Here is a 55,107-nt window from a genome sequence, read left to right as displayed (position 1 = left end):
GCCGGTGTTGCGAACCGGCGAAGCGATCATTGCCGGGGAAGCTGCCAGGCTTCCAGTTCGATGCCGTGTCACGCTGCCTTCGGAAGCCCATCTGCCCAGAAGTGCAGACCCGGAGGTGACGGCCGCCTGGTCGGCGAGGCGGCGCGCCGAGGGATACGATCGTGTGGTCGCTTCCTGGCGAGCACAAAGCACAACGGCAGTCGCCGTCGTAACCAATATTCAGCGTGAAGCTGTTGAGCCAGAGGTCGGGGCGGAGGGATAATCATGGATCGCCAGCTTGTGGCTTCGACAAATATCGCGGCGATCGGCTATGACGAGCCGAGCGAGACCCTTGAGGTCGAATTCAACAACGGCACTGTCTACCAATATTACAACGTCAGCGCGGCCCTCCTTGAGCAGTTGATGCAGTCGACATCGAAGGGCCAATTTCTAAACGCCTACATCAAGAACGCCTATCCCTACTCAAGGGTTGGCTGACAGCTTTGCGTTCTCCGATGTTGTCGAACAGCCAGACCCTGAAGCTGCTGGGCGTCGTGGTCCGGAGCCTGCGCAAGGAGTTTCCGGAAGATTTCTACAAGCGCTGCTACTACGCAGCCTTCGCAATGCGTGCGCTTCTCCTCGACGGGGGTGTTGAAGCTGAAATCGTTGGGGGCGACGTCGTGGCTTTCATCGTGTCGCGAGATGGCGGTCGCGCCAGCATGCAGGGATTCGGTTTCGGGGCTGAGCAGTGCTCTCATTTCTGGGTTGAGGCCGATGGGCGGCTGCTCGATGTCGGGCCGTATTTGCTGCCGGAAGACGCGAGTTATCCAGTCTCAAGCATTCCACTGGTGGCTTGGGATTTGGCGACTCCATTTCCAGCATATCTCCGGTATCGGCGAGTCCAGCGTTTTCCGGCCGACGCAGTTATGAGCGCCCTGCCCGAACAGAACGCTCGATGTGATCGCTTCATCGCCGCTTGCCGTAGTCGCGCCGCGAGTCACATCGCCGGCTCAAAGCCCCTCACTTGGCTGCTCACCGATCCCAATGCGACAGTCGCTGCCGCCCGTAGGCACGACAGTTGGGCAATCGGAGCTATCGGGTTTGCTAGGATGACCAACATCTCAGATTTGCCCTTCTAGGAGATTCCACGACGGCCCCGTCTGGACTAACGGTCGGGCAGGCGAGGTCGAGGCCATGGCGCACCTCTTCTCGACCCTCTCCAATCACCGCATACAGGTGCGATGATCGATCGGCCGCTCGACAGTGATACGCTCGGAGAAAAGGGCGAGAAGCGGTTCGGCGAAATCTGCGCCGACGCGCGCCTGATCGCCAATACCGCCAACCGCGATCGCGCCGGTTGGGACTACACCGTCGACTTTCCGCACGAGATCGGATCGACCGGCCTGGATTCACGACCAGCCCCGATCTCCGCCCGTGTCCAGGTCAAGACTCAGTGGTCCGATCGCACGGACGTCAAGCTCCGGCTGTCTTCGGCCGAGCGCTTGGTCAAGCACGGCGGTCCGAGCTTCCTCTGCGTTCTGTGCGTCGATCCGGATCTGCAGTTCAGTTCAATGCGGATCATCCACTGCCGGGGCGAGATTGTCGCCCGGGTGCTCAAGCGCCTACGAAAAGCGGAGGCGCGCGGCGAAAGACCGAACGACGTATGGCTGCGGATCGACCCATCGAAATACGCCGACGCGGCCCCGGTCACCCACAGCGCATTGCTGGCTGCCCTCAACGCGGTCTGCACCACCGACCATGTCGCATATCTCACCGCCAAGGACGCCGAGCTCAAGTCGCTCGGCTTCGAGCGGAACGCCCTGCAGTTGAACGTCGGGATATTCGGAAGCGAGGATGAGATTCTCGACGGCTTTCTCGGCTTGAGCCCGTTGAACGTTGGGTCTTTAGCCGCCATTGAGACCCGGTTTGGCATCTCGTTGCCCTCCAGCGAGTTTCCCCCGGGGCCTGCGAAGCTCTCCTTCCTTCACAAACACGACCCGGCGGTGGTGAAATTCCGTATCGCCGACAAAGTCTACCGCTTTCGCGGGGACGTTCGACGACTGCCAGGCCCCGTCACAGCAGCGCTCGGCCGGCTAAAGCTCATTGTCGAGACGGATCTCCACCGCATTTCCTTCATCGCCGATATGCAAGGCGCGACGCCCAAGCTGAGCCTAGCCCTGGGCTGCAATCCGAAGGTCCTGGATGACACCCTTCTCAAGGCGCACCAGTGGCGAGACCTCTACGCGATCCTCGCCGCGACAGCCGGTGGCGGCGTCGAGTTGAAGATCACCCGCCCCGGAACTAGCAGCGTGACGGAATGGATCTGTGATCCGGCCGCCAAGTCAGGGCCTCAGTGGAGGAAACTCGCTCGCCTGACGAGCGCAGCAGCGCTGGTATTTGACCGCGTGGGCGCCCCCAACGCCAAGGTCACCCTGCAGGATCTTTGGACAGCGGGCGATGACATCGTGAGTCTGGCCGCGATGCTGAGAGATTCGTCAACCGTCACGGGCGCAAGCTTCACAACCGATACCGAGATCGACCTACCCCGATCAGAGCCGGCCCCGTTGCTGTTCGGATACGGATTTAGGGTCGGTCGGCATACGATCGCCTACGGCGCAAGAATGGACATGACCGGCGTCGAAGCTGAAGGCGAAGTCGCCTGGTCGTCCTCCAGCCTGACCTTCCTCGGCTTGCACCGCCCCAAATCCGAGCGGGACTACTACGCCTTCTTGGAAAGCCTGCCGCAAGAGCCCTACCGCGTCGTCACCAATCCGTACCAGCCAGGCCGAACCGTCATCAGCCGGCGAGACGCAGCTGATGGCGCGCAGGAACAGTAGCCGTCGATGCCCACTGCCTAGGTCGAACCCATGATGCGCGCGGAGCCGGACGGCGGACCTCCATACCGTCCGCTTCCGATCCTGAACCCTATGTCCGCTACTGATGCCGTGGACGGCTCCCCACCGTGGTCGCAGCATTGCTGCGGCCGAAATGGAGGAGCGCCATGGAAGAGGTGGTCACAGTGGGATTGGACATCGCCAAGTCGGTGTTTCAGGTCCACGGGGTCGATGCTGAGGGCCAGGTTGTCGTCCAGCGGAAGCTGACCCGAGCCAAACTGATCCCATTCTTTGAGAAGCTGCCGCCTTGTCGGGTCGGGATCGAGGCCTGCGCCACGGCGCATCACTGGGGCCGGAAGCTGGGCGAGCTGGGCCACGAGGTGAAGCTGATGCCGCCTTCGTACGTGAAGCCCTATCTGAAGCGGCAGAAGAATGACGCGGCCGATGCCGAGGCGATCTGCGAAGCCGTGACCCGCCCCAGCATGCGCTTCGTCGAGGTGAAGTCGCCGGAGCAGCAGAGCGTGCTGGTGATCCATCGGACTCGGATGACCCTGATGCGTCATCGGATCGAACTGTCCAACACCATCCGGGCGCACATGGCGGAGTTTGGCTTGGCGGCGCCGATCGGCCGGCTGGGGCTTCAGAGTCTAGTCGAGATCATCCGGGACGGTGCCGACGAACGCGTGCCGGCGCACGCCAGGATCTGCCTGAAGCTATTGGCCGATCAGCTCGACCTGGTGAACCGCCAGGCGCTCGAGACCGACCGCATGATCTTGGCCAGCGCACGGGCGACAGAGGTCGGCCGCCGGCTGATGGCTGTGCCTGGCGTCGGCCCGGTGCTGGCGAGCGCGATGGTCGCCAGTGTGCCCGATCCTCATGCCTTCAAGTCTGGCCGCAACCTCTCCGCCTGGATCGGCCTGGTGCCGAAACAGAACTCAAGCGGCGGTAAAGAACGGCTTGGCGGGATAACAAAGCAGGGCAATCGATACTTGCGCCAGCTCCTGGTGATCGGAGCCTTGGCCGTGATCCGATACGCCGAGCGACACGGATCCAGGCGACCGTGGCTGGTGCAGCTGATGGCTAGGCGAAGCACCAAGATCGCGGCGGTGGCGCTGGCCAACAAGAACGCCCGGATGATCTGGGCGATCATGACCAGCGGCGAGGCCTATCGGGAGCCGCAGCTGCAAGCCGCGTAAAACTCAGGCGCCACTGCGCCGGACAAGTTTGGAAAGGGCGACGAAGGAGTGATGTGAACCGGTCGACCCGGGAAGCGGGAGAACCCAATGCGCCATCGGGCCTTGAGCCCGTGCTTTTGGTCGGGACCTGGCTTCGCGGAGGGCATCATGGCCAGCGGTCCATGCACCGCACCAACAGGTCGAAGACATGGCCGCACCGACCAGCGCTCACAGAACTCTCAGATCAACCTTGCCAACGGGGAGCCGTCCAGACATGGCGCAGGACAGACTACGGACCAAGTCATCGCGTCGGGTCGCTGGTGAGCCGGGCTAGTTTCCGAGTTTCATCCGAGCAATCGCCGCATAGACCATGGGATCTCGGTGTGCCGTGTACGCGCGCCGGCCGCGCTGAGCCTCACCCCATGCGCTCATGGCTAGCGCCGCCATCCCCGCACCGGCGCTCCAGGGGCTACCCTCCATCAGCGCGGCCCCGATCGGGAGGGCCGTGACGGTGACCGACACCGAAGATGAAGCGATATTGAAGCCTCTCAGATCGGCTATCAATTCGTCGCGCCGAAGTTGGAGCTCCCAGAGATCCAGGTGGTTGTCGGGAGTGGACAGGGCTCTCGCGATCTCGTGCCGAAACTCCAAGAGAGCGCGCTTATGCCGGCGCCGAAACCTGACGAGTTCGGTCGTGGAAGCAGAGGCGGCGACCGGCAGAAGTGACGTAACCGCTTGCAGTTCACGCGTGCGACGGCGCTCGGATGCGGCCACCCCAGTGACCCTTGTCCAGGCAGGGCCCGTGTCCGTCACTAACGACGCCTCCATGTGTGATGAGGTCGTCATCTGTAAAGCTAGGTAAGTAAGTACTTGGTCGGCCGCCCATCTAGGCGCCGCCAGCCATCCGTCGCCGTCGTCTTGCAAGAGGCCGGTGGCCCTCAGGTCGTCAACCAAAGAGGTATAGGCAAGCTTCCCCAAATGAACGCTGGCCGGCGCACTGTCGCGTTTCTGGGCTGCTGGCAACTGTGTCAGATACCGGACGAAACGGTCGTCGGCTTCCCTGTTCCAGCCGTTCATCCCCGGTGTCACGGGAGCGACTAGATCTTCTCCGATCAGTTCCTCGGTGCGGCGATCGTAAAGGCCGTCCCAGCTCCCCATAGGTGCAATGACCTGAATACGGTCGAAATAGAGTATCGCCGGATTCACCCAGTTTGAATGGGGAAGCGAAAGATTTGGAAAATACAGAGCCTCGACCACTGTTGGAGCCCCTCCACGACAAGTCATCGCCCCTTAGGGCATGCGGTGCAGATTGCACGCAATTTGTGGGTGTGGGGTAGTGATGCGATCTACACTGCAATGCTTCCGCTCAGTCGCCTCATCGGCATTTGCGAACGTAGCAGGACGAGCATCACCGACTAGGCTTGCGGCCCTTAGGGAGAAGATCCGATCACGGCCGCGAACCCAATGTCTGCAGCTGGCGCAGACCGCGCCGTAGGCACGCCACGCGGTCAAAGATACAGCGGCCGACGGAGCAAACTCCCGCCATATTGCCGCGACCGTGAACGCCATGATGTCAGCTGGGTTACCGAAATGCCGTATTTGATCGCGAACGAGAGCGGTGACGTCCTGGACGCCCGGATTGAGCTGGAGGGGGCTTCTCTCATCCTGCACAGCCAGGGGGGCCGGACCGGGGGACGCCCGGCCAGGAACACGGGGCAGGGGCCAGCCCTGCTTACGATCTGTCGCCGGGCCCGCACAGACGACCGCGCGCTTGAGCAGATTCTGATCGACAGTCGGCCGGCCAGGAAGGTGCCGGAGGTCGACCGCGTTCTGATCCGTCGTGAGGAGATCGTGACCCTTGACGGCGAGAGGCTTTCCACGGCGGTTCGCGGTCGCCTGCGACGCTTTGGCCAGGACGAGGAGGCGAGAGGCGGCAACTCGACCAAGCAGGTCAGATTCGACTTCAACCTGGATCCGGCGGAGGTCGTGCGTCTGCTGGACTTGCGCGAGGGCGAGTTCACGCGCGGGCGCACGGCGGCAGCGCCCAAAGTGATGCTGTTGACGGCCGAAGAGCTACGTCCGGTGACGGCGCTTGAGGTCCGCCGGGCGGTGGACCGTCTTTTGGCCGGAGAGGACGCGCCCAACTTCGACCCGTCGCGCGACTACGATGTGCTGCTGCCCACCGGTGAACGACTGGCGCCCAAGAAGGTGTTTGGCCTGGCCGTCGAACAGGCCCTGGGCATTAGGGCCTTCCCTGGTCACTTCAAGGCCGGGTGGAGCGAGCCCTGCTTCCGCACCATCCTCACCGCCGGGTACAACATCGTCGAAAAGTCGACCGCGTCCGGGCCCGCCCGGAGCGGCCGCACGGCGCCGTCGCCCGATCCGGATGAGCAGAGCTGGGCCGAAGGCAGCCCTCGTTTCGCCGAGCACCTGCGTACGGAGCGCCGGCGCAGCAGGAGGGCGGCCGCCGCCAAGCGGGCCCAGGTGCGGGCGCTGAATGACGGCAGGCTCGCCTGTGACAATCCGGGCTGCACGGCCGACTGGTACGCAATCTTCCCGCTGGCGGTGGCCGAAGCGGTGTTCGAAATCCATCACACTATCCTGGTGAGCACCATGGGCGATGATCACGAGACCGCGCTCGATGATCTGCAGTGCCTCTGCGCCGCCTGCCATCGCGCCGAGCATCGCCGCCTGCTGCTGGACGCCGATTGAGCGCACCTGAAGTTTCCTCCGCGCGGTTCCGTCCGCACAGCCGCTGGCGCACTGATGGACGCCGACGGCGTCCCCGTTGGCTATAAGGCGACATGGCCCTGCCTCGTCCCAGCTTTGAAAGTGTAAGCGCGACCCGGCGGCGGAATATGGCGGCGATCCGCGGGCGGGACACGAAGCCGGAGACGCGTCTTCGCCGGCTGCTTCATGGCCTGGGCTACCGGTTCCGGGTGCAGCGGCGCGATCTGCCCGGGCGGCCCGACCTGGTCTTTCCCGGTCGTCGCAAGGTGATTTTCGTGCATGGCTGTTTCTGGCACCGCCACGGCTGCCGTAATTCAGTGCTGCCGAAGAGCCGCGCCGATTGGTGGGAAGAAAAGCTGAATCGCAATGTCGCGCGCGACCTAGCCGCGACAGCGGCCCTCGAGATGCTCGGATGGTCGGTTCTTGCGGTCTGGGAGTGCGAGGCGAAGGACGAAGCGGCGGTCCTCTGTTCTATCCAGAAGTTCTTGGGGCCGCCGGGCTCAACTCGACCTGAGGGCGTGCTAAGCAGGAAGACCTGACCTTGCCGAGTCGCGTTTCCGGGGGCGGGACGTAGGTGAGAGCCGCACTGATGAACGCCATGTCAGATCTTCGTCCGGACCCTGCGCTGGAGCGGAAACTCGCGCGCCTTCGTCGCGGCGAAGCGCCGCGCGTGCTGGACCTGTTCTCAGGCGCCGGCGGGATCAGCCTGGGCTTCCGGAAGGCTGGCTTCGATATTGAAGGCGCGCTGGAGCTCGATGCCCTGGCGGCGCTTACCCACGCCACCAATTTCCACCGGGACGCCGACAACTTTGAGGCTCATGCCCGGCCGCGGGACATGACCAAAATGGATCCGCAGGATCTGGTCGGGCAGCTGGACCTTGGACCGGTCGAGGACGCGATCGATGTTTTGGTGGGGGGGCCGCCGTGCCAGGCCTATGCCCGTGTGGGCCGCGCCAAGTTGCGTGAGGTGGCGGACCATCCCGAGGCCTTCCGGGTCGATCCGCGCGGGAACCTATATCTGCGCTACCTCGAATATGTCCGGGTGCTGCGGCCGCTTGCGGTGCTGATCGAGAACGTCCCTGACATTCTGCACTACGCCCACACCAACATCGCCCAGGAGATCGTCGAGGCCCTGGCCGACCTCGGCTATGTCGCGCGCTATTCCCTGATCAACACCGCCTTCCACGGCGTCCCGCAGATGCGCGACCGCGTCTTCCTGATCGGCTACCGGCGCGAACTCGACCGACCGATCCGCTTCCCCAAAGCGACCCATAAGATCGAGCTCCCCCCCGGCTATGCGGGCACCCGGGCCGTCGCGTTGCGCTATGTCGATCGCCGCGGGATGTCCGGCTATCACGAGCCCGATCTTGGCGACGACAGCCTGCCGGACGCCGTAACAGCGCAGGAGGCGCTTGGGGACCTCCCATTCCTGCTGGGCTCCTCGGTGACCCGCGGCGCGCGGCGGTTTGACGAGCTGGCTCCCTACCGTCCGGGCGCCAATCTCTCACCCTATGCGCGGCTGATGCGGCACGACTGGCCAGGCTTTGCCGGCGGGGAGGGGGTGTGGGACCACGCCATCCGGGCGCTGCCGCGTGATTTACAGACCTTCGCCGAAATGCGGCCGGGCGCCGAATATCCCGAAGCGCACGCCACCGCCGCCAGGATCGCCCGCCGGATGGCGGCCGCCCAGGGCCTGCGCGAGGGAACAGCCGCCTTTGACCACCTCTGGCGGCAGGTTGTGCCTCCCTACGACACCGGCAAGTTCCCAAATCGCTGGTGGAAGCTGCGGCCCGATTTCCCGTCGCGCACCCTCCTGGCCCATCTTGGCAAGGACACCTATTCCCACATCCACTACGACGCGTCCCAGGCCCGCACGATCTCGGTGCGCGAGGCGGCGCGCCTGCAGTCCTTCCCGGACGGCTTCATCTTCCGCGGCACGATGAACCCGGCGTTCCGGCAGATCGGAAACGCCGTGCCGCCGTTGATGGCCTTTGGCCTGGCCGAGGTGATCTTTGAGGACCTTCAGGCGGCCGCAGCTGCGCGTGCGCCGGTTCTGGTCGAGCTGCGCCGGGCGGCGGCTCACTAGTTCGGGGCGCCCGCCGCGATCAGATCGGCGAAGTCGGCGGCGTCGAACGGGTCGAGGTTGGCGAGGCTGATCGTGTAGCGAATGTCGATCACCCCGCTGGGCACCCGGAAGTCCGGCGGCAGGCGAGGAAACCCGGCGTCAACCTCGTGCAGCGTGAAATCCCTTGGATTGAACGTCATCAGCTCGCCCGAGCGACGCATCTCGTCGTCCCAGCCCAACCGGACCAGTTTCAGCAGAAAGTCATCGACCGCGGCGCTGTCGCCGCAGATCGCGTCCGAGATCGCATCGATGAGCACGGCCAGCGTCAAATGCCCGCCCTGGACATCTTCCAGCTGCACCGAGGCCACGAACAGGCGGTCGCCCTCGGCCGCCCACAGCTGGTCCAGTCTGGAAATCTCGTGCTCGTGGCGACTGCCGCGCGTCGTCTTGACCTCGAGGTGGACCGGGCCGACCACGAAGTCGTGCCGTGCGCTGTCCGGCCCCGACCAGTTGAAAATCGCCTGAGGACCCAGGACGGGAACCAGGATCCGCTGCAGGACGAGCAGCTCGCCGGCAAGGCCGACCTGGACCGGCCGGGACATCGCCTGGCGTCCGGGCCGGAATGCGGACTGCCATTCCCGGATCGCCCAGGCGACCACGGCCCAGGGATCGCGGCCCCCACCGTGGATGGCCTTGATCACCTCGTTGCAGAACGGTGTGAACACCCGCTCGTGCGAGGCCGGAGCCCGCAGACCGAGGAATTCCCCCGCACCGGTGATCAGGTGCCGGACCCGAAGACCGGTGAGATCCGGAGGTTCAGCCCTTTTCGGGCCGGCGGTGACCGGGATCAGGACATGCAGATCGCCCGCCTGGTCCATGCCCATAAGAATGCCGGTGGCCAGTTCATCCCAAAGCACCTCGTGGGTGACCAGGGCGTCTTCGACGTTCGGGCGCGTTGCGCGCAGCGCCGCCCAGGTCGCGGGCGAGGGGGCCCCGTCACCCATCAATCACCCCCCGGTTGACGATCGCTGATCCAGCCCCGTCGGAGGTCCGGGGCAGGCTGAGGGCAAGGCCGATCACCGTATCGGTCGCGATCACCCCGAGCGGTTCAGGGTTCAGGGGGTAGATCAGCAAGAGACCCTGGGTCGGCGGCCGGGCCGCACGCATGGCCTCGGTGTCAAAATTGCCGCTGGCGCGAACGAACGCTTCCGGCCCGCCGGGCAGATCAACGCCCTCATGCCGTGGATCGATGAGGATGCCGATGCCCTGGGAGCTGGTCGCCTTGCGGGTTACGAGACCCGTGGTCATGCCGCCCAGCTCCACCTTCGCGCCCTGCTGCGCGCCGGCCAGGAACACCGACCAGTCGGTCAGCTCGTCCGCGGCGACCCGGCCCATGATCCAGTCTGCAAGCGGATCGCCCCGGAACGCGACGACATCATCGTGCGTGCGATAGCGCCGCAGGAACTCGCAGATGACCTCGGGTGGGATGTCCCGGATCAGCCAGCCTCCTGTGGTGGCGCCTCCCGGCCCGATGCTGCCCAGGAAGCCGTCGGCGAGTTGGCGGTTGTAGGTCAGCCGGGGCGCGTCCTGCAGTGGAAGCATGACGGTCTGCGGGTGTTCGCCCGACCAGGACTCCTGCACCTCATCGGCCATGGAGGCCTTGTTGCGGGCGGTCAGCAACAGCCCGCTGTGCGCGCGCAGCCGGATCGCCATCTCGTCCGGACGGCGCCCGGCGCGGGCCAGGGCGCGCAGCGCATCGCGCAGGGACTGCTCAACGAGGGCCAACTCGGTGAACCATTGGGCGATGCCGTCCGTGGTCCAGACGCGGATCAGATCCTCATAGCCGGTTCGAAATCCGTACCACCTGGCCATCTGCAACAGGGTGTCGGCCATGGTGGCGGTGCGAAGGAAGTAGGAGACCGTCAGACCTTCCAGTGTCAGCCCCCGCGAGAGCCGGTTTCCGCCGACCGCCACCAGATGGCGGCCGGGGCGGCTCTCATATTCGAGGTTCTCCCCGGTGACGCTGTTCAGCTCCAGAACCTCGAGCGTCCGCATCACCCGCAAGGCGCCGTCGATCAGGGAGGCCCGGTCGGCGGGCGACTCCACGCCGGCGAGGTGGCGGTCGAGCACGTCTCCGAACATGGGCGAGAGGTCGTGGCCCTGAAGAACCGCTTCGCGCCAGATGTCTCTTTGCTCGCGGATCGCGCCGGCGATCCGCGCCTGATCGTCGGTGCGCGCGCTTACATGCACCAGCATGGTATGCGGGCGTCCCGCGAGCTCGGGGCGCTGCTCCCGGATCGATCCGGCCAGGCAGAAGGTCAGAAAGGCGTCCGACAGGGACTCGGGCAGAAGCTCCTGGGCCACCGAAGCCGTCACGGCGGCGCTGCGGCGGGCGCGTGTCCGCCGCAGCAGCCCGACATCAGCGTCCGGAACCGGGCGCAGGACATCGCGGCCCTGGGCGCTGACCCCGAAGAGCTCCTCTGTTCCGGTGTAGCCTTCAGGCCGCGCCAGCTGCAGCGCAAAGTCGCTCGGGAACAGGTCCTTGCCCACACGCCGGTCGGTCGCCTGTGGATCGATCAGAATGTTTGCGAAGGGCGTGGCCGTATAGGCGACATAGGTCGATTTCGGCAGCAGGCTCAGAGTGCCGCGGATCAGCGCATTGGTCGCCGACGGCCCGTTGCGTCCCGGGCGGACCGAAACAGGTTCATCGTCCTCATCGACGGCGGGGTCTTCCGGCCGGTTGCCGCGGGTGTTTATGGAGGCTTGGTCGGCTTCATCGTCGATGACCAGGGTGGGAATAGCGGCGAGTCGAGGACCGGCCGCCGTCAGCCACGCGTTCAGCTTCTCGAGAATGGCGACGTTTTTCTTCACCACCAGGAGAAAGGCACCGCCCAAATCCAGCACCGCCGGGTCCGCCCCCTGGAAGTCCTGGTGGGCGTTGGTCAGCAGGGTCCAACCGTCCGGAGACGCTTCGCCGGGCTCCAGTCCGACAAGCTCCCGCTCCAGTCTGACCTGCGTCTGATTGCGCAGGGCGTCGTGGATGCCGGACAGCACGATCACCATGCGGTACCCGGCGTCCACTGCCCGGGCCGCCACCGCAGTGTAATTGGCGGTCTTGCCGCTCTGGACGTAGCCGACCACAAGGCCGCGGCCCTCGAACCGGTCATTGGCGAGCGGGTCGCGGAGATGGCGCAGGACGCGTAGCGATTCCGAAGCAAGTGAAGCGACCTGATCGGGTTTCCATTTCCCTCCGCCGATCAGGGCCTGTTCGAGCCGTGTCCAGCCGGGCCAATCTGCAACATCAAGTCGGTCCGTCCAGTGCGCCGCCTGAGGGGGCGTCGCCAGGATCCTGACGATCGACATCAGCCCGCCGCCGGTGCCGAAAGCGCCTTTTGAACCTCAAGGCTGTCCAACGCGTCGAGAAAGGCGGCAAGGTGCGCGGCGGCGACCGGATCGTCCTTGACCGCCCTGAAGACGGCGGCGAGATCGGGGTTCTGTTCGCTCACCCAGAGTTCGCGGCCGTTCGTCACCATGTTGGTGGTGAGCCGCCACAGATAGCTGGTGCTGGTCACCGACCGCACTGCCACCGCCGGCGGGGCAGGGACCGGAGGAGGGGAGGCCGGGGGCGGCGAGTGGGGCGCGGCCGGGCCCGGAGCCGGCCCCGTCGGGGTCGGGCCGCCGCTCGGACCGGGCTGGGGCGCAGGGCCTCCCGCCGGAGGCTGGGGCGGGGGACTGGCGGGGGGCTTCGGCTGGCGGGTGTCCTTGCCGAACTTCTTGCGGGCCTCAGCGCGCACGGGTTTGGCCACACGCTCGATCTCGGCCAGGATATGCCCGGGCAGTTTGACCTGCATCTTGCTGATGTTGATGTCGAATGGACCGTCGAGTTTCTTGCCGAAATCGACCACCGCCCGCGCAGCCTTGGTGTGTTCGTCGATCGTCCAGATGCCTTCCCAGCCCCCCCATTTGATGAGGCGGTCGTTGCGGTAGATGTAGAGGCCCTGGCTCTGATTGCGGTTGCCCCACATCCCGAGGCGCTGCAGCTCTTCCGTTGCGATCTCCGGCTCGTCCGGATGCTGCGCCTTCACCTCGCCTTCCGACGGCAGCAGGAAGGGCTGGACCTCGACCATGGCATGGTCGCCGCCTTCCAGAGGAACGCGGATCGACTTGCGGTCATAAGGCTCGGTCAGCGGATGCCCGACGGGGTTGTTGGGCTCGACCGGCGTTCCGTTCACGCGGATGGTGATAGGCGCGCGCGCCGTGGCCTTGCCTTCCAGGAAGCGGTGGAAGACCACGCCCAGGTGCCGCTGAAGGGCGATGACCTCGACGGTGTGGGGCGTCACGCCGCGCGCGACGGGCCTGGCCACACCCGGCTTCATGTCCTTCCAGAGCACGGACGTGCCCTGCTCGCCCAGCGCAGTTGCGTCCAACTCCCAGGGCTCGAGCGGCGTCTCCAACGCCTCCCAGTCGCCGAGGTCGGCCTTGTCCCAGGTGAGGTGCACGCCCGGCGCCCCACGCTCGCGCGTGACGACGGTGAACGCCCGCGCCTGAGACCAGGACGCACCCTTCAGGCCAAAGCCGAACTTACCCAGCGCATGGTCGTCGTAGCCGGTGTCGCTGCCGATCGTCATCGCTTCGTCGAGCTTCTCGGCGCTCATGCCGTCACCGTTGTCAGTGATGGCGAGCCAGCGGCCGTGCCCGCCATCCGGCGGGCCGAAGGTGATATCGATCACCGTCGCCCGCGCGCCAATGGCGTTGTCCACGATGTCCGCCACAGCGGTCTCGAAGGTGTGGCCGGTATTACCCAGAATATCGGCGGTCCGCGCCGCCCTCGGCGGAAGCCGCCGCCGCCCGGGACGGTTCTCGGTTGTCGTGGTCATCGCATTTCCGGATTCGGCCTCGTCGGCCGGGCTGAACATGTCGGGCCGTGCATTGTGCAGCAGCCGTTGGATACGCAGGCCTTCCTCGCCGTGCAGGGCGATCATGCCGGCGCGCAGCAGCCCGCCGGTGGCGCCGTCGCTGAGCACGAGGCCGGTGATTTCCGCGGCGGGCGGAAAGACCACCCAGGCGCCCTTCGCGGGGCTGACGCCGGAGTCCACCTCCAAAGCAAATAGGCAGCCCGGGTCCACAAAATCGTATACGGCGTCAGGCGGGCAATGACCTTCCATGCGCCAGTTCTTGGCCTGTCGCGTGAGAAAGTAGGTGTGATCCGCAACGCCGTGATCGGTGTCGTAGCGCAGGTCCATCGCGATGCGCTGGGTATCCGCCGCGGCGGGGAATACGCGGTCCACAACGGCCCCATCGAAGTTGATGGCCCGTTGGCGCGATCCTTCCTTCCCCTGCCTGCGGTAGGCATGGAACATCCCCAGTTCACTGTGGGTGAGCACCCGCAGGATCAGGAACCGCATCTGTCCTCGCAAATGAGACGCCGCGCTATTGCGGCGCGACCGCCCCCAGCGCCCGCAATACAACTCTAATCGATTTGTCTAGCCTGAGTCACACCTGAGGTTGGCCTGTCGGCGCAGATCAGCTTTCGCCCGCGGTCCATGTCCGAAACTGACGCGCTGACTAACGCTACCGCGCTTAGACGATGTATCTCTCAGTTGGCGGGCCGTCCGCCTACGGTGCCGGCAAAGCGTAGCGGCGGACCTGATATTCCGTCGTGACCGCTGACACCTCGAGAACCTGATTGTCCAGATTCTCGATCGAGCTTCTCCATGGCGGTCTCGAACGGATCCAGCTGCAAATCGAGGTCTATGGTGGGCGTTGGGCGTAGACGCTTCGAGGTCCGTCAGATCAAAGCGTCAGCTGGTACGTTCCAGGCGCTCCGAAGCTGCCGGATCTGATCGAGCGATAGAGAGCGCTTCCCCTTAAGCACCTCCGATGCGCGCGGGGCGCCAATCACGGCCGCCAAGTCCGATTGCGACTTGCCCTTAGTTTCCATGATTTGCGCCAACGCCTCGGCGGGGTCCTGAGGAGCGATGGGGTAGTGGTCTTGTTCGTACTTCGCCAGCAGTAGTCCGAGCACCTCGAAGCGGTATGCGCTCTCCGTGTCAGGGAGCGGCTCATTGGCGAAGTAGCTCTCATACTCTTGCAGTGCGGCCTCGAACTCCGCTTCGCTACGGATAGGGCGCAGGCTGGTGTCCAAGCTCATTTGGGCCTCCTCGACCGCCAGATCAGACCGACGTCGCATCAATCCGATCATACTCCGCATGGGTACCGACGAATTTCACCAGCACCTGCTTGAACGGGTAGGAGATGCGCGCCACGAGCCGGTAGTTGTTTCCGCCGACATCGAAGACCACACGATTATCGGTCAGAAAGTCGGCCGAGCCGAAGGTCTCCCTGACGTCGTGCGGGGTGCTCCACTCCGCTGCGCGCGCCAACTTGTACCAAGTCGTGAGCGGCCCCTTGGCATTAGGGTGTCGAGCCCAGAACGCTTGAAGGGTTCGCAACGCGACTACGTTCATGCAACCGCACCTCTAGCATTTCCCAAATTGGGAAGCAATTAAATTTCCCAATTTGGGAAGGGCGTTAGGCCGCGTAATTTGCGGCTATCGCGTGAAGCGCCTCCGGCTTCAGGTGCGTGTAGCGCCGGAGCATCTTCCAGTCCTTGTGGCCGGTCACGAGTGCGACCTGGTGAATGGCGAAGCCAGCTTCGAACAGCCGGCTGGTGCCCTCGTGCCGAAGGTCGTGAAAGTGGAGATCTTCGATCTTCAGGTCTCTGCAGGCGCGCGTGAACGCCGTTCCCGCTGACTTGTGATGATGCGGGAAGATCCGATCATCGTTTGCGCGGAGTGCGCGCTGTTCCTCGATGAGCGCCATTGCGTCGTACCCTGAGACCGCGAGGAGGGGGATGCGCTGATCGTTGCCCTTCTTCGCCCGAGGGTCTTTACGGTCGCGGATGGTCAGCATCTTCGTGCGCTCGTTAAGGTCGCTCCACGTAACGCGGCAAATTTCCTCCTGACGCATCGCTGTCGCGATGGCGAACTTGATTATGCGGCTCATGGGCATCGTGAGGCGTGCGTTGGCGTCGAAGTGCGCGAACAGGGCTTGAAGTTCCTCTTCCGTCGGCCGGCGGTCGCGCTCGTTGCTCTTTCCGATCAGTCCCAATCGCTTGAGCGCGATCCGAGCGAGGTCGAGCCCCTCTGTACTTATGGGGAGCCCGTGTACTGCCGCCGCATGCGAAATGACGAGCTTGATTGCGCCGATGTCCATTGAGAGCGTGACGGGGCCGGCTCCCCCAGCCGAACGCCTGCGGCCAAACTGGATAATGCGGTCTCGGTCGAGCTCGAGGATCGTTTTGGACCCGAGCTCGCGACGCAGCATTTCCAGAGTGGCGAGTTTGGATCGGCCTGGGGCCCGACCCACTTCCTTCATATCTGCTATATGGAGATCAATGAGATCGGCGAGCGTGCGCATCCGAGCGATGCGTGACTTTGTCGGACTCTGCCCGCGGTCGATCTGTCGTTCCGCCTCAAGGGCCCAGTGTTTGGCGTCTTCGCGACTGACAAAGGTCTCGCTCAAGGAGCGACCCTTTCGTCGAACTTGGACGCGCCAGGCACCGGACTTTTGTTTTCGGATCGAGGCCATTTTTGAGGTGCAGATTGGGTGCGTTGGGGTCTCGTAGAGTGGCGAAACGGGTCGAAAAACGTCGCGTGTTCGAGGGTGAAAGCGGGGCGTTTGGATGTTGAAAGATAACGAGAAGTCATTGAAAACGCAACATCATTTACTTAGTATAGCACCCATGATGGACTGGACGGACCGGCATTGCCGGAGCCTGCACCGCACGCTGTCGGCGCGGGCGCTGCTCTATACGGAGATGCTGACGACGGGCGCGGTGCTGCACGGCGACCGGGAGCGGCTGCTGGCCTATGACCCGGCCGAGCATCCGGTGGCGTTGCAACTGGGCGGTTCGGAGCCGGCCGATCTGGTCGCCGCGGCGAAGATCGGCGAGGCCGAGGGCTATGACGAGATCAACCTGAACGTCGGCTGCCCGTCCGACAGGGTGCAGAGCGGCCGGTTCGGCGCCTGCCTGATGCGCGAGCCTGAACTGGTGGCCGAGTGCATGGCGGCGATGGCCGCGGCGGTGAAGGTTCCGGTGACGGTGAAGTGCCGGATCGGCGTCGATGACCAGGATCCCGAGGAAAGCCTGTTCCGGCTGGTCGATCTCTGCGCGCAGGCGGGCGTTTCGCTGTTCGTCGTCCACGCGCGCAAGGCGTGGCTGAAGGGGCTGTCACCGAAGGAAAACCGCGACGTGCCGCCGTTGGACTATCCGCTGGTGCACCGGCTGAAGCGCGAGCGGCCCGACCTGACCATCGTGATCAACGGCGGGATCGGTTCGCTGGACGAGGCCGAGCAGCATCTGGACGCCGTCGACGGCGTGATGCTGGGGCGCGCCGCCTATCACACGCCGGCGCTGCTGGGCCAGGTCGACCGGCGGGTGTTCGGCGCCGATGTCGAGGACATCGACAGCTTCCGGGCGGTCGAGCTCTACCGGCCCCATGTCGAGCGCGAACTCGCGGCCGGGACGCACCTGGCGGCGATCACCCGGCACATGCTGGGGCTGTTCCACGGCCTGCCGGGCGCGCGGGCGTGGCGGCGCGTGCTGACGGTCGAGGGCGTGAAGGCCGGGGCGGGCATGGGCGTGATCGACGCGGCCCTGGCCGAGGTCCTACGGGCGCAGGATGAGCGCCGTGCGCGTGGCCTCGAAGCTGGCCAGGCGGCCTAGGTAGGTCATGCCGAGCAGCGAGCTTTCCAGCCCGCTCTCGATCACCATGGCCTGGACGTCGTTGAGCGCGGCGCCGGCGACGGACACCCGGCCGAGCGTCACGGCGGCGGCGCGGGTCTCGCCCGAGGCGGTGACGACCTTGTAGTTGTAGTCGAGCTTGTCGGTGGCGATGCCCAGGCGCTGGGCGTCGGCCAGGGTCAGGGCGACGGCGCTGGCGCCGGTGTCGACCAGGAAGCGCACGCGCGAACCGTTGACGTCCGCCTCGGCCCAATAGTGGCCGTCGCCGCCCTTGGCGATCGAGGCGGGCTGGGCGTGGGGCGCCGGCTGCGGCGCGATGGCGAGGGCTGCGCGCAGTTCCGGCTTCGGGTCGGTCAGGGTGTTCAGGGCCTCAGCGGCGCCCACCGCAGACACGGCGCCCAGAAGCGCCACGATCGCCAGTTTGAGCATATCCCACACCTCGCCGCTTTCGGCTCACCGCGGGCCGTTTTCGGCCCTGTTCGGCGGGGACCTTACGCCGGCGGGGTTTGCAAGGCGTGAATCGAAGCTTGCGGAAAACCTAACTACAGCAAAGGTTTAAGGTTAAAACATTGCCAACTTTTCGGGGCGGATCTGGCCGCGGCGCGACGGCAGTTCGTCCATGATCCGCGCGCGATCCTCGTCGCTCAGCTTGGCCCATCCGGCGACCTCGCTGAGCCGGCGATAGCAGCCGAGGCAGAGCCCGCTTTCGCCATCGACGACGCAGACCTTGATGCAGGGGGTCTTAATGGGGGCGGGCGGTCTGGCGGGGGTGTCGGTCATGGCTTTCGGCGCGCGGCGGATCAGGGGATAGCGTAGGTGACGGTGGCCTGGGCCGCCAGCCGTTCGGGATGTTCGGTCCAGAGCCTAACGTCGCAGACCGCGCTGCGTCGGCCGAGCCGGAGCATGAGGGCCTCGGCGTGCAGGTCGCCGGGCTGGGCGCCGCGCAGGAAGTTCATCACCAGCGAGCTGGTCACGGCCATCAACTGATCGCCGATGTGCGCGAGAACCAGCGCATAGGCCGCGGTGTCGGCCAGGGACATGAGGTTCGGGCCCGAGATCAGCCGCCCAGGGCGCAGCATGCTGTCGTGATACGCCCGCACGAGCACCGCACGTCCCGGCGCGACCTCGGTCACCTTGGGGAAGTGGGCGTCCGATCCGTCGGGAAACGCGCCTCGAAGCAGGGCGTTGACCTGGGCGGCGTCAAGCTTGAGCGAAAGTGTCATGGCGCAGCTTCGCGTCGCTTCCCAATCATTACAAGATATTTATGTTGTGTAGTAAAGGTTTCGGATCATGACTTTAATTTAATCTACGAATACTAATCATTGCTGGGAATTCATTTGAGTGTTCGTGGTCTCGCGAGCAGTTTCCCCTCATTGAATTTCGAGGGAGATACGCCATGAAACTGTTCGCCATCGCCTTGACGTCCGTTGGTTTGCTGGCCGCGGCCGGTTCGGCTTCCGCCGCCATCAGCGACGTGGACTACCTGAAGGCCAACCGCTGCCGCGGCCTGGCCGAGTCCGGCATCGCCACCGTCGACACCGCCTCGATGGACGCCTTCATCAAGAGCGAAGGGCGCACCCGCAACGCCTTCGTCACCGATCGCGGCAAGACCGAGTTCGACAAGGCCAAGCGCGAAGGCAAGACCGACAACACCGATCGCAAGGCGCGCCTCGTCGCCGAGCTGAACGGCCCCTGCCAGGCCTACAAGGGCTAACGCCCGACCGCCTGTCGGACCCCACCCGGCAGTCGCTTCCCGACTGAGCGCCCGCGTCCCCCCGGCCGGGCGCTCTTTTCTTTTTGCCGCGGAACCAGGCTTGGCCGTACGCTTTGATGGGTGGAGGCCGTAGCTGGGCGAATGGGTCGGTGATGGATTTGTTGAGGCCCGGCGAGACGTGCTGGCGCAAGGAACGCGCGGGCCGAGCCGCCTTTCTGGTCGACACCGAGGCTTACTTCACCGCGGTCTTCGAAGCGCTGCGCAAGGCGCGCCGCTCGGTCCTGTTGCTGGGGTGGGGGTTCGATCCGCGCGCGCGGCTGTTCCCTGACGGCTTCGACGGCCCGGCCGACCCTGACGAGGTGGGGCGGATCCTGGTGGCGCTGGCCAAGGCGCGGCCGGATCTCGACATCCGCATCCTGATCTGGAAGTCGGCGCTGCCGATCGCCGCGAGCCAGCAGTTCTTTCCGCACAAGGCCCGCAAGTGGTTCCGCGGCACTGGCGTGAAGTTCTGGCTGGACGACCACGTGCCGTTCGGCGCCTGCCATCACCAGAAGGTGCTGGTGGTCGACGACGCCCTGGCGTTCTGCGGCGGCGGCGACATCAGCGTCGATCGCTGGGACACACCCGGCCACCTGGAGCACGACCCGCGCCGGATCATGCCCGATCAGCACCACCACGCCCCTCGCCACGAGGTGATGATGATGGTCGACGGCGCCGCCGCCGCCGCGCTGGGCGATCTGGCGCGCGAACGCTGGCGGCGCGCCACCGGCGAAGCGCTGCCCAAGCCGGAAATGTCGGACGAGGATCCCTGGCCCGCCTACGTCCCCGCGCATCTGAGTAATGTCGACGTTTCGATCCAGCGCACCGAGCCGACCTGGGACGAGCGTCCGGCCGTCACTGAAATCCGCCGCCTGACGCTGGAGTCGATCCTGGAGGCGAAGTCATTGATATATCTGGAGAACCAGTATTTCGCCTCGCCGCTCTACGCGGCGGCGCTGGCCAAGCGGCTGGCCGAGCCGGATGGGCCGGAGGTGGTGCTGATCTCAACCGGCCAGAGCCCCAGCTGGTTCGATCAGCTGACTATGGATCGCGCCCGTTCGAACATGCTCTGGCGACTGCGTGCGGCCGACATCTTCGGGCGGTTCCGAGCCTGGTATCCGACCACCCCGGCCGGAACCAAGATCATCGTCCATTCGAAGGTGACGATCATCGACGAGCATCTGGCGCGGGTGGGGTCGGCCAACCTCAACAACCGCTCCGGCGGCTTCGACACCGAGGTTGAGCTCGGCGTGCAGGTCGAGGAGGGCGGCGAGGAATTGACCATCGGGGCGCTGCGCGACCGGCTGATCGGGCATTTCCTGGGTTGCACCGGCGACGCCGTGGCCAAGGCTCGGGCCGAGCGCGGCGGCATGATCTCGGCGATCGATTTCCTGAACGCCGAGGGACGGCTGTCGCCGATCCTGCCGATGAAGCAGACGCCGCTGGGCGAGATCATCGCCACCTATCACCTCGGCGATCCCTATGGCGTGGGCGACTCCTGGCGGGCCAACCGGCGGCGGGACCTGCTCTACACCGAGGACCCGCTGCACACCCGGTTCATGCCACGCTGAAGTCCATGACCAGCGGCAGGTGGTCGGAGGCCGCGCGGGTCAGCGGGTCGAACGGCACGAAGACGTTTTCGACCTTGATGTCAGGGCTGACGAAGATGTGGTCGATGCGCAGCACCGGCAGGGCCGACGGGAAGGTCGAGGTCGGCGATCTGTGCGGCGACAGCCGCCGCGCCGCAGCCAGCTTGGCGGCCAGGGTGCGGTAGACCACCGACGAGCCGGTGGCGTTGAAGTCGCCGAGCAGGATGGTCGGGCCCTGGCGCATCGGGTGACCCAGCCAGGACGGTCCGGCCAGCCAGGCGGCCTGGAGCTGTTGTTCTCGCGGCACTAGGCCGAGATGGGTGTTGATGACCTGCACCGGGCGGCCTTCGACCTCGACCGAGATCCAGACTGCGCCGCGTGGTTCTAGCCGCGGGATCGGCGCGTAGCCGGGCAGGGGGCCGGTCTGGATCATCCGCTCGGGATAGGTGGTCAGGATGGCGTCGCCATAGAGCTCCTCCTCGACCCGCAGGGCCGGGTGGAAGTGGAAGGCCATCTTCAGGCGTCGCGCGATCTGGTGGGCCTGGTCGACGCCGCCGGTGCGGGCCCGGCCGACATCCAGTTCCTGCAGGGCGACGATGTCGGGTTCGAGCCGCGCGATCACCTCGGCGACTCGGCCGACGTCCAAGCGTCGGTCCGTGCCGACGCAGCGGTGGACGTTGTAGGTGAGAATGCGCGGCATGGGGCTAAGGGATGCACGCCGCGAAGGCGCGACGCAACGGCTCCAACGCTGGCGCAAGGCGAAGGTTCGCGAGATAACTCGTTCTGCTACTTTCGACGGAGGTGCGTTTGGTCACGCTACTGATGTTGGCGGCCGCTGCGGCTTTAGGCCCGGTCGAGGAGCCGGTCTGGGTTCGCCGTCCAACCGGGGCCGACATCGCCATGGCCTACCCTGATGCGGCGCTGCGTGGGGGACTTGAAGGTGCGGCGACCCTCGATTGCGTCGTAACTGAAGCCGCTACGCTCACTAGCTGCGTTCTGGTGACGGAAACGCCGAAGGGGGCGGGCTTCGGCGCGGCCGCTCAGAAACTGTCCTCAGGCTTCTTCATGCAGCCCCTGGATCAGAGAGGGCAGCCCGTCGCAGGGAGGCCGTTCAGACTGAACATCCGCTACCGGCTTCCAGCGGGAACTGTACGGAAGCTGCCTACGCTCGAAGTGCGGCGTCCCGGCATGCCTGCCGGCCGGATAACGCTGAACTGCCGCATCAATCCGCAGGCCGATCTCGACGACTGTCGGGTGGTGGGGCCGGAGCGCGGGCTTCGGGCTTCTGCGTTGGAGGTCGTGGGTGCGCTCAATGCGGCATCGCCTACGCCTGACACGCCCGACGACGGCACGCGGCGGGCGGAGTTCCTGATCGCCTTCACTAACTGAACCGCGATAAGTTGAAGTGACGTTGACGTAAGCGTCATCTTCACATCGTCACGCGACGCGCGTATGGTCCGCGGCCAACGACATACGCTGTAAATGCTCGCGCCTGGGAGCCGCCTATGAACCTCGACTTTTCGCCTGAAGACGCCGCCTTCCGTGAGGAGGCCCGCAGCTTCATCGCCCAAAACTATCCCAAGGAACTGCGCGAGAAGCAGGATCGCGGCGAAGAGCTGAGCAAGGAGGACTATCTCTCCTGGCACCGCATCCTGGCCAAGAAGGGCTGGGCGACGCCGTCGTGGCCGGTCGAGTTCGGCGGCACCGGCTGGACCCCGACCCAGAAGTACATCTGGTCGGAAGAGCAGGCCCGCGCCGACACCCTGGGCATCCTGCCGTTCGGCGTCTCGATGCTGGCGCCGGTGATCTACACCTTCGGCACCCAGGAGCAGAAAGAGAAGTTCCTGCCGGGCATCCGCGACGGCCTCGTGTGGTGGTGCCAGGGCTATTCGGAGCCGGGCGCCGGTTCGGACCTGGCCTCGCTGAAGACCAAGGCCGAGCGCGTCACCGGCGACGACGGCAAAGAGTACTACATCGTCAACGGCCAAAAGACGTGGACGACGCTGGGCCAGCACGCCGATTGGGGCTTCTTCCTGGTCCGCACCGATCCGGACGCCAAGCCGCAGTCGGGCATTTCGTTCCTGCTGATCGACATGAAGACCCCGGGCATCGAGGTGCGCCGCATCACGACCCTGGAAGGCGGCCATGAGGTCAACGACGTCTTCCTCGACAACGTGAAGGTGCCGGTCGAGAACCGCGTGTTCCACGAGAACCAGGGCTGGACCTGCGCCAAGGCGCTGCTCGCCCACGAGCGCACCGGCATCGCCGGCGTCGCCCGCTCGAAGCGCGGCCTGGAGAAGGTCCGCGAGATCGCCGGGACCGAGCGTTCGGACGCCGGCGGCCCGCTGCTGGCCGACGCGTTCTTCAAGCGCAAGGTCGCCGAACTGGAGATCGACCTGACGGCGCTGGAGTTCACCGAACTGCGCACCCTGGCCGGCGAAAGCAGCGGCAAGGGGCCGGGCCCGGAAAGCTCGATCCTCAAGATCAAGGGCACCGAGATCCAGCAGCGCCTGACCGAACTGGTGCTGGAAGCGGTCGGCCACTACGGCGCGCCGTACCTGCGCGACCTCGGCCACAACGCCAATATCGGCCCCGACTACGCCGACGGCGCGGCCGGCAACTACTTCAACATGCGCAAGACCTCCATCTACGGCGGGTCGAACGAGATCCAGCGCAACATCATCGCCAAGATGGTGCTGGGCCTCTAAGCGCCGATCGTCTTAAGTCACATAACAACGCCTATTTCCCGCCTGGGCCGGAGCGCCCGGGCGGGGTGATGCACGGGGAAACCAGATGGATTTCAGCTTCACCGAAGAACAGTCGATGCTGCGCGACACCGTCGCGAGCTATCTGGCCGACCACTACAGCTTCGAGCAGCGCCGTGACGCGCTGAAGGCCGAGCCGGGCTGGCGTCCGAACGTGTGGAAGGCCTTCGCCGAAGAGCTCGGCATCCTGGGCGCGCCGTTCGCCGAGGAACTGGGCGGCCTGGGCGGCGGCTCGACCGAGAACATGGTCATCATGGAAGAGCTGGGCAAAGCCCTGGTGGTCGAGCCCTACCTCGGCACCGTGGTGATCGGCGGCGGCTTCCTGAAGCATTCGGGCTACGCCGGCGCCAGCGACCTGATCGGCGGCATTATCGGCGGCGAGACGATCATCGCCTTCGCCTATGCCGAGCCGCAGGCCCGCTACACCTGGCAGGACCTGAAGACCACCGCCAAGAAGGACGGCGGCGGCTACGTCATCAACGGCCAGAAGGCCGTGGTCATCGGCGCGCCGTACGCGACGCACCTGATCGTCACCGCCCGCACCGGCGGCGGCCAGCGCGACGCCCAGGGCGTCTCGGTGTTCATCGTGCCGAAGAACGCCAAGGGCGTGACGACGCGCGACTACCCGACCGTCGACGGCTTCCGCGCCTCGGAAGTCACCTTCGAGAACGTCTCGGTCGGCGCCGACGCGCTGATCGGCGCGGAGGGCGCCGCCCTGCCGCTGGTCGAGAAGGTCATCGACGAAGCCATCGTCGCCACCTGCGCCGAAGCCTGTGGCGTGTTCCGCAAGCTGCATGAAGGCACGCTGGAATACACCAAGCAGCGCAAGCAGTTCGGTCAGCCGATCAGCCAGTTCCAGGTGCTGCAGCACCGTATGGTCGACATGTTCATCAACCTCGAGCAATCGATCTCGATGACCTACATGGCCGACATCAAGCTCAGCGACAGCGACGTCGAGCGGGCCAAGGGCGCGGCGGCGGCCAAGGTGCAGATCGGCAAGGCGGCCAAGTTCATCGGCCAGAACGCCATCCAGCTGCACGGCGGCATGGGCATGACCGACGAGATGGCCATCGGCCACTACTTCAAGCGCGCCACCATGATCGAGAGCGCCTTCGGCTCGACCGATCACAACCTGGCCCGCTACGAAAACCTGAGCCTCGGCGCGGCGGCCTAAGGCCAGCACGCACGGCGGATATCGAGGCGGCGTTCTTCGGAGCGCCGCCTTTTTCGTGGGTCAAAGCAAGGTGCGTTGCTGTGGTGGTGGCGTGGCCTGGGCCTCGATCTGCCCTCGATGGCGCAGTTCCGTTTCGGCGGTGAAGCGGAGATTGGGGTCCCGGTCCCTGGCGAAGGTCTGCAGGGCCTCGGCGCTGACGCTGGTCCAGGGCTTTCCGCGCTCGGACCCGGTCGGCACGCGCGGCAGCAGGCCCGGCTCGTCGCTCCAGGCCAACAGCTGCTCGACCGACGCCAGGTTCAGCATGTCGCGCAGATGGTGCGCTGTGACGTAGGCGTCGGGCATCGCCCGGTGCGCGGGCAGGCCGGTCTCGCGATCCAGGCCCGCGGGCATCCGCTCATAGCGCAGCGCCTGGTTCGAAAAGCTGGGAAGGTCCGGCCAGAGGCGCAAGGCGCACTTCCAGGTGCAGATCCACCGCGCTCCGCCGCTGAGCGCAGGCGTGCAATAGCGCTGTTCGAACGCGGCGCGGTGCGCGGCGAGCGCCAGCACCCCTCCAGCGGGCCTTAGGGCGTCGGGGGCGGCGTCCTTCCAGAACGGCGCGCCGGCGACGTCGGCGTCGATGATGTGGTGGATCGCCATCGTCGCCGTCGAGATCGGGCGGCCGGGATTGACGAACTTCGCGCCGCGTTCGTCGTTCAGGGCCCAACGGCCGGCGGCGTCCTGCACCACGTCCTGCCAGCCGATCTCGCACACCTCATGGGCGGAGGTCCCCGAGGTCTCCAGGTCGATGACGCGGACGCGGGCGATCGTCATCCCTCCAATATGGTCGCGTCAGGCGGGTCTGCCGGAAAAAGTTCGCGTCGGATGTCGGGACAGGCGCAGGTCGCCCGTCCTAGGATCAGATCCATCTTCAGGAGCGACCCCATGCGAATGATCTTTGTGAACCTGCCGGTGAAGAACGTCACCGCGTCCCGCCAGTTCTTCGGCGCCCTCGGCTTCGGCTTCAACGAGCAGTTCTGCAGCGCCGACACCGCCTGCATGGTGATCGACGAGAACATCTTCGCCATGCTGATCGAGCACGATCGCTTCAGGGACTTCATCACCGGCGACATCGCTGACGCCCACAAGGCCACCGAGGTCCTGACCTGCCTTTCGGCCGACAGCAGGGCCGAGGTCGACGGCTTCTTGAGCAAGGCGCTGAGCGCGGGCGGCAAGGCGTGGAAGCCGAACATCGATATGGGCCCGATGTACGGCTGCAGCTTCCAGGACCTCGACGGCCACGTCTGGGAGGTGATGTTCATGGACCAGGCGGCGATGGCCGAGGGCGCAGCGCCGGAGGCGGCGAACGCCTAGCCGAATAGGGCCGTCAGGCGCGCGACTTCCGCGGCCATTTCGCCGCGGAAGCTGTCCTTCGACCACAGGCGATAGTCGCCTTGGGCGTAGGCCTGGGCGTTGCGCCAGTAGAGGAAGGCGTTCAGCGCATTGGCGCGGCGGTTGTCGCGGCTCTTGGTCGCCGCGCCCGGCGAGCCCATGACGATGGAGTTCGGCGGGATCACCGTGCCTTCCTTCAGGAAGCTGCCGCCGGCCACGATAGACCCTGCGCCGACCACGCAGCCGTCCATGATCGTCGCGCCGATGCCGATCAGGCAGTTGTCGCCGATGTCGCAGCCATGCAGCGTGACATGGTGGGTGATCGAGCAGTTCTCGCCCACGAGGGTCGGGGTTCCCGAGCCGACGTGGACCATCACGAAGTCCTGGATGTTGGTTCGCCGGCCGATCACGACCTTCTGGCTCTCGGCGCGGACCACGACGTTGCACCAGATCGAGGCCTCGGGCGCGATCTCCACCGCGCCGAAAATCCGCGCCGACGGGTCGATCCAGGCCGAACCCTGGTCTTGGACGTCGGGGCCGAGGAAGGGGGTGGCGGTCATGTCTGGAACTCCGGGCTCGAACTGGAGGCCACAATCGGAGATTTCCCAAACGTCAGACAAGCGGCGCACTTGCCAAACGCGGTCCAACCGCGCCTAACCGCCAGGTCATGGCTCTTCGCGACTTCGCCCTCCTGGTCTTCGTCTGTCTGCTGTGGGCGACCAACAACATCGTCTCGAAGTACGTCGTCGCCTATCTGCACGCCCCGCCGCTGTTCTATGCGGCGGTCCGCTTCATCATCGTGGCGGCGGCGGTGTTCCCCTGGCTGCGCAACCCGCCGCGACCGCTGTGGCGGCTGCTGCTGATCGCGGTCTGCATGGGGGCGGGCTCGTTCGCCTTCATGTTCATCGCGCTGAAGACCGCCAGCCCGTCGTCGGCGGCGATCGTGAGCCAGCTGATGGTGCCGACCACGACCTTCCTGTCGTTCATCCTGCTGGGCGAGCGGCTGAACGGCCGTCGCCTGCTGGGCATAAGCCTGACCTTGGTGGGCGCCCTCGCCGTGATGTGGGATCCGCACGGCCTCACCCTGACCGGCGGCCTGGCGTTCGTTCTGGTGTCGGTGGTGCTGGGCTCGCTCGGCTCGGTGCTGATGAAGCAGATGGAAGGCGTCAAGCCGCTGCAGTTCCAGGCCTGGGTCGGCGTGGCCTCGGCCGCGGTGCTGATCCCGATGTCGCTGATCTTCGAGCCGGGCGGCGTCGAGGCCGGCTTGGCGATCGGCTGGCGGTTCTGGGCCGCTGTGATCTTCTCGGCCCTGGTGGTCTCGGTGTTCGGCCACACGGCCTATTACTGGCTGATCCAGCGCTACGAGGCGAACCTGATCTCGCCGTTGACCCTGATGACCCCGCTGGCCACCATCGGGCTCGGAGTCGTCATCACCCACGACCCGTTCGACGCCCGCATGGCCTTCGGCGCCGCGGTGGCGCTGGCGGGCGTGCTGATCATCGCCATGAGGCCCAATCAGATCATGCTGCTGCTGCTCAACCTGCGGGGACGGGCCCGATGAACTTCATTGAAGCCGTCTCGCCCAACTTCAACGAGCGCAAGGTCCCGCCGGACATCATCGTCCTGCACTACACCGGCATGAAGACCGGCGAGGAGGCATTGGCCTGGCTGTGCAACGAGGAATCTAAGGTCTCGTCGCACTACCTCGTCGAGGAGGACGGGCGCGTGTTCCGGCTGGTGCCGGAAGAACGTCGCGCCTGGCATGCGGGGGTTTCCTCCTGGAAGGGCGAGACCGACATCAACGGCCGCTCGATCGGCATCGAGATCGTCAATCCCGGCCACGAGTGGGGCTATCGCCCGTTCCCGAAGGCGCAGATCGACGCGCTGATCGAGTTGCTGACCGATATCCGCAGCCGCTGGGATATCGAGGACGTGCGCATCATCGGGCATTCCGACGTCGCACCGGCCCGGAAGATCGACCCCGGCGAGCTGTTTCCCTGGAAGACCCTGGCGCAGGCCGGCCACGGCCTGTGGGTCGAGCCTGACGCCGCGCCGGGCGCGCCGCTGTCCGAGGGCGAAGAGAGCGCCGGGGTGTTCGCCCTGCAGGCCGGGCTGACCCGGCTCGGCTACGACAGCGCGCCGTCGGGCAAGTACGACGCCGACACCGCGACCATCGTGAGCGCCTTCCAGCGTCACTGGCGGCCCGAGAAGATCGACGGCGTGGCCGACGGCATGACTCGCGCGCGGCTGATCGGCCTGCTGCGGGCGGCGGCGGGGACGTGAGCGAACCGGTGATCCGCGCGACCACCGCGGCCGATGCGGCCCTGGTGCTGGCGCTCTATCGCGCCGCCGCCGGCGGCTCGGGCGGCCTAGCGCGGCGGCCGGACGAGATGGATCTGGCCTATGTCGAGGGTTTCCTCGCCAAGGCCCAGGCAGGCGGCGTGAGCCTGGGCGCCTGGATCGACGGGCGGCTGGCCGGCGAGATCCACGCCTCGCGCATCGGACCGGACCAGTTCGCCCACGTGCTGTCGGATCTGACGATCGCCGTCGACCCGGCCTGGCAGGGCAGGGGCGTCGGGCGCGCGCTGTTCGCGGCCCTGTTCGAGGCGGCGCGGGCGCTCTCGCCGACCGTCACCCGCATCGAGCTGATGGCGCGCGAGGGCAATATCGACGCCATCCGGCTCTACGAGCGGCTCGGCTTCGTGATCGAGGGGCGGTTTGTCCAGCGCGTGCGCATGCCGGACGGCCGGCTGGAGGATGACATCGCCATGGGGCTGCTGCTGACGCCGGCTTGACGGCGGACGCGACGCCGGTCAGCAGTGCTGCCCACGAGTTTTCCGCCTTTCGCCATACCTATATTTCGAAATTGAGGGACGTATTCGATGCGCAATCTGTTCAGCGTTGAGGGCAAGGTCGCCCTGGTCACCGGCGGCAGCCGCGGCATCGGCGAGATGATCGCCCGCGGCTATGTCGAGAACGGCGCCAAGGTCTACATCTCCTCGCGCAAGGCCAATGTCTGTGATGGGCTGGCCGAGGAGCTGTCGAAGTACGGGACCTGCATCTCGCTGCCCTTCGACCTGTCGAACATGGACGGCATCACCGGCCTCGCCGCCGCCCTGGCAGAGCGCGAAGACAAGCTCGATATCCTGGTCAACAACGCCGGCGCCACCTGGGGCGCGCCGATCGACGAATATCCCGAGGACGGCTGGGACAAGACCGTCGACCTGAACGTCAAGTCGATCTTCTTCCTGACCCAGAAGCTGCTGCCGCAACTGCGCGCCGCCGCCACCCACGAAGAGCCTAGCCGGGTGATCAACATCGCCTCGGTGAACGGCATCGAGCCGCCGGCGCTGGAGACCTACGCCTATTCGACCTCGAAGGCCGGCTGCATCATGCTGACCCGCCACCTGGCCAAGCGCCTGGCCCCCGAGCACATCCTGGTCAACGCCATCGCGCCGGGCCCCTTCCAGAGCCACATGATGGCCGCGACCCTGGCCCGGGCCGGCGACGCCATCGCCAAGTCGAACCCGCGCGGCCGCATCGGCACGCCCGAGGACATCGCCGGCGTGGCGATCTTCCTGGCTAGCCGCGCCAGCGCCTACACCACCGGTACGGTGGTGCCCTGCGACGGCGGTTCGGCCGAGTTCTAACCTACGTGTTCGTCATCCCCGGCCGCGTCAGCGAGCCGGGGATCCATACACGCGAGCCTCGCGCGGCTAGTCTGGGTCTATGGATGGCCGGGACCTAGCGGCCCGGCCATGACGAGTTGTGGGGCTTACCCCCTCCGTCCTCTGCCGCCTGGGCGGATCGGGGCGGGCGACCAGCCGCCCTTGTCGGGCTTGTGCACGCCGCCCGGCTTGCCGCCGTTCTGGCCCGGTGGGCCGCCGTGCTGTTTCCTGGCCAGTTGCTGTTCAATGATCGCGCGAGCGCGCTCGGCCGGCGTCAGCGGCGCAGAGTCGGCTTCGTGATGGGGCGCAGGCGCGCCCGGGTCTTGGGGTTTCGGCATCATGTGTCCAATCGAGATGAAGCGCCCGCGCGTCTCGCGCCGCGGGTCGGGAGCAGGCGTCAGCCTGGGTTCCTCAGGGCCTCAATCGATCACAGCACACACGTTCGCATCCTCTGTTGGACGATCCCCTCGAAGCTAGGCGCGCGAGCGGTGATCTGCAAGCCGCGCGGCCAATGGGACGAATTGGGATGGAGCTGGCGGCGCGGGGTGCTTGACCGCGGCCGCGGGGCGGCCCACTTAGCGCGCGGACCAGACGGCCGGGCGATCGCGGCTGCTTTCGGGCAGTCGAGGAAAGTCCGGGCTCCACTATGACATGGCGGCGGGTAACGCCCGCCGGGGGCGACCCCAGGGATAGCGCCACAGAGAGCAGACCGCCTCGGTTTCGACCGGGGTAAGGGTGAAAGGGTGGGGTAAGAGCCCACCGCGGACCTGGTGACAGGGACGGCATGGCAAGCCCCGCCAGGAGCAAGACCGAATAGGGATTCCGCGCCCCGCAAGGGGTAGGGCCGTCATAGGCCTGAGGCGTCCGGGTAGGTCGCGAGAACCGTCCAGCAATGGACGGTCCAGAGGAATGATCGTCGCGCCCGTTCGCGGGCGGCACAGAACCCGGCTTATAGGCCGTCTGGTCCGTACTTCCCTCCCGCTTATCCACCGCCGTCCACAGACGGCGCGGCTATACTTAACAAGTTCGCTGTATGTTCTGTGAGTATCGCCTGTGGATGCATGTGGCGTGACCGTAACTTCTTTGAGATTCCCCGAAATTACGCCCTGGAGTCATTGTCTCCCAATTGATCCCATGTTAACCCAATCAGCATCCGTTAAGGATCAGCGGCGCGTCGGAGCTGGAGGCTTCGCGGGTCCGAAGCGGGGTGAAGTTGGCGGCTCGCTCGGAGCCGCGATCTGGGGCGCGGCGGGATGTTTCTCTCGACCTTCGAGAAACAAGTAGACGCCAAGCGGCGCATCGTTGTGCCGCAGGAATTCCGCGCGCTCGTCTCCGGCCCCTTCGACGGCATCGTCTGCTTCCCCTCGATCGAGGCCGACTGCATCGAGGGCGGCGGCCGGGCGCTGTTCGACCGCTACATCGCGCTGATGGACGAGATGCCGTTCGGCGACCCCGTGCGCTCGGCGATCGAGCTGTCGGTGCTGGGCGGGCAGGCGAAGATGAGCTTCGACACCGCCGGCCGCATCACCCTGCCTGAGCAGCTATGCGACCAGTTCGGCCTGACCGACTGGGTCGTGCTGGTCGGCCTGGGCGACCGGTTCCAGATCTGGGAGCGCGAGGCGTTCCAGGCTCATCGCGCCGCCCAGCGCGAGCTGGCCCGCGCCGGCCTCGCCGAACTGCGAGCCCAGCAGCGCGCGGCCAAGCTGGGGGCGGCTCAGTGAACGCGCCCCACACCTCCGTCCTGCTCGATGAAGTCATCGCCGCGCTCGAGCCGGCGCCCGGCAAGCTGATCGTCGACGGCACCTTCGGCGCGGGCGGCTACAGCCGCGCGTTTCTGGCGACCGGGGCGGACGTCGTCGCCTTCGATCGCGATCCGAGCGCGCGCAAGTTCGCCGAGGGCCTGGGCGAGCGCTTCCGGCTGGTCGACGGGCGGTTCTCGCAGATGGCCGACGAACTGGGGGAGGGCGTCGCCGACGGCGTGGCGCTGGATCTCGGCGTCTCGTCGATGCAGCTCGACCAGGCCGAGCGTGGCTTCTCGTTCATGCGCGACGGTCCGCTGGACATGCGCATGGGCGCCGACGGCCCGACCGCGGCCGACATCGTCAATACCGCCGAGCAGGCTGAGCTGGCGCGGATCTTCTATGTCTATGGCGAGGAGCGGCAGTCGCGCCGGGTCGCGTCCTTCATCGTTCGCCGCCGCGCCGAACAGCCGTTCACCCGCACGCTGGATCTGGCCGAAGTGATCGAGCGCGCCTTGGGCGGGCGGCGCGGCGCCAAGGTGCATCCGGCCACCCGCTCGTTCCAGGGGCTGCGCATCGCCGTCAACGAGGAGCTGTCTGAGCTCGAGGCCGGGCTGGTCGCCGCCGAGCGCGTGCTGAAGCCGGGCGGGCGGCTGGCGGTCGTGACCTTCCATTCGCTGGAAGACCGGATCGCCAAGGCCTTCTTCACCGAGCGCGCGGGCAAGACCCCGGGCGGCTCGCGCCATGCGCCGCCGGTCGAGGCCGGCGCGCCGCCGAGCTTCCAGCTGCTGTTCAACGGCGCCCGCGCTCCCGGCGAGGCCGAGACCGCGACCAATCCGCGCGCGCGATCGGCCAAGTTGAGGGTGGGGGTTCGCACCTCGGCTCCGGTATGGAAGGAGGCGGAATGAGTCTCCTTACCCGCAAGATTCGGGGCTTTCGGCTGGTCGACGTGGTCGCGCTGGGGGTTCTGATCGCCGTCATCCTGTCGGTCTACCTGGCCAAGACCATGGCCGGGCGCGAGCGCGCGGAAATCGCCTCGGTCGAAAAGCAGATCGACGCCGAGAAGGCCCGCATCCGCCTGCTGCAGGCCGAGGTCGCCCATCTGGAGCAGCCCTCGCGTATCGAGGCGCTGTCGACCGCCCATCTCGGCATGGGCCCGGTCGGGGCCAAGCACGAGACCACCCTCGACAAGCTGGGCGAAGTCGCCCTCGGGAAACCAAAGCCGTGAGCCTTGCTCATCCATCGTTCGAAGCGCCGGGCTGGCGCTGGCTCAAGGCCAAGGTCTGGGGACTGGAGCACGCCTTCGAGCGCGCCAAGGCCGCCGGCAAGGCCGAAGACGACACGCGCATCCGCATCTTCTTCGTGCTGGCGATGTTCGCGACGGCGTTCGCGGTGCTGGCGGTCGGCGCCACGCGCGCGGCGCTGTTCTCTGACGCCGGCCGCGGCGGCGGCTACGCAGCGCCGGTGGGCGCCTCGCGCGCTGACCTGGTCGACCGCAACGGCGCCATGCTGGCGGCCGACCTGCTGCACTACGGCGTCTATGTCGACCCGCGCGAGATCTGGGACGCCGACGAGACCCGCCGCGCCCTGCGCTCTGCCCTGCCGAACCTGAACCGTCAGCGCCTGGAGAAGGTGCTGAACGGCGAGCGCCGCGGCTTCGTGGCCGCGGGCCTGACGCCGGAAGTGCGCGCCCGCATCCATGCCCTGGGCCTGCCGGGCGTGACCTTCGAACCGGAAGAGCGCCGGGTCTATCCGCTGGGGACGACCGCCGCGCACCTGGTCGGGTTCGCCGACACCGGCGGGGTCGGCCTGGCCGGCGCCGAGCGGGCGCTGAATGACACCATCCGCGGCAATGCGGCGTCGAAGACGGCGGTAGCGCTGTCGATCGACCTGCGCGTCCAGGCGGCGCTGGAGGACGAGCTCTACAAGGCCGCGGCCGAGTTCCAGCCGCGCGGCGCCGTGGGAATCGTCACCAACGTCCACACGGGCGAGATCCTGGGGATGGCCAGCTATCCCACCTTCGATCCGAACCAGGTGGCCAAGGCCGACGACAACGCCAAGCTGAACCGCGCCGCCGCCTCGATCTATGAGATGGGCTCGACCTTCAAGGCGTTCACGGTGGCCATCGGCCTGGACACTGGCGTGGCCAACCCGTCGTCGACCTTCGACGCGCGCGTGCCCTATCAACTGGGCTATCGGACCATCAAGGACTACCACGCCGCCCGGAAGATCCTGACCCTGGTCGAGGTATTCCAGCACTCGTCCAACATCGGCACGGCCAAGCTGGCCGAGAGCGTCGGCGCCGAGCGCCTGAGCAAGTACTTCGCCGCTCTGGGGCTGACCAAGCCGGCCCGGGTTGAACTGATGGAATCGGCGCGTCCTTTGACCCCGCGCAAGTGGGACATGGATGCGGTCGCGTCGACCTCATTCGGTCACGGCATGAACGTCAGCCCGCTGGCGGTGTCGAGCGCCATGGGCGCGTTGCTGAATGGCGGCTATCTGGTGCCGCTGACCATCAAGAAGCTGGAACCGGGCCAGAAGCCGCAGGGGCAGCGCGTGCTGTCCGAGCAGACGTCGATGCAGATGCTGCAGATCATGCGCGCTAACGTCATCGGCGGCAGCGGCAAGTCGGCGAACGCCCCGGGCCTCAGTGTCGGCGGCAAGACCGGCACCGGCGAGAAGTACGATCCGGCGATCCGCGGGTACTCGACCCAGCGCCAGGTGTCTTCGTTCGCCGCCGTGTTCCCGACCGCTGGGGCGGTGCAGGAAGACCGCTACTTCGTGCTGATCCTGATGGACGAGCCGCACGGCACGGCCAAGACCTACGGCTACTCGACCGGCGGCTGGGTCGCCGCGCCGGCCGCCGGCCGCGTCATCGACCGCATCGCCCCGTTCCTGGGCGTCCAGCGCCAGCCAGATCTGATCAAGGTCGTGGGCGAGGGCTCGATCGCCGCCGGCCCGGTCTCGGACGGGCACTGATGGGCAAGACGCTTTCCCAGCTGGTCCAGCGGACCTTTGCGGCCGATCCGGAGGTGACCGGCGTCACCGCCGACAGCCGCAAGGTGAAGCCAGGCTTCCTGTTCGCGGCGCTGCCCGGCTCGAAGGTCGACGGCAAGGCGTTCGCCGCCAAGGCGGTCGAAGCTGGGGCGGTGGCCATGATCTCGGCCGAGGACCTGCCGGAACTCGGTGTTCCGGTCATCGTCACGCCCGATCCGCGCAGGGTCTATGCCCTGGCCGCGCGGGCGTTCTGGGGCGCGCAGCCGCCGGTCGTCGTCGCCGTCACCGGCACCAACGGCAAGACCTCGGTCGCCGGGTTCTGCCGCCAGATCTTCAACCGCCTCGGCCATCGGGCCGCGAGCATGGGGACCCTTGGCGTCCGGGCGACCGGGCCTGACCTCGATGAGCAGATCACTCCCGCCGGCCTGACCACGCCGGACGCGGCCGACGTCGCCGAACTGATGTCGGTGCTGGCCGCCAAGGGCGTCACCCGCCTGGCGATGGAGGCTTCCTCGCACGGCATCGACCAGCGCCGGTTGGACGGGGTGGAGCTGACTGCGGCCGGATTCCTGAACCTGACCCAGGATCACCTCGACTATCACCACACGATGGAAGCCTATCGCGACGCCAAGCTGCGCCTGTTCGAGGGGCTGCTGCCGCGCGGCGGAACCGCTGTGCTGAACGCCGACTCCGACGCCTATGGCGCCTTCGCCGCCGCGGCGGTCGGGGCCGGCCAATCGGTGGTGTCAGTCGGCGAGGCCGGGCAGGGGCTGAAGCTGGTCGGTCACGCCCCGACGCCGGAAGGCCAGGCTCTGAAGATCGAAGCCAAGGGCAAGACCTACGAGGTCGTGCTTCCCCTGGCCGGTGCGTTTCAGGCGTCCAACGCCCTGGTCGCCGCGGGGCTATGCATCGCGGCGGGCGAGCCGGTCGACGGCGTCATCGCGGCGCTCGGGACCCTGGAAGGCGCTGCCGGCCGTCTGCAGCGCGTGGGAACCGGCGCCAAAGGCGGCGAGGCCTATGTCGACTACGCCCATACGCCTGACGGACTGGAGACCGTGCTGAAGTCGCTGCGTCCCCACGTGGAAGGCAAGCTGATCGTCGTGTTCGGCGCCGGCGGCGACCGTGATCGCGCCAAGCGCCCGCTCATGGGGCTGGCTGCCGCTCAGCACGCCGACATCGCCATCGTCACCGACGACAATCCGCGCTCGGAAGTCCCGGCCGCGATCCGCGCCGAGATCCTGGCCGGCGCCCCCGGCTCGCGCGAGGTGGGCGACCGTCGCGAGGCGATCCGCGCCGGCGTGGCGCTGATGGGGCCTGGCGACGTCCTTGTCGTCGCCGGCAAGGGCCATGAGCAGGGCCAAACCGTCGGTTCGACCGTTCATCCCTTTGACGACGTGGCTGAAGTGGCCGCGGCGCTGGAGGCTGGGCATGTCTAAGCCGCTCTGGACGTCCGAAGAAATCGCCGCTGCGACCGGCGGCCGGCTTTCGGGGGCGGCCTTCACGGTCGACGGGGTCTCGATCGATACCCGCAGCATCGAGACCGGCGACCTGTTCGTCGCCCTAGCCGGAGTGCGCGACGGGCATGAGTTCGTCCAGCAGGCCCTTGCCGCCGGCGCGGCCGCAAGCCTGGCGTCGAAGAGCGTCGAGGGCTCCAGCGTCGTCGTCGCCGATACGCTCAAGGCCTTGGAACAATTGGGGGAAGCCGCGCGCGAGCGGTCTCCGCAGACGCGCCGCGGCGCGGTGACGGGCTCGGTCGGCAAGACCAGCGTCACCCAGGCGATCCGCGCGGGGCTCGAGCGCGCCGGCCGCGCCCACTCGTCGGTGAAGAGCTACAACAACCACATCGGCGTGCCGCTGACCCTGGCGCGGATGCCGCGCGACACCGAGCGGGCGATCTTCGAGATCGGCATGAACCACGCCGACGAGATCACGCCGCTGTCGCGCTTTGTGCGTCCGCACGCGGTGGCGATCACCACGGTCGGCCCGGTGCATGTCGAGAACTTCCCGGACGGCGAGATCGGCGTGGCGCGCGCCAAGGCCGAGATCTTCGCCGGCATCGAGCCGGGCGGCGTGGCGGTGCTGAACGCCGACAACAAGTGGTTCGAGCTGCTGGCCGAAGAGGCCCACAAGGCCGGCGCCACGGTGCGCAGCTTCGGAACCGCAAAGGAGTGCGACGCACAGCTGGTCGATTTCGCGCCTGAGCCGGGCCGCGCGGTCATCAAGGCGCGGCTGCATGGCAAGGCGCTGGACTTCCCGATCCTGCAGACCGGCTTCCACTGGGGCCCCAACAGCATGGTCGTGCTGCTGATGCTGGAAGCCCTGGACGTCGGCCTGGACGACAGCCTGGCGGCGCTGGGCGCGTTCGAGCCGCTGGCCGGCCGCGGCGCGGAACGGGCGGTCAAGCTCGCCGGCGGCGTCTTCACGCTGATCGACGAGAGCTACAACGCCAACCCGATCTCGATGGGCGCGGCGTTCGCCAGCCTGGGCGCGCGCAAGACCGACGGTCGCCGTATCGTCGCCCTGACCGACATGCTGGAGCTCGGCGCCGAAGCGCCCGCCTTCCATGCCGGCCTGGCCGAGCCGCTGGATGCGGCCAAGGTGGATCTGGTGTTCGCCGCCGGGCCGCTGATGAAATCCCTGTGGGACGCCCTTCCGCCGACTCGTCGCGGCGGCTACGCCGAGAGCGCGGCCGAGCTCGCGCCGCTGATCAGCGCGGCCGTGGAGCCGGGCGATCTGGTGATGGTGAAGGGGTCCAACGGCTCTCGGGCGGGCGCGGTCGCAGCTGCGCTGAGCGCGCTCGACGTGCGTTCGGGGGAGACGGGCTGATGCTCTACTGGCTGTATCAACAGCTCGCCGCGGACGGCTATGTGCCGTTCCTCAACCTGCTGAAATATCAGACCTTCCGCACCGGTATGGCGCTGTTCACGGCCCAGCTGGTGGTCGTGGCCATGGGCTCGCGCTTCATCCGCTGGATGCAGGCCAAGCAGGGCAAGGGGCAGCCGATCCGCGCCGACGGCATCGAGCGTCACGTGGTCGAGAAGGCCGGCACGCCGACCATGGGCGGGGTGATGATCCTCGCCGGACTTCTGGTCGGCACCCTGCTGTGGTCGGACCTCAGCAACGTCTATGTCTGGGCGGTGATCCTGGTCACCGCCGGCTACGGCGTGCTCGGCTTCACCGACGACTACGCCAAGGTCACCAAGCAATCGACCGCCGGGGTGTCGGGCAAGATCCGCCTGCTCATGGAGGCGGCCATCGCCATTGCGGCCGTGGCCCTGATGGTGATCTTCGGCACCAGCCCGCCCGAGACGCCGGAACTGTCGACCTCGGTCGCGTTCCCGATCTTCAAGCAGCTGCTGATGCCGCTCGGCTGGTTCTACCTGGCGTTCGGCGCCTTCATCATCGTCGGGGCGGCCAACGCCGTGAACTTCACCGACGGACTGGACGGGCTGGCGACGGTGCCGGTGATGATCGCGGCCGCCGCCTTCGGCTTCATCGCCTACCTCGTCGGCAACTATGTCTTCGCCCAGTACCTGAAGCTGCACTTCGTGCCGGGGGTGGGCGAGATCGCCATCTATTGCGGGGCCATGATCGGCGCCGGCCTCGGCTTCCTCTGGTACAACGCCCCGCCGGCCAAGATCTTCATGGGGGACACCGGCTCGCTGGCCCTGGGCGGCGGCATCGGCGCCGTGGCGGTGGCGACCAAGCACGAGATCGTGCTCGGCATCATCGGCGGTCTCTTTGTGATGGAGACCCTGTCGGTGATGATCCAGGTCGCTTCGTTCAAGCTGACCGGCAAGCGGGTGTTCCGCATGGCCCCGATCCACCACCACTTCGAAAAGCTCGGCTGGTCCGAGAGCACCGTCGTGATCCGGTTCTGGATCATCGCCGTGATGCTCGCCCTGCTGGGCCTCGCCACCCTGAAGCTGCGGTAAGGGGAGGGCTGGCAGTCTCATGATCCCGGTCCGCGGCTTCGAAGGCAGGACGGTCGCCGTGTTCGGCCTGGCCCGCACAGGGCTGACGGCTGCGCGCGCGCTGATCCTGGGCGGCGCCAAGGTCGTGGTCTGGGACGAGAAGCCCGAGAGCCGCGCGGCCGCGGAGGCCGAGGGCCTGGAGTTGCTGGACCTGTCGAGCGCCGACTGGTCGCAGTTCGCCGCCCTGATGCTGTCGCCGGGCGTGCCGCTTACTCATCCCAAGCCGCATTGGACAGTCGAGAAGGCCAAGGCCGCGGGCGTCGAGATCCTGGGCGACATCGAGCTCTTCGCCCGCACCGTGAACGCTGCGCCGGAACACAAGCGCCCGAAGATCGTCGCCATCACCGGCACCAACGGCAAGTCCACGACCACGGCGCTGATCGGCCACATCTGCGCCGCCGCTGGGCGCGACGTGCGGGTCGGCGGCAATATCGGCCAGGGCGTGCTGGGCCTGGAGGACATGCACGGCGGGGCGGTCTACGTGCTGGAGCTGAGCTCCTACCAGCTGGACCTCACCTCGAGCCTGAAGCCCGACGTGGCGCTGCTGCTCAACGTCTCGCCCGACCACCTCGACCGCCACGGCGGAATGGAAGGGTATGTGGCGGCCAAGCGCCGTATCCTGCTGAACCAGGGCAAGGGCGACACCGCTGTGATCGGCGTCGACGACCCATGGGGCCAGCGGATCTGCACCGAGATCACCGCCGCCAACCGCCGCACCATCGTGCCGATCTCGGCCTCCAAGGCCATGGGCCGCGGGGTCTACGCACTGCAGGGCCTGCTCTACGACGCCACCGGCGAGCGTGCGGTGGAAGTCGCCGACCTGCTGCGGGCCCGTTCGCTGCCCGGCCGCCACAACTGGCAGAACGCAGCGGCCGCCTACGCCGCTGTGCGCGGCCTTGGCCTGACCTCGCAGGAGGCGGCCGACGGCCTGATGAGCTTCCCGGGCCTGGCGCACCGGATGGAGACGGTCGGCGCGGTCGGCAAGGTGCGGTTCGTCAACGACAGCAAGGCGACCAACGCCGACGCGGCGCGCCAGGCGATGTCGAGCTACCCCAAGTTCTACTGGATCGCCGGCGGCGTGCCGAAGGCTGGCGGCATCGACAGCCTGGCCGACCTCTTCCCGCGCATCGAGAAGGCTTACCTGATCGGCGAGGCCGAGGAGGCGTTCGCTGCGACGCTTGAGGGCAAGGTCAAGCTCGCCCGCTGCCGGACGCTGCCGGCGGCTGTTGCGGCGGCCTACGCAGATGCTTCGGCCTCGGGCCAGGACGCCGTCGTGCTGCTCTCGCCCGCGTGCGCCTCGTTCGACCAGTTCGCTGATTTCGAAGCGCGCGGCGAGGCGTTCCGCCAGGCGGTGCTGGGGTTGGAGCGGCCCGTCGCGAAAGGCGCGCGCGCCTAAGCCCGCGCGCTCACCAGCCAGCAACCGGCGACCATCGGCACGACGCCGTCGACCGCTTCGGTTTCCAGCGCCGTTTCCACAGCCTCACGCACCTTGGTTCGGGTTCCTTCGTCGGCCTCCCGCAGAGCCGCGGCGACCGGACCCATGCGCAAGCTCAACGTGACCAGGTCGGCCAGCGAGATCGGGGTCGGCGCGTCGAGCCGGGTGATGTCGATGTCGCTCCAGCCGCTGCGGCTCAGGATGCCGCGCACCCGCTCGGGATCGGCGAAGGCGAAACGGCCGGGCGCGAGCGGGTCGGCCGGCGGCGAAGGCGGCAGGAACGGCGCGGCGGCGCGGCCGGGAATGACCGCCATCGGGTTGTCCGCCGGGCTGCGCCAGCAGGCGAAGACGAGTTCGGCCCCCGGCTTCAGGCCGCTGCGGATGTTGGTGAAGGCGGCGTCGAAGTCGCTGAAGAACATCACCCCGAACCGCGACATCGCCGCATCGAACTGTGCGCCGCCGAAGTCGTAAGTCTGGGCGTCCGCCTGGACGAACTGCGCGCCCGGGGCTTGCTGGGCCGAGGCGATCTCGATCAGCGGCTGGGAGATGTCGACGCCGAGGCTGAGCCCCTCGGGACCGAGCCGCCTGGCCATGGCCAGGGTGGTCGCGCCCGCGCCGCAGCCGATGTCCAGCACCCGCTTGCCCGCGCCCGGAAAGGCGCGTTCGACCAGGGCCTCCTCGATCGGCCGATGGAGGGTGTCCATCATGTCCTGCAGGTCGACCCAGGCCTGGCCGCCGGTCTTGTTCCAGTAGGCGGCCTGATCGGTCGGGGCGGAGGGGGCCTGGGGCATCGGGGCGTCCTTCTTCGGCTGGGCGGCGATGTCGCCCGTGCTCGCGAGAGATTTCAAGTCGCAGGGCCGTGAGACCGCCTCTTGGTTAAGATATTTTAAGCATGCCGCGGGCATCAAAGGGATACGGGCCGCTGCGCCCGCGGAGACCTCCATGAGCCACATCCATCGCCCTCAGCAGGCCCACGCCTTTGCGCGGAGCGATCGCTCGTCGGTCGGGATCTGGTGGTGGACGACGGACCGCTGGATGCTGGGGGCGGTGGCCGCCCTGATCGCCATCGGCGTGATGATGTCCTTCGCCGCCAGTCCGGCGGCCGCGGCGCGGATGAACGTCGGCGATCCCTTCCACTTCGCGGTGCGCCAGTGCGTGTTCGCGGTGACCGGCGCGGCGATCCTGATCGGGGTGTCGATGCTGGATGCCAAGGGGATCAGACGCGCCGCGTTCTTCATCTATCTGGTCGCCATCGCGATCATGCTGATCCTCCCGTTCCTCGGCCATACGGCCAAGGGCGCGACGCGCTGGGTGCAGCTTGGCGGCTTCACCCTGCAGCCGTCGGAGTTCATGAAGCCGGCGCTGATCGTGCTTGTCTCGTGGATGTTCTCGGAGGGCCAGAAGGGGCAGGGGGTGCCGGGGGTCTCGATCGCCTTCGGCCTCTATTTCCTGTCGGTGGGGCTGCTGCTGATCCAGCCGGATGTCGGCCAGACGGTGCTGATCACCATCGCCTTCGGAGCCGCGTTCTGGATGGCTGGGGTGCCGCTGTCCTGGGTCATGCTGCTGGGCGGCGTGGCGGTGACAGGCCTCAGCTCGACCTACTTCCTGTTCCCGCACGTGGCCAGCCGCGTGGACCGCTTCCTCAGTCCTGACCGCGCCGACACCCACCAGGTCGACCGCGCCGCCGAGGCCATCGCCGCCGGCGGCTTCTTCGGCCGTGGGCCGGGCGAGGGCGTCATGAAGCGCCACGTGCCCGACCTGCACACCGACTTCATCTATTCGGTCGGCGCCGAGGAGTACGGTCTGATCTTCTCGCTGCTGTTGATCGTGCTTTTGGGCTTCATCGTCACCCGCGGCCTCTATCGCGCCATGAAGCTGACCGATCCCTTCGAGCAGGTCGCTGCGGCGGGACTGTTCGTCCTGGTCGGGCAGCAGGCCTTCATCAATGTGGCGGTGAACCTGAACATGATCCCGACCAAGGGCATGACCCTTCCGTTCATTTCGTACGGCGGCTCGTCGATGTGGGCGATCTGTCTGACCTTCGGCATGGCGCTTGCGCTGACTCGCCGTCGACCGGGCGCCTATTCCCAAGGCGAGGGCCTCGCCAAGGCCGGCGCGTTCGCCTAAAGGCTCGTGATGCGCAAGATCGCTGTCGTCGCCGCCGGTGGAACCGGTGGCCATCTGTTTCCCGCACAGGCTCTGGCTGAGGCGCTGATCGCCCGTGGATGGCGCATCGTGCTGGCCTCGGACGAGCGCGCCGCCGCGTTCGCCGAGAGCTTCCCGGCCGAGGAGCGCATCGGGCTGTCGGCCCGCACCTTCCAGCGCGGCGACGTGGTCGGCATGGCCCAGGCCGGCATCGCGATCGTGCGCGGCGTCATGCAGGCCCGCAACGCCTTCACCCGCATCGATCCGGCCGTGGTGGTCGGCTTTGGCGGCTATCCCTCGGTGCCGGGCCTGCTGGCCGGCATCACACAGGGCCGTCCGACGCTGCTGCACGAACAGAACGCGGTGATGGGCCGCGCCAATCGCCGGTTGGCCGGACACGTGCGCGCCGTCGCCTGCGCGTTCCCGGTGCTCCAGAAGGCGCCGGGCCGCGTCGCCGAGAACGCAGTCGTGGTCGGCAATCCGATCCGGCCCGACATCAGGGCGCTGGCCGACTATCCCTACACGCCGCCAAGCGCCGACGGCCCGATCCGCCTCCTCATCACCGGCGGCAGCCAGGGCGCGCGCCTGCTCTCCGAGCTGATGCCCGAGGCGATCAAGAAGCTGCCCGAGGACCTGCGCCACCGGCTGGACGTCCAGCAGCAGACCCGCAAGGAGTCGATGGACAACGCGCGGCGCATCTACGCCGATGCGATGGTCAAGGCCGAGATCGCTCCGTTCTTCCGCGACATGGCCACCCGTCTGCGCGACGCCCACCTGGTGATCGGCCGCTCCGGGGCCGGAACGGTCTGCGAGTTCGCCGTGGCCGGGAAGCCGGCGATCCTGGTGCCGCTGGCCATCGCCCTGGACGACGACCAGGGCCAGAACGCCCGGGTCATGGCCGAGGCCGGCGGCGCGGAGGTGGCGCGTGAGAGCCAGCTGACCGTCGATACCATGGCGGGCGCGCTGCAGAAGCTGCTGACCAATCCGGACCGCCTGGCGCGCATGGCCGCCGGCGCGCGCTCCATCGCCAAGCCTGATGCAGCCGAACGCCTGGCCGACCTGGTCGAGAGAACCGCCGTCCAAAAATGAACAAGCGCCCCGTCCCCTTCGCCCTCGGCCCCGTGCACTTCATCGGCATCGGCGGCATCGGCATGAGCGGCATCGCCGAGATCATGCTGCGCATCGGCTACACGGTGCAGGGCTCCGACGCCAAGGCCAGCGCCAACACCGAACGGCTGGAGAAGCTGGGCGCGAAGGTGTTCATCGGCCAGGGCGCGGCCAATGTCGAAGGCGCGTCGGCGATCGTCTATTCGACCGCGATCAAGGCCGACAATCCCGAGATGGTCGCCGCCCGCGAGAGGCGCCTGCCGCTGGTCCATCGCGGCGAGATGCTCGCCGAGCTGACGCGCCTGCAATACTCGGTCTCGGTCGGCGGGACGCACGGCAAGACCACCACGACCTCGATGGTCGCCGCGCTGCTGGACGCCGGCGGCAAGGACCCGACGGTGATCAACGGCGGCATCATCAACGCCTACGGCACCAACGCCAAGGTGGGCGAGGGCGACTGGATGGTGGTCGAGGCCGACGAGAGCGACGGCACCTTCCTGAAGCTGAAGTCGACCTGCGCCATCGTCACCAACATCGACCCCGAGCACCTGGACCACTACGGCGACTTCGAGGCCGTGAAGAAGGCCTTCCAGGACTTCGTGGAGAACGTACCGTTCTACGGCTTCGCGGCCGTCTGCACCGACCATCCGGAAGTCCAGGCGATGGCGGCGCGAGTGCAGAACCGCCGGGTCATCGCCTATGGGACCAACCCGCAGGCCGAGGTGCGGGCCGAGAAGATCAGCATGGGGCCGGACGGCTCGCGCTTCGACGCGGTGTTCGCCCCGCAGGACGGGCCGGTCACCCGGCTGGAAAACCTGCACCTCCCGATGGCCGGCCAGCACAACGTGCTGAACGCCACCGCGGCGATCGCGGTCGCGCGCGAATTGGGCGTCTCGGACGACGACATCCGCAAGGGCCTGGCCGGGTTCGGCGGGGTCAAGCGCCGGTTCACCACCACGGGCGTGGCGGGCGGCGTGCGCATCATCGACGACTACGGCCACCACCCGGTCGAGATCGCCTCGGTGCTGAAGGCCGCGCGCGCCGTGACCGAGGGCCGCGTCGTCGCCGTCGTCCAGCCGCACCGCTATACGCGCCTGCACGACCTGTTCGACGAGTTCTGCGGCTGCTTCAACGACGCCGACACCGTGATCGTGGCCGACGTCTATACCGCTGGCGAGAGCCCAATCGCCGGCGCCGACCGCGACGGTCTGGTCGAGGGCCTGCGCCGCTTCGGTCATCGTCGGGCGCTGGCGCTGGAAAGCCCGGCCGAACTCGCGCGGATCGTGCACGAGGAGGCCAAGTCCGGCGACCTGGTGGTCTGCTTGGGCGCTGGCGACATTACGGTCTGGGCGCACGCGCTGCCCGGGCAGCTTGAGGCGTTGAACGGATGAGTTGGCGAGACAACCTGCCTGAGGTCCGCGGGCGTCTGCTGCGCGACGAGCCGCTCGGCCCGTTCACCTGGTTTCGCGTCGGCGGCGCGGCGCAAGTGCTGTTCCTGCCGGCGGATGAGGCCGATCTGAGCGACTTCCTGGCGGCGCTGCCGGCGGAGGTTCCGGTGACGGTGCTGGGCGTCGGATCGAACGTCATCGTTCGTGACGGCGGCGTCGAAGGCGTCGTCATCCGCCTGGCCGGCAAGGCTTTCGCCGAAATCTCGATCGACGAGGAAGAGGGCTGGGTCATCGCCGACGCCGGCGCGCTGGACGCCATGGTCGCCAAGGCGGCGGCCAAGGCCGGACTGGCGGGCCTTGAATTCTACGCGGGCATCCCCGGCACGATCGGCGGCGCGCTGACCATGAACGCGGGCTGCTACGGCAGCGAAACCAAGGACGTGCTGGTCTCGGCCTGGGGATTCGACCGCAGCGGCGAGATCGTCAGCTATTCGCTCGAGGACTTCGGCTACACCTATCGCCACAGCACCGTGCCGCCCGGCGAGGTGATCTGGATGCAGGCGGTGTTCCAGGGCCGCCCTGACGAGCCGGCCGTGGTCGCGGCGCGCATGGCGGAAATCACCGCGCGGCGTGAGACCACCCAGCCTATCCGCGAGAAGACCGGCGGCTCGACCTTCAAGAACCCGACCGGGCACTCGTCCTGGAAGTTGGTCGACGAGGCCGGTTGGCGCGGCAAGCCCTTCGGCGGCGCGATGTTCTCGCCGCTGCATTCGAACTTCATGATCAACACCGGCGAGGCTACGGCGGCCGACCTCGAGGGGCTGGGCGAGGCGGTGCGCGCCGACGTCAAGGCCAAGACCGGCGTCGAGCTGGAGTGGGAGATCAAGCGGATCGGCCGGACGGCCTGAACGCTTGCTGATCCTGGTCAAACATGGCGCGCCGCGCCTGGAGCCCGGGACGCCGCCCTCGCAATGGAGCCTCGCCCCGGAAGGGTGCGAGCAGGCCGCGCGGATCGCCCTCAAGCTGGCGGCGTTCGCGCCAACTGCGGTCGTGTCGAGCCTGGAGCCCAAGGCGATTGAGACCGCGGCCGTGATCGCGGCCGCGTTCGGCGTCGCCGCCGGGCGCGACGCTGGGCTGGGCGAGCAGCGCAATGACGAGGGACCGTTCACCGATTCCGCCAGCTTCCAAGCCGCCGTCGCACAGATGTTCGCCCGGCCGCGGGAGGTGACGATGGGCGAGGAGAGCGCGGACGAGGCGCACGCGCGCTTTTCCGGGGCGCTCGATCGGCAGATCGCCGCGCATCCGTCGCAATCGCTGATCGTGGTGACCCACGGGCGGGTGATGAGCCTTTGGGCCAGCCGTCGGTTCGGCTTCGATCCAATGCCGTTCTGGAGCGGCCTGAACCTGGGCGCGGCGCTTGTGGTTTCGCCTGGCGCTGACTGGCGGCTGATCGACCCTTAGGTCTTCGGCGACGTCGCCAGGATGTTGCGACGGCGTCCGACGCGCACGGCGGCCCCGGCGAAGCCAAAGCCGACGATCATCATCGCCCAATTGGTCGGCTCGGGAACCGCGGCTGAGACCAGGCGCAGCTGGGCGCGCAGATTGGCCGAGCCGCTCTCCTTTTCGCGGGTCCAGAACTCTTCGACCGGATTGCCGTCATGGACGAGGCCCGAGATGTCGAGCGCGTAGTAGGCGCCGCCGATCTTCACGAGCTCAGCCGCCTTGAGCAGAGTCGCGCGAGTCCGGTCGGCGCAGCCGTAGAGGTTGCTGGCGTCGCGCTCGCGCTCGCCATTGCCGCAGACGCCGTTCACGCCGGGCGCATTGTTCGGCGTTTCCCAATGGTCGAAGCCGTAGACGAAGTTGCGCACGCCCTGATTGACGCCGTCGACGATCACCGACGTGGAGATCGACAGCGCAATGCCGGTGATCGCGCCGCCGCTGATCTTGGCGTTGTTGTGCGTGAACGTCCCGATGGTGAAGGGCTGGGCGTCGCCTAGCGAGACGCCGACCCCGGACGCGCCGGCGAAGACATAGCTGCTTTTGGCCAGGGCCGAGCCCCAGGCGGCGTGCGCCTCGTCCGTGCCGTTACCCGTGTAGACGACCTTGGCGCCCACAGGATCGGACCACGTGCCGACAAAGTCGTTGAACAGAATATTGGCCGCAGAAGCGGGAGCGGCGGTCGCGCCCAGCGCCAATAGCGCTGCGGCGGCGACCCCGATGGAGCACGCCTTCATCTGGAACCTCTTCACGACCCGAGCTGGTCACGCCGAACCCGACGACCTTGGTTAATCGGTAGCGGCGTTACGTCGCATTTACAAGCGGGAATAGAGATTGTCGGGGATTCACCCGAGTAGAAGCTTGGCCGTAAGCGGCGTTTGTCTGCTTTTGCCGGCAAGTATTCGCTGAGTACTACACTTGTAAGGGTAGTTAACGCGATCCGAGGTTGCGTACCGCGCTCCCGACCTTGCGACGGTCGTCGCGCCCACCTGCGACCAAGGCGTCGGCGGACGGCCTGCGCCTTGACAGGACTCCCGGCGAAAGGCACCCGCGGCTCATGCGCATTGCTTTGTTTGCGGCCGTCGCCGCCACCTTGGTTTCGGCCAACGCCGCCTCCGCTGCCGATCTCGCCGCCACCGCCGTGGCGCTTCGAGACCGGGCTCTTACGGACACGACCGCCTGGGACGTGACGGAGTCGCTGACCACCGAGGTCGGCGCCCGACCGCAAGGCTCGCCCGGCATGGATCGCGCCCGCGACTGGGGCGTGGCCAAGCTGAAGGCGCTGGGCTTCGAGAACGTCCACGTCGAGACCTTCCAGACAGAGTCCTGGTTGCGCGGCCCTGAGTCCGCCGAGGTCGTCGCGCCGTTCCCCCAGAAGCTGCAAATCCTCGGCCTCGGCCGTTCGGCCGCCACGCCGGCTGGGGGGCTGGAGGCCGAGATCGCGTTGTTCAGAAGTTATGATGAGATGCTGGCCCAGCCGCCCGGCGCGCTGAAGGGCAAGATCGCCGTGGTCACCGAGCCGATGCGCCGCACCCAGGATATCCGCGGCTACGCGGGCGCCGTGCGCGCCCGTTCGGGCGGCGTCGAGGCGGCCAAGCGCGGGGCGCTCGCCTATCTGGTGCGTTCGATCTCGACAGACGACACGCGGTTGCCGCATGGCGGCGGCGCGGCGATGTCGGGCATTCCGATGGCGGCGCTGTCGCCGCCCGACGCCGAGCTGCTGGAGCGCATGGTCACGCGCGGCAAGCCTGTGCGGATCAAGCTGGCCATGGCTTCGACCTATCGCGCCAAGGCTCCGGCCTACAACGTGGTCGGCGAAATCCGCGGTCGCGAGAAGCCGCAGGAGGTCATCGTGATCGGCGGCCATCTGGATTCCTGGGACGCCGGCACCGGCGCGGTGGACGACGCGGCCGGCATCGGGATCACCACGGCGGCGGCCAAACTGATCTCGGATCTGCCGCAGCGTCCGCGCCGCACGGTGCGCGTGGTGATGTGGGGCGCCGAGGAGCAGGGCGGTTCGGGCGGCGCCTACGCCGACGCCAACAAGGCCGAGGTCCCGAACATGATCGTCGCCGGCGAGAGCGACCTCGGCGCGGGCGAGATCTTCAACGCCAAGCTTCCCGCGGGCAGTCGCGGGCATCCCGCCATGCAGGCCTTCGCGGCGGCGGTGAACCCGCTGCGGGTGATCATCTCGCGCGACCCGGCCGAGGACGGCGGCGCGGATGTCGCGGGGCTGAAGCGGCTTGGGACGCCGGTCGTCGAACTGCAGCAGGACGCCGGCCGCTACTTCGACCTGCACCATTCGGCGGACGACACCCTCGACAAGGTCGATCCCAAGGAGCTCGCCCAGAACGTGGCCGTCTGGGCCGCCTTCGTTTACACAGTCGCCGACAGCGATATCGACTTCCGCCAGACTGCGAGCGTGAGCCAGTGAGCCTTCCCCTATCCGGACACCACGTCGCCCTGTTGCTGGGCGGCCTTTCTTCCGAGCGCGAGGTCAGCCTGTCGTCGGGCAAGGAGTGCGGCGCCGCGCTCGAACGCCTGGGGGCCAAGGTCAGCTATGTCGACGCCGGCCGTGACCTGGCCCAGGCGCTGACCGCCCTGAAGCCCGACGTGGTCTTCAACGCCCTGCACGGGGAGTGGGGCGAGGACGGTTGCGTCCAGGGCATTCTGGAGACGTTGCAGGTTCCCTACACGCACTCCGGCGTCCTGGCCTCGGCCCTGGCGATGGACAAGGCCAAGGCGAAGGCGGTGATGGCCGCGGCGGGGGTGACCGTGCCGGGCGGCGGGCTGTTCAACCGCCACGTCGCGGCGGCCGACCACGTGATGGCGCCGCCCTATGTGATCAAGCCGAACGCCGAGGGATCGTCAGTCGGGGTGTTCATCGTCCGCGAGGGCGCGAATCGCCCGCCGCAGGAACTTGTCTCGCCGCAATGGACCTTCGGCGAGGAGGTGATGATCGAACCCTATATCCGCGGCCGGGAATTGGCCGTCGCGGTCATGGACGGCAAGGCTTTGAGCGTTACCGACATCATCCCGCAGACCGAATTTTACGATTACGAAGCCAAGTACGCTGCGGGCGGTTCCGTGCATGTCGTACCGGCCGAAATTCCGAAGCATGCCTTTGAAAAGGCGTTGGAATTGTCGGAGCTGGCGCACGCCGCTCTTGGTTGCCGGGGAGTTACCCGGTCCGATCTTCGTTATGACGACATTAACGACATTCTGGTCCTTCTGGAGGTCAACACCCAGCCCGGCATGACGCCTACCTCGCTCGCGCCCGAGCAGGCGGCTCACAAGGGGGTGGATTTCGACCGTCTAGTGCTTTGGATCACGGAGGATGCGTATGCCCGCGGCAGTGCGGGGGGAGTCGCGAGCAGAAGCGAAACCCCGGGCTAAATCGCCCGCTAGCTCCAAGTCCGCCCCCCGCGCCAGAAAGCCGGGGGCGGCGTACGCGCCCGGCAAGCTGGGCGCCGCCCGCGGCGTCGGGCTGTCGCCCTGGCATGCGCTGATCGCGGCCGCGGGCGTGGTCACCATCGCGCTGACCGTGACCATGATGACCGGCCACCGCGGCGAGAAGCTGGGCGCCTCGATGGGCTCGGCGGTCGGCGGGCAGTTCGCGGGCCTCGGCTTCAAGCTGAAGGCTATCCACGTCGAGGGCGCGTCCGAAATGGCGGCCGCCGACATCCTGCGCGCCGCAGCGGTCTACCAGGACGAGCCGGTCGTCGGCATGGACCTCGAGGCGATCCGCCAGCGGGTCGAGGCCGTGGGCTGGGTCAAGGAGGCGCGCGTCGTGCGCCTGCTGCCCGACACCCTGGTGCTGGCCGTGGTCGAGCGTCGCCAACTGGCGGTCTGGCAGAACGGTGGCCGCAGCTACGTCATCGACGAGACCGGCCGGGTGATCCCGGAGGCCGATCCCGGCCGCTTCGCGACCCTGCCGCTGATCGTCGGCGTCGGAGCCAACGAGGCGGCCGCGGCGATCCTGCCGGAAGTCGCGGCTCGGCCGCGGCTGGCCGAGCGGACCGAGGCGCTGGTGCGCGTCGACGGTCGTCGCTGGGACCTGAGAATGAAGGACGGCTCGCTGGTGCAACTGCCGGCGGTCGACGAGGGCGCGGCCCTGATCCAGCTCGAACAGCTCGATCAGCGTTCGCGCATTCTGGAACTGGGCTTCGAGCGGATCGACCTGCGCGATCCGACCGTGGTGGCCGTGCGCCCGCGCGACGGCGTGCTGCCGGGCCAACTGGTCGCCAACGGCGCGTGAGACTGAAGGAAGGACGTACGGACTTGTCGACCCGGGTTGAGGAACGCAAGGAAAGCCGCGAGGGCCTGAAGGCCGCGCTCAGCCGCCAGCCTGTGGTGGCGGCCGTGGATCTTGGCGCGTCCAAGGTCACCTGCTTCATCATGAAGCCGGACGGCGTGCGCCGCGGCGACCGCACCCTGACTGCGGCCGGCGTCGGCTACGTGCAGTCGCGCGGCGTGCGGGGCGGGGCGATCATCAATCTCGATGAGGCCTCCGACGCGATCGCGCAGGCGGTCGAGCGGGCCGAGAACGTCGCCGGCGTGCAGGTTCAAGGCGTCACGGTCGCAACCGCCGGCGGCCAGCTGACCAGCCACCGCATCGCGGGACGCGTCTCGCTCGGCGCCCGCCCGATCAATGACGGCGACCTCGTCCGCGCCATCCAGCAGGCGCTGGGCCAGATCAAGATCCCGGGCCGCCGCGCGGCTCATATCCTGCCGGTCGCCTGGAGCGTCGACGGCCAGGTCGCCATCCGCGATCCGCGCGCCATGTTCGGACGCTCGCTGGGCGTCGAACTGCTCGTCGTCACGGTCAGCGAGGCCGTCTACCAGACCCTCGGCGCCTGCGTCGAACGCGCTCACCTGCAATTCGAAGGGGTGGTCGCCGCGCCGTTCGCCTCGGCGCTCGCCGCGCTTGAAGAAGACGAGATGGATCTCGGCGCGGTCTGCATCGACATGGGCGGGGGATCGACCTCGGCCGCGGTGTTCGCCGGCGGCAGCCTGATCCATGTCGAAACTCTGCCGGTCGGCGGCAGCCACGTCACCGCCGACATCGCCCGCGGCCTGTCGACCTCGGTCGCTGGCGCCGAACGCATCAAGACCCTGCACGGCTCGGCGATCGCCTCGGCCAACGAAGACCGCGAGATGATCGAAGCGCCGCCCCGCGGCGACGATCCGGGCGCCGGGCCGGTGATCGCGCCGCGCTCGCTGCTCAAGGGGATCATCGCCCCGCGCGTGGAAGAAACCCTCGAACTGCTCCGCGATCGCCTGAAGGCGTCGGGCGCTCCGGTCGAGGCCGGCGCCGGCCTCGTCCTCACCGGCGGCGCCAGCCAGCTGGCCGGCGTCCGCGAAGTCGCCGTGCGGGTGTTCGACCGTCCCGTGCGCCTCGGCCGTCCGCGCCGGGTGCCGCATCTGGCGGACGCCGCCTCCGGGCCGGCGTTCTGCGCCGCCGCCGGCGTGCTGCAGCGCGCCGCGTTCGGCCCGCGCGAGGCGGTCTCGGCCAAAACCCTGGCGAGCGCCAAGCTGCGCCGCGAGCCGCTCGACCCCCGCGCCAATCCGGTCGCCAAGGCCGCCGCCTGGCTGCGGGAAAATCTCTAGGCGGCGCGATTCAAGCTTCGCCATGAAGATGAATCGTGCCCTGGGCATGCTCGCTCTGGGTGCATAGTCCAATCCCCAGAGCAGCTTAGCGCACGGCGTTCGATAAACGCCTGAAGCCACGGCCCCCTCGGCGGCGTGGTTAACGCTCAAGCCTTACACAGCAAGAAATTTTGTTGTGGATGCGGCTTCACGCGCCTTCACGCGCCTCCGACTCGCCTTATGCAGTTAACCGCCAATTAACGATGGTGGGCGCTTCCTTAACGCCAGCCGTCGCGGGAACCGGGCGGGCGGGTCGCCTTCAGTTCCCTTGACCACGGTACGGAGGACACAGGGTCCCAATGGCTATCGCACTTTCCGCGCCTCGCGCGACCGAACTGAAGCCGCGGATCGTTGTGTTCGGCGTCGGTGGCGCCGGGGGCAACGCCGTTAACAATATGATCGAGGCGCATCTCGAGGGCGTCGAGTTCGTCGTCGCCAACACCGATGCGCAGCAACTGGCCTTCGCCAAGACCGATCGTCGGATCCAGCTCGGCGTGCAGGTCACGCAGGGCCTCGGCGCCGGGGCGCACCCGGAAGTCGGGATGAGCGCGGCCGAGGAGTCGATCCCCGAGATCGGCGAGCACCTCGACGGCGCCCACATGATCTTCATCACCGCCGGCATGGGCGGCGGCACCGGCACCGGCGCCGCGCCGATCATCGCCAAGTGCGCCCGTGAGCGCGGCATCCTGACGGTCGGCGTCGTGACCAAGCCCTTCCACTTCGAAGGCCGCCACCGCATGCGCCTGGCCGACGCCGGCATCGGCGAGTTGCAGCGCTATGTCGACACCCTGATCGTCATCCCGAACCAGAACCTGTTCCGGGTCGCCAACGAGCGGACCACCTTCGCCGAGGCCTTCGGCATGGCCGACCAGGTCCTGCACTCGGGCGTCCGCTCGATCACCGACCTGATGGTGCTGCCGGGCCTGATCAACCTCGACTTCGCCGACGTCCGCACGGTCATGACCGAGATGGGCAAGGCGATGATGGGCACCGGCGAGGCGACCGGCGAAGACCGCGCCCTGATGGCGGCTCAGAACGCCATCGCCAACCCGCTGCTCGACGAAGTCTCGCTGAAGGGCGCCAAGGCCGTGCTGGTCAACGTGACCGGCGGCCTGGACATGACCCTGCTGGAAGTCGACGAGGCGGCCAACGCCATCTCCGAACAGGTCGACGCCGACGCCAACATCATCTTCGGCGCCGCCTTCGATCCGACGCTCGACGGCATGATCCGCGTGTCGGTCGTAGCGACCGGCATGGACGGCGCCTCGATGGCCGCCATCGAACCGAAGGTGGAGCGCAAGCCGCTCGCCGCTCCGCCGCTGCGGGCCGAGACCACGCGTCCGGCGCCGGTGACCGAGCCGGTGATGCGCGCCACGCCGACTTACGAACGTCCCTCGCCGCCGAGCTTCGCCGACCGCCCGGCGCCGCGTTATCCGGAACCGGCCGCCTATGTGCCGCCGACCCCGACTGTGGCGCCCGTCGCGGCTGCGCCGGCCCCGGCGCCTGCGCCGATCCCGGCTCCTGAGCCGGTGCGGGCTGTGTTCGAGGAAGAAGAGCAGGGTGATCTCTACAGCGCCCCAGCGCCGGCTCCGGCCCCGGTGGTCGCCGCCGCGCCCGAACCGCCTGTCGCCCGGCCGATGACCAAGATCGTCGATCCGGCGGTCGAGGAATTCGAGGAAGAGCCGCTGTTCGCCGAGCCGACCTACGAGGAGCGTCGTCCGCAGCGCGGCGGGTTCCTCAGCCTGTTCGGCAGCCGTCCGCGCTATGAGCAGCCGGCTCCGCAGCCGGCGCGCCAGCAGGCGCCGGTCAGCCGCGGCGGTGCGCTGCCGGCCGAGCAACCGGCTCCGGAAGCGCAGTTCGACAGCCAGGAAGACCTGGAAATTCCGTCCTTCCTGCGCCGCCTGGCCAACTAGGCTTTCGATCAGATCGATGAAACGGTCGGACCCGCGTCCGGCCGTTTTTTCGTGTCAGGTTCCATAAACCTCCCAGGTCGGGCCGATGAACGGCAGGCCGAGCTTGGCGGCGACGCGCTGCGAGGCGAGGTTCGTCTCCGACGTGCTGTAGAACAGCGTCAGGTCACGAAGAGCGGGCAGGGCGCTCCAGCCGGCGACGGCGTGGCCCGCCAGGCCGCGGCCGCGAAAGTCCGGCAGGGTCACCAGGCCCAGTTCTGCGCCGCGTAGCCCGAGGCGGGCGGTGAACGCTATCGCGGCGATGCGACCATCCTCGACCACCAGGCAGTAGGGCGGCCAGAGGTCGGCCACCTCGCGAAAGCCCAGGGCCACGAGGTCGGGCGGCATCCCGTCGCGGCGCAGCCTGGACTCCAACTCCTGCGTCGCCGAGGCGCCGGATGCGAGGGGCCAGCGGCCGCCGGGCACGGGCGCGGCGTGGGGCAAGAGGAAGCTGAGCCCCGCGTGGCCGGCCTGCGCGCCGAGCATCGACAGATATCGGTCTGCGGCGACGGGCGATCGGCCAGGACCGAGCGCGGGTTCCTCCGCCACCAGCGCGTTCAGTCGGCGGGCGGTCTCGGCGTCGACCGCCTCGGCGATCCAGGCGCGGCCGGCCGCCATGTACATGAGCGGGCCGGGTGCGTTGTCGGGAGGACCCTCGCTGATGATGCGGCCGTTCTTGAGAGTGAAGCGGGTGTCCGCTTCGAGTTCGAGCAACCGCCTGGCGTCATGCGCAGGCAGGGCCGCGCGCGGATGCGCGGCGGGTTGGTGGTCGGACATGTGTGGTCTCGTCACAGGGCGCTGGCGCCCGGAAGGCCGTTCGGCCGGAATCGTGACGGGAGGTCTAGAGCGGACCCCGGTGCGTCACGGATGAGGCAGGTGCGCTGAATTGGCTCATCTTGGCCTCCATGGTCTCGGGACGTCTTGCAGGCAGCCTAGAGGCGCGCCAAATCGGGTGTCAACGAAGCGGCGATGAGGCGGTCGCTTCCCCTTGAATCCTAAGGGTTTCTTAACCGTCCCAAATCGAAACATTGCGAAACAGGAAGTGTTTTGCTGCGGCGCGGCATAGCCCTTACCTGACAGTTGGGGCGTTATGCGGCCATCTGGCCGTGTGTCCGAACGAGGAAGGCGGCGAGTTTTGCGCGCACAAGATTTTCAGCACACCCTGCAGGGTCCGGCGATCTTCGCCGGCGTCGGCGTCCATACGGGCGCCTATACGCGTGTCGCCGTTCGTCCCGCGCCGACCAATTCCGGCATCGTCTTCGTCCGCACCGACGTCACCGATCGCGACAACCGCGTTCCCGCCACCGGCGAGGCGGTGACCAAGACCCAGCTGGGCACCGTGATCGAGAACGCCGCCGGCGTGTCGGTCTCGACCATCGAG

55 protein-coding genes and 1 other RNA gene (2 of these 56 only partly in view) are annotated in these 55,107 nt (G+C 67.5%); 39 read left to right on the top strand and 17 right to left on the bottom strand.

Features of this window, described 5'->3' with window-relative positions:
• The 5 genes from ACSQ2H_RS14345 to ACSQ2H_RS14325 form a co-directional block, all read left to right on the top strand.
• Positions 1–262, top strand: partial view of a hypothetical protein gene (locus tag ACSQ2H_RS14345; RefSeq protein WP_436062065.1) — the 3' end only. The gene continues 317 nt to the left of window position 1, outside the view; 262 of the gene's 579 nt are visible here — the last part of the coding sequence; its start codon lies off the left edge, out of view; its stop codon occupies positions 260–262.
• A gap of 2 nt (positions 263–264) precedes the next feature.
• On the top strand, positions 265–477 hold the full coding sequence (locus tag ACSQ2H_RS14340; RefSeq protein ID WP_436062064.1) for a KTSC domain-containing protein: 213 nt from the start codon (positions 265–267) through the stop codon (positions 475–477).
• A gap of 17 nt (positions 478–494) precedes the next feature.
• Entirely contained in the window at positions 495–1,118 is a 624-nt protein-coding gene (locus tag ACSQ2H_RS14335; protein WP_436062063.1) for a hypothetical protein, read from the top strand.
• A 102-nt stretch (positions 1,119–1,220) separates the two neighbouring features.
• Positions 1,221–2,816: a hypothetical protein gene (locus tag ACSQ2H_RS14330; protein WP_436062062.1), complete on the top strand. Its 1,596-nt coding sequence runs from the start codon at positions 1,221–1,223 to the stop codon at positions 2,814–2,816.
• A 164-nt stretch (positions 2,817–2,980) separates the two neighbouring features.
• Positions 2,981–4,009: an IS110 family transposase gene (locus ACSQ2H_RS14325; protein WP_436062061.1), complete on the top strand. Its 1,029-nt coding sequence runs from the start codon at positions 2,981–2,983 to the stop codon at positions 4,007–4,009.
• Positions 4,010–4,318: 309 nt separating this feature from the next.
• On the opposite strand, the gene ACSQ2H_RS14320 is transcribed toward ACSQ2H_RS14325, so the two are convergent.
• Positions 4,319–5,245, bottom strand: coding sequence for a hypothetical protein (locus ACSQ2H_RS14320; protein ID WP_436062060.1), 927 nt, complete (start codon positions 5,243–5,245; stop codon positions 4,319–4,321).
• A gap of 333 nt (positions 5,246–5,578) precedes the next feature.
• On the opposite strand from ACSQ2H_RS14320, the gene ACSQ2H_RS14315 reads away from it, so the two are divergent.
• The 3 genes from ACSQ2H_RS14315 to ACSQ2H_RS14305 all read left to right on the top strand — a co-directional run bounded on the left by ACSQ2H_RS14315 (position 5,579) and on the right by ACSQ2H_RS14305 (position 8,804).
• Positions 5,579–6,700 (top strand): HNH endonuclease, encoded by a 1,122-nt coding sequence (locus tag ACSQ2H_RS14315; protein ID WP_436062059.1) that lies wholly within the window; start codon positions 5,579–5,581, stop codon positions 6,698–6,700.
• A 92-nt stretch (positions 6,701–6,792) separates the two neighbouring features.
• Entirely contained in the window at positions 6,793–7,257 is a 465-nt protein-coding gene (locus ACSQ2H_RS14310; protein WP_436062058.1) for a very short patch repair endonuclease, read from the top strand.
• 50 nt (positions 7,258–7,307) lie between these two features.
• Positions 7,308–8,804, top strand: coding sequence for a DNA cytosine methyltransferase (locus ACSQ2H_RS14305; protein ID WP_436062057.1), 1,497 nt, complete (start codon positions 7,308–7,310; stop codon positions 8,802–8,804).
• Here ACSQ2H_RS14305 and ACSQ2H_RS14300 read toward each other — a convergent pair.
• The 6 genes from ACSQ2H_RS14300 to ACSQ2H_RS14275 all read right to left on the bottom strand — a co-directional run bounded on the left by ACSQ2H_RS14300 (position 8,801) and on the right by ACSQ2H_RS14275 (position 16,307).
• Entirely contained in the window at positions 8,801–9,787 is a 987-nt protein-coding gene (locus tag ACSQ2H_RS14300) for a PD-(D/E)XK motif protein (RefSeq protein ID WP_436062056.1), read from the bottom strand. The two genes, ACSQ2H_RS14305 and ACSQ2H_RS14300, sit on opposite strands and share 4 nt — an antisense overlap.
• On the bottom strand, positions 9,780–12,146 hold the full coding sequence (locus ACSQ2H_RS14295; protein WP_436062055.1) for a Z1 domain-containing protein: 2,367 nt from the start codon (positions 12,144–12,146) through the stop codon (positions 9,780–9,782). The genes ACSQ2H_RS14300 and ACSQ2H_RS14295 overlap by 8 nt, the downstream gene beginning before the upstream one ends.
• Positions 12,146–14,188: an ATP-binding protein gene (locus ACSQ2H_RS14290; RefSeq protein WP_436062054.1), complete on the bottom strand. Its 2,043-nt coding sequence runs from the start codon at positions 14,186–14,188 to the stop codon at positions 12,146–12,148. Before ACSQ2H_RS14290 ends, ACSQ2H_RS14295 begins: the two co-directional genes overlap by 1 nt.
• A 383-nt stretch (positions 14,189–14,571) precedes the next feature.
• Positions 14,572–14,934, bottom strand: coding sequence for a helix-turn-helix domain-containing protein (locus ACSQ2H_RS14285; protein WP_436062053.1), 363 nt, complete (start codon positions 14,932–14,934; stop codon positions 14,572–14,574).
• 22 nt (positions 14,935–14,956) lie between these two features.
• The gene (locus ACSQ2H_RS14280) at positions 14,957–15,250 is read right to left on the bottom strand and encodes a type II toxin-antitoxin system HigB family toxin (RefSeq protein WP_436062052.1); all 294 of its coding nucleotides are present in this window, start codon (positions 15,248–15,250) and stop codon (positions 14,957–14,959) included.
• Positions 15,251–15,314: 64 nt separating this feature from the next.
• Positions 15,315–16,307, bottom strand: coding sequence for a site-specific integrase (locus ACSQ2H_RS14275; protein ID WP_436062051.1), 993 nt, complete (start codon positions 16,305–16,307; stop codon positions 15,315–15,317).
• A 160-nt stretch (positions 16,308–16,467) separates the two neighbouring features.
• Here ACSQ2H_RS14275 and dusA point away from each other — a divergent pair, with 160 nt between their 5' ends.
• On the top strand, positions 16,468–17,511 hold the full coding sequence (dusA, locus tag ACSQ2H_RS14270; protein WP_436062050.1) for a tRNA dihydrouridine(20/20a) synthase DusA: 1,044 nt from the start codon (positions 16,468–16,470) through the stop codon (positions 17,509–17,511).
• Here the strand turns inward: dusA and ACSQ2H_RS14265 are convergent.
• From ACSQ2H_RS14265 to ACSQ2H_RS14255, 3 genes are all read right to left on the bottom strand, one after another.
• Positions 17,455–17,958, bottom strand: a complete 504-nt coding sequence (locus ACSQ2H_RS14265) for a TIGR02281 family clan AA aspartic protease (protein ID WP_436062049.1) — start codon at positions 17,956–17,958, stop codon at positions 17,455–17,457. The two genes, dusA and ACSQ2H_RS14265, sit on opposite strands and share 57 nt — an antisense overlap.
• A 132-nt stretch (positions 17,959–18,090) precedes the next feature.
• Positions 18,091–18,309, bottom strand: a complete 219-nt coding sequence (locus tag ACSQ2H_RS14260; protein ID WP_436062048.1) for a DUF1289 domain-containing protein — start codon at positions 18,307–18,309, stop codon at positions 18,091–18,093.
• A gap of 20 nt (positions 18,310–18,329) precedes the next feature.
• Positions 18,330–18,752, bottom strand: a complete 423-nt coding sequence (locus ACSQ2H_RS14255) for a PaaI family thioesterase (protein WP_436062047.1) — start codon at positions 18,750–18,752, stop codon at positions 18,330–18,332.
• A gap of 173 nt (positions 18,753–18,925) precedes the next feature.
• Between ACSQ2H_RS14255 and ACSQ2H_RS14250 the strand changes: the two genes are divergently transcribed.
• Together ACSQ2H_RS14250 and ACSQ2H_RS14245 are read left to right on the top strand one after the other, a co-directional pair.
• On the top strand, positions 18,926–19,243 hold the full coding sequence (locus ACSQ2H_RS14250; protein ID WP_436062046.1) for a hypothetical protein: 318 nt from the start codon (positions 18,926–18,928) through the stop codon (positions 19,241–19,243).
• 152 nt (positions 19,244–19,395) lie between these two features.
• Positions 19,396–20,853, top strand: a complete 1,458-nt coding sequence (locus ACSQ2H_RS14245; RefSeq protein ID WP_436062045.1) for a phospholipase D-like domain-containing protein — start codon at positions 19,396–19,398, stop codon at positions 20,851–20,853.
• On the opposite strand, the gene ACSQ2H_RS14240 is transcribed toward ACSQ2H_RS14245, so the two are convergent.
• Positions 20,840–21,571 carry an endonuclease/exonuclease/phosphatase family protein gene (locus ACSQ2H_RS14240; protein WP_436062044.1) on the bottom strand — a complete coding sequence of 244 codons (732 nt, stop codon included), beginning with the start codon at positions 21,569–21,571 and terminating at the stop codon, positions 20,840–20,842. The genes ACSQ2H_RS14245 and ACSQ2H_RS14240 overlap by 14 nt on opposite strands.
• Positions 21,572–21,678: 107 nt before the next feature.
• Between ACSQ2H_RS14240 and ACSQ2H_RS14235 the strand changes: the two genes are divergently transcribed.
• The 3 genes from ACSQ2H_RS14235 to ACSQ2H_RS14225 all read left to right on the top strand — a co-directional run bounded on the left by ACSQ2H_RS14235 (position 21,679) and on the right by ACSQ2H_RS14225 (position 24,810).
• Positions 21,679–22,260, top strand: coding sequence for an energy transducer TonB (locus tag ACSQ2H_RS14235; protein WP_436062043.1), 582 nt, complete (start codon positions 21,679–21,681; stop codon positions 22,258–22,260).
• A 116-nt stretch (positions 22,261–22,376) separates the two neighbouring features.
• Positions 22,377–23,579, top strand: coding sequence for an acyl-CoA dehydrogenase family protein (locus ACSQ2H_RS14230; RefSeq protein ID WP_436062042.1), 1,203 nt, complete (start codon positions 22,377–22,379; stop codon positions 23,577–23,579).
• An 85-nt stretch (positions 23,580–23,664) separates the two neighbouring features.
• Positions 23,665–24,810 (top strand): acyl-CoA dehydrogenase family protein, encoded by a 1,146-nt coding sequence (locus tag ACSQ2H_RS14225; protein WP_436062041.1) that lies wholly within the window; start codon positions 23,665–23,667, stop codon positions 24,808–24,810.
• A gap of 60 nt (positions 24,811–24,870) precedes the next feature.
• On the opposite strand, the gene ACSQ2H_RS14220 is transcribed toward ACSQ2H_RS14225, so the two are convergent.
• Positions 24,871–25,620, bottom strand: coding sequence for an exonuclease domain-containing protein (locus ACSQ2H_RS14220; protein WP_436062040.1), 750 nt, complete (start codon positions 25,618–25,620; stop codon positions 24,871–24,873).
• A gap of 111 nt (positions 25,621–25,731) precedes the next feature.
• On the opposite strand from ACSQ2H_RS14220, the gene ACSQ2H_RS14215 reads away from it, so the two are divergent.
• Positions 25,732–26,160, top strand: coding sequence for a VOC family protein (locus ACSQ2H_RS14215; protein WP_436062039.1), 429 nt, complete (start codon positions 25,732–25,734; stop codon positions 26,158–26,160).
• Here ACSQ2H_RS14215 and ACSQ2H_RS14210 read toward each other — a convergent pair.
• Positions 26,157–26,738: a gamma carbonic anhydrase family protein gene (locus ACSQ2H_RS14210; protein ID WP_436062038.1), complete on the bottom strand. Its 582-nt coding sequence runs from the start codon at positions 26,736–26,738 to the stop codon at positions 26,157–26,159. The genes ACSQ2H_RS14215 and ACSQ2H_RS14210 overlap by 4 nt on opposite strands.
• Positions 26,739–26,845: 107 nt before the next feature.
• On the opposite strand from ACSQ2H_RS14210, the gene ACSQ2H_RS14205 reads away from it, so the two are divergent.
• The 4 genes from ACSQ2H_RS14205 to ACSQ2H_RS14190 all read left to right on the top strand — a co-directional run bounded on the left by ACSQ2H_RS14205 (position 26,846) and on the right by ACSQ2H_RS14190 (position 29,828).
• Positions 26,846–27,739: a DMT family transporter gene (locus tag ACSQ2H_RS14205; RefSeq protein ID WP_436062037.1), complete on the top strand. Its 894-nt coding sequence runs from the start codon at positions 26,846–26,848 to the stop codon at positions 27,737–27,739.
• Complete coding sequence (locus tag ACSQ2H_RS14200) at positions 27,736–28,461, top strand: N-acetylmuramoyl-L-alanine amidase (protein WP_436062036.1); 726 nt, start codon at positions 27,736–27,738, stop codon at positions 28,459–28,461. Before ACSQ2H_RS14205 ends, ACSQ2H_RS14200 begins: the two co-directional genes overlap by 4 nt.
• Positions 28,458–28,973, top strand: coding sequence for an N-acetyltransferase family protein (locus ACSQ2H_RS14195; protein ID WP_436062035.1), 516 nt, complete (start codon positions 28,458–28,460; stop codon positions 28,971–28,973). Before ACSQ2H_RS14200 ends, ACSQ2H_RS14195 begins: the two co-directional genes overlap by 4 nt.
• 87 nt (positions 28,974–29,060) lie before the next feature.
• Complete coding sequence (locus ACSQ2H_RS14190; RefSeq protein WP_436062034.1) at positions 29,061–29,828, top strand: SDR family oxidoreductase; 768 nt, start codon at positions 29,061–29,063, stop codon at positions 29,826–29,828.
• Positions 29,829–29,953: 125 nt separating this feature from the next.
• Here ACSQ2H_RS14190 and ACSQ2H_RS14185 read toward each other — a convergent pair whose 3' ends face one another.
• Positions 29,954–30,184: a hypothetical protein gene (locus ACSQ2H_RS14185; RefSeq protein WP_436062033.1), complete on the bottom strand. Its 231-nt coding sequence runs from the start codon at positions 30,182–30,184 to the stop codon at positions 29,954–29,956.
• Positions 30,185–30,433: 249 nt separating this feature from the next.
• Between ACSQ2H_RS14185 and rnpB the strand changes: the two genes are divergently transcribed.
• The 9 genes from rnpB (at position 30,434) to murD (ending at position 39,952) form a co-directional block, all read left to right on the top strand.
• An RNA gene (gene rnpB, locus ACSQ2H_RS14180) (RNase P RNA component class A) lies at positions 30,434–30,814 on the top strand.
• A 285-nt stretch (positions 30,815–31,099) separates the two neighbouring features.
• Positions 31,100–31,567, top strand: coding sequence for a division/cell wall cluster transcriptional repressor MraZ (locus ACSQ2H_RS14175; protein ID WP_056020666.1), 468 nt, complete (start codon positions 31,100–31,102; stop codon positions 31,565–31,567).
• Complete coding sequence (gene rsmH / locus ACSQ2H_RS14170; protein WP_436062032.1) at positions 31,564–32,493, top strand: 16S rRNA (cytosine(1402)-N(4))-methyltransferase RsmH; 930 nt, start codon at positions 31,564–31,566, stop codon at positions 32,491–32,493. Before ACSQ2H_RS14175 ends, rsmH begins: the two co-directional genes overlap by 4 nt.
• The gene (gene ftsL, locus ACSQ2H_RS14165) at positions 32,490–32,813 is read left to right on the top strand and encodes a cell division protein FtsL (protein WP_436062031.1); all 324 of its coding nucleotides are present in this window, start codon (positions 32,490–32,492) and stop codon (positions 32,811–32,813) included. The genes rsmH and ftsL overlap by 4 nt, the downstream gene beginning before the upstream one ends.
• Positions 32,810–34,564 carry a peptidoglycan D,D-transpeptidase FtsI family protein gene (locus ACSQ2H_RS14160; protein WP_436062030.1) on the top strand — a complete coding sequence of 585 codons (1,755 nt, stop codon included), beginning with the start codon at positions 32,810–32,812 and terminating at the stop codon, positions 34,562–34,564. The genes ftsL and ACSQ2H_RS14160 overlap by 4 nt, the downstream gene beginning before the upstream one ends.
• On the top strand, positions 34,564–36,018 hold the full coding sequence (locus ACSQ2H_RS14155) for a UDP-N-acetylmuramoyl-L-alanyl-D-glutamate--2,6-diaminopimelate ligase (protein WP_436062029.1): 1,455 nt from the start codon (positions 34,564–34,566) through the stop codon (positions 36,016–36,018). Before ACSQ2H_RS14160 ends, ACSQ2H_RS14155 begins: the two co-directional genes overlap by 1 nt.
• The gene (locus ACSQ2H_RS14150; protein WP_436062028.1) at positions 36,011–37,408 is read left to right on the top strand and encodes a UDP-N-acetylmuramoyl-tripeptide--D-alanyl-D-alanine ligase; all 1,398 of its coding nucleotides are present in this window, start codon (positions 36,011–36,013) and stop codon (positions 37,406–37,408) included. The genes ACSQ2H_RS14155 and ACSQ2H_RS14150 overlap by 8 nt, the downstream gene beginning before the upstream one ends.
• Positions 37,408–38,517, top strand: a complete 1,110-nt coding sequence (gene mraY / locus ACSQ2H_RS14145; protein WP_183769398.1) for a phospho-N-acetylmuramoyl-pentapeptide-transferase — start codon at positions 37,408–37,410, stop codon at positions 38,515–38,517. The genes ACSQ2H_RS14150 and mraY overlap by 1 nt, the downstream gene beginning before the upstream one ends.
• A 19-nt stretch (positions 38,518–38,536) precedes the next feature.
• A complete protein-coding gene (gene murD / locus ACSQ2H_RS14140) occupies positions 38,537–39,952 on the top strand; it encodes a UDP-N-acetylmuramoyl-L-alanine--D-glutamate ligase (protein ID WP_436062027.1) in 1,416 nt (471 codons plus the stop codon).
• Here the strand turns inward: murD and ACSQ2H_RS14135 are convergent.
• Positions 39,949–40,839, bottom strand: coding sequence for a class I SAM-dependent methyltransferase (locus ACSQ2H_RS14135; protein ID WP_436062026.1), 891 nt, complete (start codon positions 40,837–40,839; stop codon positions 39,949–39,951). The genes murD and ACSQ2H_RS14135 overlap by 4 nt on opposite strands.
• 94 nt (positions 40,840–40,933) lie before the next feature.
• On the opposite strand from ACSQ2H_RS14135, the gene ftsW reads away from it, so the two are divergent.
• The 5 genes from ftsW to ACSQ2H_RS14110 are packed head-to-tail and all read left to right on the top strand — an operon-like array spanning position 40,934 to position 46,092.
• Complete coding sequence (ftsW, locus tag ACSQ2H_RS14130) at positions 40,934–42,118, top strand: putative lipid II flippase FtsW (protein WP_436062025.1); 1,185 nt, start codon at positions 40,934–40,936, stop codon at positions 42,116–42,118.
• 9 nt (positions 42,119–42,127) lie between these two features.
• Positions 42,128–43,225 carry an undecaprenyldiphospho-muramoylpentapeptide beta-N-acetylglucosaminyltransferase gene (murG, locus tag ACSQ2H_RS14125; protein ID WP_436062024.1) on the top strand — a complete coding sequence of 366 codons (1,098 nt, stop codon included), beginning with the start codon at positions 42,128–42,130 and terminating at the stop codon, positions 43,223–43,225.
• Positions 43,222–44,634, top strand: coding sequence for a UDP-N-acetylmuramate--L-alanine ligase (gene murC / locus ACSQ2H_RS14120; protein ID WP_436062023.1), 1,413 nt, complete (start codon positions 43,222–43,224; stop codon positions 44,632–44,634). Before murG ends, murC begins: the two co-directional genes overlap by 4 nt.
• Positions 44,631–45,539: a UDP-N-acetylmuramate dehydrogenase gene (gene murB, locus ACSQ2H_RS14115; RefSeq protein WP_436062022.1), complete on the top strand. Its 909-nt coding sequence runs from the start codon at positions 44,631–44,633 to the stop codon at positions 45,537–45,539. Before murC ends, murB begins: the two co-directional genes overlap by 4 nt.
• A 4-nt stretch (positions 45,540–45,543) precedes the next feature.
• Positions 45,544–46,092 carry a histidine phosphatase family protein gene (locus tag ACSQ2H_RS14110; RefSeq protein ID WP_436062021.1) on the top strand — a complete coding sequence of 183 codons (549 nt, stop codon included), beginning with the start codon at positions 45,544–45,546 and terminating at the stop codon, positions 46,090–46,092.
• Here the strand turns inward: ACSQ2H_RS14110 and ACSQ2H_RS14105 are convergent.
• Positions 46,089–46,865, bottom strand: coding sequence for a THxN family PEP-CTERM protein (locus tag ACSQ2H_RS14105; RefSeq protein WP_436062020.1), 777 nt, complete (start codon positions 46,863–46,865; stop codon positions 46,089–46,091). The two genes, ACSQ2H_RS14110 and ACSQ2H_RS14105, sit on opposite strands and share 4 nt — an antisense overlap.
• Before the next feature lie 320 nt (positions 46,866–47,185).
• On the opposite strand from ACSQ2H_RS14105, the gene ACSQ2H_RS14100 reads away from it, so the two are divergent.
• The 5 genes from ACSQ2H_RS14100 (at position 47,186) to ftsZ (ending at position 53,690) form a co-directional block, all read left to right on the top strand.
• Complete coding sequence (locus ACSQ2H_RS14100; RefSeq protein WP_436062019.1) at positions 47,186–48,562, top strand: M20/M25/M40 family metallo-hydrolase; 1,377 nt, start codon at positions 47,186–47,188, stop codon at positions 48,560–48,562.
• Positions 48,559–49,524, top strand: coding sequence for a D-alanine--D-alanine ligase (locus ACSQ2H_RS14095; protein ID WP_436062018.1), 966 nt, complete (start codon positions 48,559–48,561; stop codon positions 49,522–49,524). The genes ACSQ2H_RS14100 and ACSQ2H_RS14095 overlap by 4 nt, the downstream gene beginning before the upstream one ends.
• Positions 49,472–50,386 (top strand): cell division protein FtsQ/DivIB, encoded by a 915-nt coding sequence (locus ACSQ2H_RS14090; protein WP_436062017.1) that lies wholly within the window; start codon positions 49,472–49,474, stop codon positions 50,384–50,386. Before ACSQ2H_RS14095 ends, ACSQ2H_RS14090 begins: the two co-directional genes overlap by 53 nt.
• A 23-nt stretch (positions 50,387–50,409) precedes the next feature.
• Entirely contained in the window at positions 50,410–51,738 is a 1,329-nt protein-coding gene (ftsA, locus tag ACSQ2H_RS14085) for a cell division protein FtsA (RefSeq protein WP_436062016.1), read from the top strand.
• Between the two features lie 338 nt (positions 51,739–52,076).
• Positions 52,077–53,690: a cell division protein FtsZ gene (gene ftsZ, locus ACSQ2H_RS14080; protein WP_436062015.1), complete on the top strand. Its 1,614-nt coding sequence runs from the start codon at positions 52,077–52,079 to the stop codon at positions 53,688–53,690.
• Positions 53,691–53,744: 54 nt separating this feature from the next.
• Here the strand turns inward: ftsZ and ACSQ2H_RS14075 are convergent, their stop codons facing one another.
• Complete coding sequence (locus ACSQ2H_RS14075; protein ID WP_436062014.1) at positions 53,745–54,503, bottom strand: GNAT family N-acetyltransferase; 759 nt, start codon at positions 54,501–54,503, stop codon at positions 53,745–53,747.
• Between the two features lie 358 nt (positions 54,504–54,861).
• Here ACSQ2H_RS14075 and lpxC point away from each other — a divergent pair, with 358 nt between their 5' ends.
• Positions 54,862–55,107 carry the beginning of a UDP-3-O-acyl-N-acetylglucosamine deacetylase gene (gene lpxC, locus ACSQ2H_RS14070; RefSeq protein WP_436062013.1) on the top strand. 648 nt of this gene lie beyond the right edge of the window, so 246 of the gene's 894 nt are visible here — the first part of the coding sequence; the start codon lies at positions 54,862–54,864; its stop codon lies off the right edge, out of view.

Source organism: Phenylobacterium sp. LjRoot97 (genome assembly GCF_964254345.1).
Lineage (GTDB): Bacteria > Pseudomonadota > Alphaproteobacteria > Caulobacterales > Caulobacteraceae > Phenylobacterium.
Note: the sequence above shows the minus strand (reverse complement) of the source record. Positions and strands in the feature narration are given on the sequence as shown.

Bases quoted from the DNA above. Each gene is read 5' to 3' on its own strand.
- ACSQ2H_RS14340 (WP_436062064.1), top strand. From the start codon at position 265: ATGGATCGCCAGCTTGTGGCTTCGACAAATATCGCGGCGATCGGCTAT.
- ACSQ2H_RS14335 (WP_436062063.1), top strand. From the start codon at position 495: ATGTTGTCGAACAGCCAGACCCTGAAGCTGCTGGGCGTCGTGGTCCGG.
- ACSQ2H_RS14330 (WP_436062062.1), top strand. From the start codon at position 1,221: ATGATCGATCGGCCGCTCGACAGTGATACGCTCGGAGAAAAGGGCGAG.
- ACSQ2H_RS14325 (WP_436062061.1), top strand. From the start codon at position 2,981: ATGGAAGAGGTGGTCACAGTGGGATTGGACATCGCCAAGTCGGTGTTT.
- ACSQ2H_RS14315 (WP_436062059.1), top strand. From the start codon at position 5,579: ATGCCGTATTTGATCGCGAACGAGAGCGGTGACGTCCTGGACGCCCGG.
- ACSQ2H_RS14310 (WP_436062058.1), top strand. From the start codon at position 6,793: ATGGCCCTGCCTCGTCCCAGCTTTGAAAGTGTAAGCGCGACCCGGCGG.
- ACSQ2H_RS14305 (WP_436062057.1), top strand. From the start codon at position 7,308: ATGAACGCCATGTCAGATCTTCGTCCGGACCCTGCGCTGGAGCGGAAA.
- ACSQ2H_RS14300 (WP_436062056.1), bottom strand. From the start codon at position 9,787: ATGGGTGACGGGGCCCCCTCGCCCGCGACCTGGGCGGCGCTGCGCGCA.
- ACSQ2H_RS14295 (WP_436062055.1), bottom strand. From the start codon at position 12,146: ATGTCGATCGTCAGGATCCTGGCGACGCCCCCTCAGGCGGCGCACTGG.
- ACSQ2H_RS14290 (WP_436062054.1), bottom strand. From the start codon at position 14,188: ATGCGGTTCCTGATCCTGCGGGTGCTCACCCACAGTGAACTGGGGATG.
- ACSQ2H_RS14285 (WP_436062053.1), bottom strand. From the start codon at position 14,934: ATGAGCTTGGACACCAGCCTGCGCCCTATCCGTAGCGAAGCGGAGTTC.
- ACSQ2H_RS14280 (WP_436062052.1), bottom strand. From the start codon at position 15,250: ATGAACGTAGTCGCGTTGCGAACCCTTCAAGCGTTCTGGGCTCGACAC.
- dusA (WP_436062050.1), top strand. From the start codon at position 16,468: ATGTTGAAAGATAACGAGAAGTCATTGAAAACGCAACATCATTTACTT.
- ACSQ2H_RS14265 (WP_436062049.1), bottom strand. From the start codon at position 17,958: ATGCTCAAACTGGCGATCGTGGCGCTTCTGGGCGCCGTGTCTGCGGTG.
- ACSQ2H_RS14260 (WP_436062048.1), bottom strand. From the start codon at position 18,309: ATGACCGACACCCCCGCCAGACCGCCCGCCCCCATTAAGACCCCCTGC.
- ACSQ2H_RS14255 (WP_436062047.1), bottom strand. From the start codon at position 18,752: ATGACACTTTCGCTCAAGCTTGACGCCGCCCAGGTCAACGCCCTGCTT.
- ACSQ2H_RS14250 (WP_436062046.1), top strand. From the start codon at position 18,926: ATGAAACTGTTCGCCATCGCCTTGACGTCCGTTGGTTTGCTGGCCGCG.
- ACSQ2H_RS14245 (WP_436062045.1), top strand. From the start codon at position 19,396: ATGGATTTGTTGAGGCCCGGCGAGACGTGCTGGCGCAAGGAACGCGCG.
- ACSQ2H_RS14240 (WP_436062044.1), bottom strand. From the start codon at position 21,571: ATGCCGCGCATTCTCACCTACAACGTCCACCGCTGCGTCGGCACGGAC.
- ACSQ2H_RS14230 (WP_436062042.1), top strand. From the start codon at position 22,377: ATGAACCTCGACTTTTCGCCTGAAGACGCCGCCTTCCGTGAGGAGGCC.
- ACSQ2H_RS14225 (WP_436062041.1), top strand. From the start codon at position 23,665: ATGGATTTCAGCTTCACCGAAGAACAGTCGATGCTGCGCGACACCGTC.
- ACSQ2H_RS14220 (WP_436062040.1), bottom strand. From the start codon at position 25,620: ATGACGATCGCCCGCGTCCGCGTCATCGACCTGGAGACCTCGGGGACC.
- ACSQ2H_RS14215 (WP_436062039.1), top strand. From the start codon at position 25,732: ATGCGAATGATCTTTGTGAACCTGCCGGTGAAGAACGTCACCGCGTCC.
- ACSQ2H_RS14210 (WP_436062038.1), bottom strand. From the start codon at position 26,738: ATGACCGCCACCCCCTTCCTCGGCCCCGACGTCCAAGACCAGGGTTCG.
- ACSQ2H_RS14205 (WP_436062037.1), top strand. From the start codon at position 26,846: ATGGCTCTTCGCGACTTCGCCCTCCTGGTCTTCGTCTGTCTGCTGTGG.
- ACSQ2H_RS14200 (WP_436062036.1), top strand. From the start codon at position 27,736: ATGAACTTCATTGAAGCCGTCTCGCCCAACTTCAACGAGCGCAAGGTC.
- ACSQ2H_RS14190 (WP_436062034.1), top strand. From the start codon at position 29,061: ATGCGCAATCTGTTCAGCGTTGAGGGCAAGGTCGCCCTGGTCACCGGC.
- ACSQ2H_RS14185 (WP_436062033.1), bottom strand. From the start codon at position 30,184: ATGCCGAAACCCCAAGACCCGGGCGCGCCTGCGCCCCATCACGAAGCC.
- ACSQ2H_RS14175 (WP_056020666.1), top strand. From the start codon at position 31,100: ATGTTTCTCTCGACCTTCGAGAAACAAGTAGACGCCAAGCGGCGCATC.
- ftsL (WP_436062031.1), top strand. From the start codon at position 32,490: ATGAGTCTCCTTACCCGCAAGATTCGGGGCTTTCGGCTGGTCGACGTG.
- ACSQ2H_RS14155 (WP_436062029.1), top strand. From the start codon at position 34,564: ATGGGCAAGACGCTTTCCCAGCTGGTCCAGCGGACCTTTGCGGCCGAT.
- ACSQ2H_RS14150 (WP_436062028.1), top strand. From the start codon at position 36,011: ATGTCTAAGCCGCTCTGGACGTCCGAAGAAATCGCCGCTGCGACCGGC.
- mraY (WP_183769398.1), top strand. From the start codon at position 37,408: ATGCTCTACTGGCTGTATCAACAGCTCGCCGCGGACGGCTATGTGCCG.
- murD (WP_436062027.1), top strand. From the start codon at position 38,537: ATGATCCCGGTCCGCGGCTTCGAAGGCAGGACGGTCGCCGTGTTCGGC.
- ftsW (WP_436062025.1), top strand. From the start codon at position 40,934: ATGAGCCACATCCATCGCCCTCAGCAGGCCCACGCCTTTGCGCGGAGC.
- murG (WP_436062024.1), top strand. From the start codon at position 42,128: ATGCGCAAGATCGCTGTCGTCGCCGCCGGTGGAACCGGTGGCCATCTG.
- murC (WP_436062023.1), top strand. From the start codon at position 43,222: ATGAACAAGCGCCCCGTCCCCTTCGCCCTCGGCCCCGTGCACTTCATC.
- murB (WP_436062022.1), top strand. From the start codon at position 44,631: ATGAGTTGGCGAGACAACCTGCCTGAGGTCCGCGGGCGTCTGCTGCGC.
- ACSQ2H_RS14105 (WP_436062020.1), bottom strand. From the start codon at position 46,865: ATGAAGGCGTGCTCCATCGGGGTCGCCGCCGCAGCGCTATTGGCGCTG.
- ACSQ2H_RS14100 (WP_436062019.1), top strand. From the start codon at position 47,186: ATGCGCATTGCTTTGTTTGCGGCCGTCGCCGCCACCTTGGTTTCGGCC.
- ACSQ2H_RS14090 (WP_436062017.1), top strand. From the start codon at position 49,472: ATGCCCGCGGCAGTGCGGGGGGAGTCGCGAGCAGAAGCGAAACCCCGG.
- ftsZ (WP_436062015.1), top strand. From the start codon at position 52,077: ATGGCTATCGCACTTTCCGCGCCTCGCGCGACCGAACTGAAGCCGCGG.
- ACSQ2H_RS14075 (WP_436062014.1), bottom strand. From the start codon at position 54,503: ATGTCCGACCACCAACCCGCCGCGCATCCGCGCGCGGCCCTGCCTGCG.